This window comes from Blastococcus sp. SYSU DS0753 (genome assembly GCF_054051175.1).
Map to the genome: position 1 here is coordinate 1 of NZ_JBJHAT010000033.1, position 54,562 is coordinate 54,562.

The 54,562-nt window shown below is 74.5% G+C and carries 52 protein-coding genes and 1 pseudogene; 23 read left to right on the top strand and 30 right to left on the bottom strand.

From position 1 onward, the window contains the following. Positions 1–126: 126 nt before the first annotated feature. A complete protein-coding gene (locus ACI799_RS18895) occupies positions 127–1,335 on the bottom strand; it encodes a globin domain-containing protein (protein WP_456591123.1) in 1,209 nt (402 codons plus the stop codon). Between the two features lie 163 nt (positions 1,336–1,498). Between ACI799_RS18895 and ACI799_RS18900 the strand changes: the two genes are divergently transcribed. Continuing rightward, positions 1,499–2,407, top strand: coding sequence for a GGDEF domain-containing protein (locus ACI799_RS18900; protein WP_456600654.1), 909 nt, complete (start codon positions 1,499–1,501; stop codon positions 2,405–2,407). A gap of 69 nt (positions 2,408–2,476) precedes the next feature. After that, the gene (locus tag ACI799_RS18905) at positions 2,477–3,097 is read left to right on the top strand and encodes a dihydrofolate reductase family protein (RefSeq protein ID WP_456613683.1); all 621 of its coding nucleotides are present in this window, start codon (positions 2,477–2,479) and stop codon (positions 3,095–3,097) included. 44 nt (positions 3,098–3,141) lie between these two features. Here ACI799_RS18905 and ACI799_RS18910 read toward each other — a convergent pair whose 3' ends face one another. Further along, complete coding sequence (locus tag ACI799_RS18910) at positions 3,142–3,618, bottom strand: hypothetical protein (RefSeq protein ID WP_456613684.1); 477 nt, start codon at positions 3,616–3,618, stop codon at positions 3,142–3,144. A 239-nt stretch (positions 3,619–3,857) separates the two neighbouring features. Continuing rightward, positions 3,858–4,499: an NAD(P)-dependent oxidoreductase gene (locus tag ACI799_RS18915; RefSeq protein ID WP_456600656.1), complete on the bottom strand. Its 642-nt coding sequence runs from the start codon at positions 4,497–4,499 to the stop codon at positions 3,858–3,860. 186 nt (positions 4,500–4,685) lie between these two features. Here ACI799_RS18915 and ACI799_RS18920 point away from each other — a divergent pair, with 186 nt between their 5' ends. Then, positions 4,686–5,819: a serine hydrolase domain-containing protein gene (locus ACI799_RS18920; RefSeq protein WP_456591118.1), complete on the top strand. Its 1,134-nt coding sequence runs from the start codon at positions 4,686–4,688 to the stop codon at positions 5,817–5,819. Next, positions 5,819–6,373: a hypothetical protein gene (locus ACI799_RS18925; RefSeq protein WP_456613685.1), complete on the top strand. Its 555-nt coding sequence runs from the start codon at positions 5,819–5,821 to the stop codon at positions 6,371–6,373. The genes ACI799_RS18920 and ACI799_RS18925 overlap by 1 nt, the downstream gene beginning before the upstream one ends. 84 nt (positions 6,374–6,457) lie before the next feature. Here ACI799_RS18925 and ACI799_RS18930 read toward each other — a convergent pair whose 3' ends face one another. Then, the gene (locus ACI799_RS18930) at positions 6,458–7,126 is read right to left on the bottom strand and encodes a maleylpyruvate isomerase family mycothiol-dependent enzyme (protein WP_456613686.1); all 669 of its coding nucleotides are present in this window, start codon (positions 7,124–7,126) and stop codon (positions 6,458–6,460) included. A gap of 343 nt (positions 7,127–7,469) precedes the next feature. Between ACI799_RS18930 and ACI799_RS18935 the strand changes: the two are divergent. Then, positions 7,470–8,033 (top strand): annotated as a pseudogene (locus tag ACI799_RS18935) (peroxiredoxin family protein); the annotation flags it as partial. A gap of 45 nt (positions 8,034–8,078) precedes the next feature. On the opposite strand, the gene ACI799_RS18940 reads toward ACI799_RS18935, so the two are convergent. Beyond that, a complete protein-coding gene (locus ACI799_RS18940) occupies positions 8,079–8,534 on the bottom strand; it encodes a hypothetical protein (protein ID WP_456591115.1) in 456 nt (151 codons plus the stop codon). Between the two features lie 10 nt (positions 8,535–8,544). Further along, a complete protein-coding gene (locus ACI799_RS18945) occupies positions 8,545–9,015 on the bottom strand; it encodes a winged helix-turn-helix transcriptional regulator (RefSeq protein ID WP_456591114.1) in 471 nt (156 codons plus the stop codon). Between the two features lie 89 nt (positions 9,016–9,104). Between ACI799_RS18945 and ACI799_RS18950 the strand changes: the two genes are divergently transcribed. After that, a complete protein-coding gene (locus ACI799_RS18950; protein WP_456591113.1) occupies positions 9,105–9,851 on the top strand; it encodes a thioesterase family protein in 747 nt (248 codons plus the stop codon). A 19-nt stretch (positions 9,852–9,870) separates the two neighbouring features. Here ACI799_RS18950 and ACI799_RS18955 read toward each other — a convergent pair whose 3' ends face one another. From ACI799_RS18955 to ACI799_RS18970, 4 genes are read right to left on the bottom strand one after another with little or no spacing between them, the layout of a single operon-like run. After that, the gene (locus ACI799_RS18955; protein ID WP_456613687.1) at positions 9,871–10,545 is read right to left on the bottom strand and encodes a hypothetical protein; all 675 of its coding nucleotides are present in this window, start codon (positions 10,543–10,545) and stop codon (positions 9,871–9,873) included. Next, on the bottom strand, positions 10,542–10,988 hold the full coding sequence (locus tag ACI799_RS18960; RefSeq protein ID WP_456613688.1) for a MarR family winged helix-turn-helix transcriptional regulator: 447 nt from the start codon (positions 10,986–10,988) through the stop codon (positions 10,542–10,544). The genes ACI799_RS18955 and ACI799_RS18960 overlap by 4 nt, the downstream gene beginning before the upstream one ends. Positions 10,989–11,026: 38 nt before the next feature. Continuing rightward, a complete protein-coding gene (locus ACI799_RS18965; RefSeq protein ID WP_456613689.1) occupies positions 11,027–11,728 on the bottom strand; it encodes a response regulator transcription factor in 702 nt (233 codons plus the stop codon). Next, positions 11,725–12,867, bottom strand: coding sequence for a sensor histidine kinase (locus ACI799_RS18970; protein WP_456613690.1), 1,143 nt, complete (start codon positions 12,865–12,867; stop codon positions 11,725–11,727). The genes ACI799_RS18965 and ACI799_RS18970 overlap by 4 nt, the downstream gene beginning before the upstream one ends. Positions 12,868–13,044: 177 nt before the next feature. Between ACI799_RS18970 and ACI799_RS18975 the strand changes: the two genes are divergently transcribed. Together ACI799_RS18975 and ACI799_RS18980 are read left to right on the top strand one after the other, a co-directional pair. Continuing rightward, complete coding sequence (locus ACI799_RS18975) at positions 13,045–13,920, top strand: ABC transporter ATP-binding protein (RefSeq protein ID WP_456591108.1); 876 nt, start codon at positions 13,045–13,047, stop codon at positions 13,918–13,920. A gap of 32 nt (positions 13,921–13,952) precedes the next feature. Beyond that, positions 13,953–14,720: a hypothetical protein gene (locus ACI799_RS18980; protein ID WP_456591107.1), complete on the top strand. Its 768-nt coding sequence runs from the start codon at positions 13,953–13,955 to the stop codon at positions 14,718–14,720. 82 nt (positions 14,721–14,802) lie between these two features. Here ACI799_RS18980 and ACI799_RS18985 read toward each other — a convergent pair whose 3' ends face one another. Beyond that, positions 14,803–15,441: a TetR/AcrR family transcriptional regulator gene (locus ACI799_RS18985; protein ID WP_456591106.1), complete on the bottom strand. Its 639-nt coding sequence runs from the start codon at positions 15,439–15,441 to the stop codon at positions 14,803–14,805. Between the two features lie 78 nt (positions 15,442–15,519). Here ACI799_RS18985 and ACI799_RS18990 point away from each other — a divergent pair, with 78 nt between their 5' ends. Both ACI799_RS18990 and ACI799_RS18995 read left to right on the top strand, forming a co-directional pair. Continuing rightward, entirely contained in the window at positions 15,520–15,927 is a 408-nt protein-coding gene (locus ACI799_RS18990; protein ID WP_456591105.1) for a RidA family protein, read from the top strand. A 107-nt stretch (positions 15,928–16,034) separates the two neighbouring features. After that, entirely contained in the window at positions 16,035–16,505 is a 471-nt protein-coding gene (locus ACI799_RS18995) for a GNAT family N-acetyltransferase (RefSeq protein WP_456600475.1), read from the top strand. Here ACI799_RS18995 and ACI799_RS19000 read toward each other — a convergent pair. Next, positions 16,486–17,406 carry a DMT family transporter gene (locus ACI799_RS19000; RefSeq protein ID WP_456591103.1) on the bottom strand — a complete coding sequence of 307 codons (921 nt, stop codon included), beginning with the start codon at positions 17,404–17,406 and terminating at the stop codon, positions 16,486–16,488. The two genes, ACI799_RS18995 and ACI799_RS19000, sit on opposite strands and share 20 nt — an antisense overlap. A gap of 66 nt (positions 17,407–17,472) precedes the next feature. Here ACI799_RS19000 and pdxR point away from each other — a divergent pair, with 66 nt between their 5' ends. Further along, positions 17,473–18,900, top strand: a complete 1,428-nt coding sequence (gene pdxR / locus ACI799_RS19005; protein ID WP_456613691.1) for a MocR-like pyridoxine biosynthesis transcription factor PdxR — start codon at positions 17,473–17,475, stop codon at positions 18,898–18,900. A gap of 19 nt (positions 18,901–18,919) precedes the next feature. Here the strand turns inward: pdxR and ACI799_RS19010 are convergent, their stop codons facing one another. After that, complete coding sequence (locus ACI799_RS19010; protein WP_456613692.1) at positions 18,920–19,750, bottom strand: SDR family oxidoreductase; 831 nt, start codon at positions 19,748–19,750, stop codon at positions 18,920–18,922. 129 nt (positions 19,751–19,879) lie between these two features. Then, positions 19,880–22,084, bottom strand: coding sequence for an MMPL family transporter (locus ACI799_RS19015; RefSeq protein ID WP_456613693.1), 2,205 nt, complete (start codon positions 22,082–22,084; stop codon positions 19,880–19,882). 130 nt (positions 22,085–22,214) lie between these two features. Here ACI799_RS19015 and ACI799_RS19020 point away from each other — a divergent pair, with 130 nt between their 5' ends. Then, the gene (locus ACI799_RS19020) at positions 22,215–22,832 is read left to right on the top strand and encodes a TetR/AcrR family transcriptional regulator (RefSeq protein WP_456591099.1); all 618 of its coding nucleotides are present in this window, start codon (positions 22,215–22,217) and stop codon (positions 22,830–22,832) included. Here ACI799_RS19020 and ACI799_RS19025 read toward each other — a convergent pair. From ACI799_RS19025 to ACI799_RS19060, 8 genes are all read right to left on the bottom strand, one after another. After that, on the bottom strand, positions 22,805–23,452 hold the full coding sequence (locus ACI799_RS19025) for a response regulator (protein ID WP_456613694.1): 648 nt from the start codon (positions 23,450–23,452) through the stop codon (positions 22,805–22,807). The genes ACI799_RS19020 and ACI799_RS19025 overlap by 28 nt on opposite strands. Then, the gene (locus ACI799_RS19030) at positions 23,449–24,687 is read right to left on the bottom strand and encodes a histidine kinase (RefSeq protein WP_456600480.1); all 1,239 of its coding nucleotides are present in this window, start codon (positions 24,685–24,687) and stop codon (positions 23,449–23,451) included. Before ACI799_RS19030 ends, ACI799_RS19025 begins: the two co-directional genes overlap by 4 nt. A 26-nt stretch (positions 24,688–24,713) precedes the next feature. Beyond that, a complete protein-coding gene (locus ACI799_RS19035) occupies positions 24,714–25,919 on the bottom strand; it encodes a hypothetical protein (RefSeq protein ID WP_456613695.1) in 1,206 nt (401 codons plus the stop codon). A gap of 225 nt (positions 25,920–26,144) precedes the next feature. Continuing rightward, positions 26,145–26,828 (bottom strand): SRPBCC family protein, encoded by a 684-nt coding sequence (locus tag ACI799_RS19040; RefSeq protein ID WP_456591095.1) that lies wholly within the window; start codon positions 26,826–26,828, stop codon positions 26,145–26,147. Then, a complete protein-coding gene (gene cutA / locus ACI799_RS19045) occupies positions 26,825–29,248 on the bottom strand; it encodes an aerobic carbon-monoxide dehydrogenase large subunit (RefSeq protein ID WP_456591094.1) in 2,424 nt (807 codons plus the stop codon). The genes ACI799_RS19040 and cutA overlap by 4 nt, the downstream gene beginning before the upstream one ends. A 91-nt stretch (positions 29,249–29,339) precedes the next feature. Beyond that, entirely contained in the window at positions 29,340–29,855 is a 516-nt protein-coding gene (locus tag ACI799_RS19050) for a (2Fe-2S)-binding protein (protein WP_456613696.1), read from the bottom strand. Next, positions 29,852–30,724: an FAD binding domain-containing protein gene (locus ACI799_RS19055; RefSeq protein ID WP_456591092.1), complete on the bottom strand. Its 873-nt coding sequence runs from the start codon at positions 30,722–30,724 to the stop codon at positions 29,852–29,854. Before ACI799_RS19055 ends, ACI799_RS19050 begins: the two co-directional genes overlap by 4 nt. Before the next feature lie 293 nt (positions 30,725–31,017). Further along, the gene (locus ACI799_RS19060; RefSeq protein ID WP_456613697.1) at positions 31,018–32,523 is read right to left on the bottom strand and encodes a uracil-xanthine permease family protein; all 1,506 of its coding nucleotides are present in this window, start codon (positions 32,521–32,523) and stop codon (positions 31,018–31,020) included. 181 nt (positions 32,524–32,704) lie between these two features. On the opposite strand from ACI799_RS19060, the gene ACI799_RS19065 reads away from it, so the two are divergent. Both ACI799_RS19065 and ACI799_RS19070 read left to right on the top strand, forming a co-directional pair. Further along, entirely contained in the window at positions 32,705–34,210 is a 1,506-nt protein-coding gene (locus ACI799_RS19065) for an FdrA family protein (RefSeq protein WP_456613698.1), read from the top strand. Further along, the gene (locus tag ACI799_RS19070) at positions 34,207–35,625 is read left to right on the top strand and encodes a DUF1116 domain-containing protein (protein ID WP_456591089.1); all 1,419 of its coding nucleotides are present in this window, start codon (positions 34,207–34,209) and stop codon (positions 35,623–35,625) included. The genes ACI799_RS19065 and ACI799_RS19070 overlap by 4 nt, the downstream gene beginning before the upstream one ends. Before the next feature lie 76 nt (positions 35,626–35,701). Here ACI799_RS19070 and ACI799_RS19075 read toward each other — a convergent pair whose 3' ends face one another. Together ACI799_RS19075 and ACI799_RS19080 are read right to left on the bottom strand one after the other, a co-directional pair. Beyond that, the gene (locus ACI799_RS19075) at positions 35,702–36,442 is read right to left on the bottom strand and encodes a hypothetical protein (RefSeq protein WP_456600484.1); all 741 of its coding nucleotides are present in this window, start codon (positions 36,440–36,442) and stop codon (positions 35,702–35,704) included. Positions 36,443–36,604: 162 nt separating this feature from the next. Continuing rightward, the gene (locus ACI799_RS19080; protein ID WP_456613699.1) at positions 36,605–37,360 is read right to left on the bottom strand and encodes a DUF2470 domain-containing protein; all 756 of its coding nucleotides are present in this window, start codon (positions 37,358–37,360) and stop codon (positions 36,605–36,607) included. 63 nt (positions 37,361–37,423) lie between these two features. On the opposite strand from ACI799_RS19080, the gene rpsD reads away from it, so the two are divergent. The 4 genes from rpsD to ACI799_RS19100 all read left to right on the top strand — a co-directional run bounded on the left by rpsD (position 37,424) and on the right by ACI799_RS19100 (position 41,221). After that, complete coding sequence (rpsD, locus tag ACI799_RS19085; protein WP_456591263.1) at positions 37,424–38,026, top strand: 30S ribosomal protein S4; 603 nt, start codon at positions 37,424–37,426, stop codon at positions 38,024–38,026. Between the two features lie 137 nt (positions 38,027–38,163). Further along, positions 38,164–38,751, top strand: coding sequence for a hypothetical protein (locus tag ACI799_RS19090; protein WP_456613700.1), 588 nt, complete (start codon positions 38,164–38,166; stop codon positions 38,749–38,751). Between the two features lie 164 nt (positions 38,752–38,915). Beyond that, the gene (locus ACI799_RS19095) at positions 38,916–40,679 is read left to right on the top strand and encodes a PP2C family protein-serine/threonine phosphatase (protein ID WP_456613701.1); all 1,764 of its coding nucleotides are present in this window, start codon (positions 38,916–38,918) and stop codon (positions 40,677–40,679) included. Positions 40,680–40,714: 35 nt separating this feature from the next. Further along, entirely contained in the window at positions 40,715–41,221 is a 507-nt protein-coding gene (locus ACI799_RS19100) for an RNA 2'-phosphotransferase (RefSeq protein ID WP_456591260.1), read from the top strand. A 4-nt stretch (positions 41,222–41,225) separates the two neighbouring features. Here the strand turns inward: ACI799_RS19100 and ACI799_RS19105 are convergent, their stop codons facing one another. Together ACI799_RS19105 and ACI799_RS19110 are read right to left on the bottom strand one after the other, a co-directional pair. Further along, complete coding sequence (locus ACI799_RS19105; RefSeq protein WP_456600488.1) at positions 41,226–42,299, bottom strand: PP2C family protein-serine/threonine phosphatase; 1,074 nt, start codon at positions 42,297–42,299, stop codon at positions 41,226–41,228. A 107-nt stretch (positions 42,300–42,406) separates the two neighbouring features. Continuing rightward, positions 42,407–43,552, bottom strand: a complete 1,146-nt coding sequence (locus tag ACI799_RS19110) for a Cache 3/Cache 2 fusion domain-containing protein (RefSeq protein WP_456613702.1) — start codon at positions 43,550–43,552, stop codon at positions 42,407–42,409. Positions 43,553–43,976: 424 nt separating this feature from the next. Here ACI799_RS19110 and ACI799_RS19115 point away from each other — a divergent pair, with 424 nt between their 5' ends. Further along, positions 43,977–44,396, top strand: coding sequence for a hypothetical protein (locus tag ACI799_RS19115; protein ID WP_456600490.1), 420 nt, complete (start codon positions 43,977–43,979; stop codon positions 44,394–44,396). A 65-nt stretch (positions 44,397–44,461) separates the two neighbouring features. Further along, positions 44,462–46,162 carry a signal peptidase I gene (locus tag ACI799_RS19120; RefSeq protein WP_456613703.1) on the top strand — a complete coding sequence of 567 codons (1,701 nt, stop codon included), beginning with the start codon at positions 44,462–44,464 and terminating at the stop codon, positions 46,160–46,162. 78 nt (positions 46,163–46,240) lie between these two features. On the opposite strand, the gene bar is transcribed toward ACI799_RS19120, so the two are convergent. Genes bar through ACI799_RS19135 form a run of 3 tightly spaced genes read right to left on the bottom strand, consistent with a single transcriptional unit; the run spans position 46,241 to position 48,916 of the window. Continuing rightward, on the bottom strand, positions 46,241–47,344 hold the full coding sequence (gene bar / locus ACI799_RS19125) for a barbiturase (protein ID WP_456591255.1): 1,104 nt from the start codon (positions 47,342–47,344) through the stop codon (positions 46,241–46,243). 11 nt (positions 47,345–47,355) lie between these two features. Then, a complete protein-coding gene (locus tag ACI799_RS19130; protein ID WP_456600493.1) occupies positions 47,356–48,327 on the bottom strand; it encodes a carbamate kinase in 972 nt (323 codons plus the stop codon). A 55-nt stretch (positions 48,328–48,382) separates the two neighbouring features. Further along, on the bottom strand, positions 48,383–48,916 hold the full coding sequence (locus ACI799_RS19135; protein WP_456613704.1) for an N-acetyltransferase family protein: 534 nt from the start codon (positions 48,914–48,916) through the stop codon (positions 48,383–48,385). 78 nt (positions 48,917–48,994) lie between these two features. Between ACI799_RS19135 and ACI799_RS19140 the strand changes: the two genes are divergently transcribed. Further along, positions 48,995–50,176 (top strand): benzoate/H(+) symporter BenE family transporter, encoded by a 1,182-nt coding sequence (locus tag ACI799_RS19140; RefSeq protein ID WP_456613705.1) that lies wholly within the window; start codon positions 48,995–48,997, stop codon positions 50,174–50,176. Positions 50,177–50,189: 13 nt separating this feature from the next. Here the strand turns inward: ACI799_RS19140 and ACI799_RS19145 are convergent, their stop codons facing one another. Continuing rightward, complete coding sequence (locus ACI799_RS19145) at positions 50,190–51,023, bottom strand: PHP domain-containing protein (RefSeq protein ID WP_456591251.1); 834 nt, start codon at positions 51,021–51,023, stop codon at positions 50,190–50,192. 80 nt (positions 51,024–51,103) lie between these two features. On the opposite strand from ACI799_RS19145, the gene ACI799_RS19150 reads away from it, so the two are divergent. Both ACI799_RS19150 and ACI799_RS19155 read left to right on the top strand, forming a co-directional pair. Continuing rightward, positions 51,104–53,326: a DEAD/DEAH box helicase gene (locus ACI799_RS19150; RefSeq protein ID WP_456613706.1), complete on the top strand. Its 2,223-nt coding sequence runs from the start codon at positions 51,104–51,106 to the stop codon at positions 53,324–53,326. A gap of 114 nt (positions 53,327–53,440) precedes the next feature. Then, positions 53,441–54,118: an alpha-ketoglutarate-dependent dioxygenase AlkB gene (locus ACI799_RS19155; protein ID WP_456613707.1), complete on the top strand. Its 678-nt coding sequence runs from the start codon at positions 53,441–53,443 to the stop codon at positions 54,116–54,118. Positions 54,119–54,562 lie beyond the last annotated feature (444 nt).

The window sequence follows — 54,562 nt, forward strand, 5'->3', positions numbered from 1 at the left end:
ACCAGCCCGCAAATCCACCTCACAACCGCCCCGCCCCCCCGCCCCCCCCCCCCCCCCCCCCCCCCCCCCCCCCCCCCCCCCCCCCCCCCCCCCCCCCCCCCCCCCCCCCCCCCCCCCCCGCGCCCCTCAGTCCAGGTCGGCCTGCCACAGGTCGGGGCCGAACACCTCGTACTGGATGTCCTGCGCCGGGATGCCGCGGTCGAGGAGCGTGCTCCGCACGGCCTGCATGAACGGCAGCGGTCCGCACAGGTAGTAGACGGCGCCCCACGGCAGGTCGACCTGCGACAGGTCCATCTGCCCGGCGTGCACGCCGTCGACCGGCAGCGAGCACTCGGCGCCCCGCTCAAACCAGACGTGAGCCGAGGCGTTGGGCAGCGTCGCCACGTCGCCGAGCACCTGCTGCCGCAGCGCCCAGGAGGCCTCGTCCACGTCGGCGTGCCACAGCCGGACGTCGAGGCCGGAGCCGGCGTGGGCGAGGTGCGAGAGCATCCCGGCCATCGGGGTGATGCCGATGCCGGCGCTGACGAAGACCACCGGCCGCCCGGAGTCGTCGAGGACGACGTCGCCGAACGGCACCGACAGCTCCAGCCGGTCGCCCACGCCGATCGAGTCGTGCAGCAGGTTGGAGACCTCGCCGTCGGGCTTGCCGCCGCCGTGCACCCGCTTGACGGAGAACTGGCGGTGCTCGCCGTCGTCGGCGCGGGTCAGGCTGTACTGCCGGGGCTGGCGGACGCCGTCGGGCATGATCGGCCGCACCGTCACGTACTGGCCCGGCAGGGAGCTCTTCACCAGCCGGTCGTCGACCCGCCGGACCCGGAAGGTGACGACGTCGTCGGTCTCGCGGGCCTTCTCCGCGACCTCCCACTGCCGCCAGACGGTCTCGGGCCGCACCCCGCGGGCGCTGTAGAGGCCGCGCTCCTGGTTGATCAGCGCGTTGGCCATCAGCCAGTAGACCTCGTCCCAGGCGGCGGCCACCTCGGGCGTGACGGCGTCGCCCAGGACGTCGGCGATGGCCCAGAAGAGGTGGTCGTGGACCACCTGGTACTGCTCGGGCTTGATCCCCAGCGAGGTGTGCTTGTGCGCGATCCGGCTCATCAGGTGCTCGGGGAGCCGGTCGGGGTGGTTCACCAGCGCGCTGGCGAACACCGCGACGGAGCCGGCCAGCGCGACCTGCTGGGTGCCCTCGGCCTGGTTGCCGCGGTTGAACGTGCCGTCGAACAGCTCCGGGTGCTCTCCGAACAAGTGCGCGTAGAACCGGCGCGCGATCTCCTGGATGTTCTCCGCGACGGCCGGCAGCGTGGCCTGGACGACGGGTGCGGACCTGTCGGACAGCATGCGGACTTCCTTCCCCCTGGATTCTGCGGTTGCGCGGCCCACGTTAGGCAACACGGGGTGTCGGGGCAGGTCAGGAACGGGACCGGAGGGGTCCCTCGCGCCGTATGGTCACCGCCCCGGGCGCGGAACCAGCTCGTCCGATGAGTGGCAGGAGCGCGTACGGATGTCGGCGCAGGAGGGCTCGGCTCCGCTGGTCGGTGCGAGCCCGGCTGCGTCGGAGACCCGGTTGGCGCACGCGTTCGTGCAGGCGGTCGACGCGCTGCTGTGCATCGTCGACGGCGAGGGCCGCATCCTGCTCTCCAACCCCGCGCTGCAGCGCTTCACCGGCCGCACGGGTGAGGACCTGTTGGGGCGCCGGTTCTGGGACGTGTGGGTCATCCCCGACGACGTGCCGCACGCCGAGGAGGCCGTGCGGCGGGCGATGGCCAGCGGGAAGGCCTACCCGCAGGAGGCCGACTGGATCGACGCCCGGGGCGGACTGCGGCGGGTGACCATGCGCAACACCGTCCTCCTGGACGACGAGGGGCAGCCCTACGCGATCGCCTGCGTCGGGCTCGACGTCACCGAGGAGCGGGCCCGGGAGGCGCGGCTGCACGAGCAGACCCGCACCGACCTGCTCACCGGCGTGGCCAACCGCGGGGCGCTGTTCGACGTGCTGGGCCTGCGGCTGCAGACGGGCGGGTGCGGGCTGCTCTTCTGTGACCTCGACGACTTCAAGACGGTCAACGACGAGTACGGGCACGGCGTGGGCGACCGCTTGCTCGTCGAGGCGGCGACGCGGCTGGTCGAGGTGGCCGGCGCCGAGCACCTGGTGGCGCGCTTCGGTGGCGACGAGTTCGTGATCGTGTGCCCGGCCGGCAACGAGGCGACGCTGGCCGACCTGGCACGTCGCGTGGTCATCCGGCTGGGTGCGCCCTTTCCCGGCCCGGACGGGCCGCTGCGGATCGGGGTGAGCGTCGGGGCGGCGATCGGGCGCCCGGGGGAGCCGGCCGACGACGTCGTCGCCCGCGCCGACCGCGCCATGTACGGCGCGAAGAGCTCCCAGCGGCGGCGGGCGCCGCGGCAGTGGTGAGCCGGCGGCGATGAGTTCCGCGGGCGGCGGGTGTCCAACCCGCGAACCCACTCACGCAAGGAGCACCCCATGCGCCCGCTCGTCGTCACCACGTTCCTGACCCTCGACGGGGTCATGCAGGCACCCGGAGGGCTGGGCGAGGACCCGTCGGGGGGCTTCCGCCACGGTGGCTGGCTCGTGCCGTTCTTCGACGAGGACATGGGCGCCCAGATGGAGGCGTGGTTCGCCCCGGCCGAGGACTTCCTCCTGGGCCGTGGCACCTACGAGATCTTCGCCGCGCACTGGCCGAAGGTGCCCACGGAAGGCGACCCGGTCGGCACGGCGCTCAACACGAAGACCAAGCACGTGGCGTCGCGGACCTTGACCTCGCTGGACTGGGACACCGCGCGGTTGCTCGACGGCGATGTGCCGTCGGCCGTGCGGGATCTCACGAACCGGGACGGCGGTGAGCTGCAGGTGCACGGCTCGGCGGGGCTGGTGCACACGCTGTTGCAGGAGGACCTCGTGGACGAGCTCCGGCTGATCACGTTCCCGGTCGTGGTCGGTGAGGGCAAGCGGCTGTTCCCGGGTGGTGCCGCGCCGCGCACCTGGCGGCTGGTGTCGTCGACGGTGACGACGACCGGCGCCGTGATGGCCGCCTACCGGCGGGTGGGCGGACTGGCGACCGGGGACCTGACGCTGCCGGAGTGAGCGGACGGCGGGGGGTTCCACGTGGAACCCCCCGCCGGGCCGGCTCAGGGCCAGGAGCCGGCGGGTGTGCTGCGGCCGAGCTCGGTGGGGGCCAGGGTGGTGTACGCGCCGGGGCCCTCCTCGAGCCACACGTCAGGCCGGCTCAGCAGCTCCCGCGCGGCGTCGGGCGGCAGCAGCGGCAGATCGCTGATGCGCCGTCGCTCCGGGTGCCTTGCCGGCGTTGCGCTGTCGTCGCGCAGCTCGAGCAGCCCGGCGTCGAACCACCGCAGCAGCTGGTCGGAGCAGGCGCGGCCGTCCAGCTGCCCCCAGTCGGTGCCCGCGTCGTCGACGAACTCGCCGTCGACGATGTCGAGGAGCCAGTGGTCCTCGTGGGCGGCGATGAGCAAGGGTTCCCGCACCGCTGCAGGCTCGGGGCCGGCGACCGCTCGTGACCGCTCGCGGGTGCGCCGCCGCCGCCCGTCCGACACCATGCCGGGGATCTCCGGCTCCTCGTCCCGCCGTCGCGCCGACCACCTGAACACGTCCGCACCTCCTGGCGGGTGATCATGCCGGAGCGCGGCGGCCGCGGGGGCCCGTCGCCGGCACCTGTGGACTCAGGCCGCGGCGCCGGGGAGGCGCGCGATCCCGGCCTCCGGGGCGGCGAGCAACGCGTCCAGCGGCGCGCCCCCCCTCCCGGCTGAGCGCCTTCAGCAGCCCGTGCCGGGTGGCGAAGCCGGAGCTCTGCATCGCCGCTGGGACGTCGCCCGCCGGCAGCCGCGGGTCAGTAGGCGACGGTGAACCGCGCCCGCCGGTGGGCCGGCCGGTCGATCTCGTCGACCAGGGCACGCGCGAAGTCGGCGCCGCCGATGAACGACTCGCCCTGGTCGTCGGTGAGCAGCACGTCGCCGCCCACGCGGTAGGTGCCCCGGGGCTCGCCGGGGGCGAAGGCCCCGAACGCCGCGGGCGGGCACACGTAGAACCAGTCCAGCCCGTCGGTCGCCACCAGGTCGTCGAGGACCGCGGCCATCTCGAGGCTCTCCGGGCGGTACTCGGCGGGGAACCCGGGGGTGTCGAACAGGCGCGGTCCGCCCTCGGTCACCTGCAGCGAGCCGGCACCGCCGATCACGCCCAGGCGGACGCCGGCCTGCTCGGCCTCGGCGGCGAGCGCGGCCACGCCACCGCGAACAGCGCCGGCCATGTCCCCGCGGGGGGCGACGGCGACCACGACGACGTCGGAGCTCTCCAACGCCGCGCGGCGGGTGGCCGCGTCCAGCAGCGAGCCCTGCACGTAGGTCGCGCCGTCCACCCTCTGGTCGGGGAGGCTGCGGCTGTAGGACGTCACTGCGTGGCCCCGCCCCGCGGCCTCGGCCACCAGGTGCCCACCCGCGTAGCCCGTGCCACCGAACACACCGATCCGTGCCATGTCGTCTCCTCCGTGCTGGTCGATCCGTCGGACCCGGCAACCAGAGGATGTAGTTGAGCATTCCACCAACAGGCGCCAGGCGTCCCGGGCGTGGCCGGCGGGGTGGCGGACGAGGGCCGGGCGAGGAAGTGTGTCCATGATCCGTTCCGGTCGCGACGACGGCGTCGCCCACGACGAGGAGGGTTCATGGCCGAGGTCCACGGCAGGTGCGACGAGCGGTTCGCGGGAGTGCGCGAGGCGCTGGCGCAGCAGCTGGACGGCGAGGAGCTCGGCGCCTCGGTCGCCGTCGACCTGGACGGTGACACCGTCGTCGACCTGTGGGGCGGCTACCGCGACGAGGCCCGCACCCTGCCGTGGTCGGAGCACACGATCGTCAACGTCTGGTCGACGACGAAGTGCGTGGTCGCGCTGGCCGCGCTGATCCTCGCCGACCGCGGCGAGCTGGACCTCGACGCTCCGGTGGGCGACTACTGGCCGGAGTTCTGCGCGAAGGGGAAGAAGGACGTGCGGGTGCGGCAGCTGCTGTCGCACACCTCCGGCGTCTCCGGCTGGGAGCAGCCCTTCTCGATCCGCGACATGTACGACTGGCCCTCGGCCACCGAGCGGCTGGCGCAGCAGCGGCCGTGGTGGGAGCCCGGGACGGCGGCGGGCTACCACGCCAACAACCAGGGGCACCTGGTCGGCGAGGTGATCCGGCGGATCACGAACACGACGTTCAAGAAGTTCGTGGCCGACACCATCGCCGACCCGCTGGGCGCGGACTTCCAGATCGGCGCGCGGGAGTCGGAGGTGACCCGCATCGCGCCGGTGGTGCCCCCGCCGCCCCCGGACGTCGATCCGCGCACCCTCGACCCCGAGTCGGTCGCGGTGAAGACCTTCACCGGCCCGACGGCGTCGGCCAAGGCGGCCAACTCCCCGCAGTGGCGGGCCGCGGACCTCGGCGCGCTCAACGGGCACTCCAACGCCCGCGGCGTTCTGCGGGTGCTGCGGATCCTCTCGCTGGGCGGCGAGGCCGGCGGAGTGCGGCTGCTGTCCCCCGAGACGGTGGACAAGGTGTTCGAGGTGCAGGCCGACGGCGTGGACCTGGTGCTCGGCGCGCCGTTCCGGTGGGGGACGGGCTTCTGCCTGGGCTCGCCGACCGTGCCGTACGTGCCGGCGGGCCGGACCTGCTTCTGGGGCGGCTGGGGCGGCTCGCTGGCGGTGATGGACCTCGACCGGCGGCTGACGATCACCTACATGATGAACAAGATGGGCAGCGGCCTGATCGGCTCGCCCCGCAGCGAGGCCTACGTGCGGGCCGTCTACGACGCACTGGGCTGATGGAGCTCGACGACGTCCTGCCGCGGCCGGAGCACGTCACCCGGCAGGCGCGCTGGATCGCCGCGGAGCCGGCCGCCGTCTGGGACGCGCTGCACGCCGTCCGGCTCTCCGGGCTGCCGGTGACGCTGGTGCTGAGCGCCGCGCGGTTCCTGCCGGTGGTGCTGGCCGGGCGCGGCGTCGGGCAGCTGCACGACCGGCCCTTCCTCGACGCGCTGCCCGTGCCCCTGCTGGCATCGGACGAGCCGCGGTCGGTGGTGTTCGGTGGTGCGCTGCAGCCCTGGCGGCTGGACGGCGGCGACGACGGGCCGGTGCTCGACGCGGAGGAGTTCCGCCGCTTCACGCAGCGCGGCTGGGTCAAGGCGGCGATCGACTTCCGGCTGACGCCCCGGGGCAGCGGCACGGAGCTCAGCTCGGAGACCCGGGTGTCGTCGACCGACGCCGTGACCCGGCGCCGCTTCGCCCGCTACTGGCGGCTGATCCGGCCGGGCAGCACCGCGGTCCGGTGGGAGGTGCTGACCGCGGTCGAGCTGGCGGCGACCGGCCGGCTGCCCTGAGCGCGCCCCCGCGGCCCGATGTGTGCACGAACCGTCGTCTCCGCCGCCCGGAGGGATCGGTGCGCGCACATCCGGCCGAACCGGTCAGGCGGCGGTGCGCGCGCCATCGAGCACCCGCTCGGCGGCCTCGGCCAGACCCGGGCCGCTGAGCGCGTCCAGCGCGGCCGGCCGGCCGGTCGCCAGGAGCAGCAGATCGCCCACGGGGCCGTGCACCTCCCGGCAGCCCGCGCCGGCGGCCCAGTCGACGTCGGTCGCCACGAACCGCAGCCCGGCGAACCTTCGCTCGGGGCGGCCGTAGAACCCGCTGCGCCACACGTGGTCGAGGGCGGGGACGACCCGGTCGGGGCGCATCGCCCGGCGCAGCCCGAGCGGGCGGGCGATGTCCTGGCCGTGCACGAGGACGTCGGTGAGCGGGTCGAGGGGCGAGCTCAACGGCACCCGGTGGTCGACGGCGGCGGTGGCCCTGAGCAGGGCGATCAGCTCGGCCGGGGGGTGCTCGGCCGAGATCTCGTGCGCCCACATCAGCTCCGTGCGGTCGAAGTCGCCGCGGGCGAGCACCGCGTGGGCCAGCGTGGCGCGCAGCGTCTGGCGGTGGGCGAGCGTCAGGTGGGCGAGGACGTGGTGCACCGTCCAGCCCCGGCAGAGCGAGGGGGTGGCCCAATCGCGCTCGTCGAGGGTCTCGAGGTCGTCGCACAGGTCGAGCCGCTCGGCGGCGACGGCGGCGAGCATCGCCACCCGGGGGCGCTTCGGCATGGTTCTCCTCGTGGTCGGCGTCTGCGCAGGCGCAGGGCAGACCGGGGGAGCACCGGGAACTGAGCGGTCAGCCGGTGGGGACGTCGAGGAGGGCGTCGGTCCCGCGCCGGGAGACCGCACACAGCGCGTCGATCCGCCGCCGCCGGCTCCAGCGCCGCAGCACGGGGTGGCGCACCGGCGGGCCGCTGGAGCCGGCCCCCGGCCGCGGCGCGACCCTGCGGGCGGCGCCGGGCCTCCGTAGCCTCGGTGCATGGACGCCACCGACCTCCTGGCCCTGCGCGCCGACGAGCGCGCCGCCCTCGTGCTCGTCGGCCTGCGGGGCGACTGGTAGCCCTACTGCTGCGCCCAGGCGGTCCGCCTGGCCCGGTCCCTGTCCCGCCTCGCCGACGCCGGCGCCGAGGTGGTGCTCGCCTCCGTCGATCCGCCGGAGGTGCAGCTGGCGATGAACCGCACCTGGCACCTGCCGTTCCGCTGGGTCAGCGACCCGGGCGGCGAGCGCCTGGCCAAGCCGCTCGGCGCGTGGGACGAGGACGCCTCGATCTTCCGGCCGGTCGTCGTCGCGGTGGCGCCGGACGGGCGGGGGGTGTTCCACGAGCTGTCCCGGGACTTCACCGACCGGACCGACGACGAGCCCGTGCTCGCCGCGGTCGAGGAGCTCGGGCTCGACCCGGTGCCCGTGGTGGAGTGGGCGCCGGAGGGCGTGGAGCCGCAGCCGTCGAAGCGGGCGTTCAAGCCCTCGTCGTTCATCCCGTACTTCCGCGCGATCCGGTTCAACACGATGGCGCTGAGCGAGCGGATGGTCGACGAGCGGGACCGCGAGCAGCTCGTGACCGAGCAGCGGATGGCCGAGTCGTTCCTGGCCGCCTTCGACGAGTGGCGCGCGGAGCACCCGCCGGACGGCCGCTGACCTCGCCGGCGGGCCGGCCCCGGGGGCGGTCGGCCGACCGGGTGCTCAGGTGCCGGGCTGGCGCGGGGACCGGGTGAGCGCCAGCACGCTGCCCGCGAGGCCGATGAGGGCGACGGCGATCCCGACGCTGACCCAGCCGAAGGTGTCCCAGTAGACGTCCTCGAGCTGGATCAGCAGCGCCGCCTCGTCGACGACCAGGGCCAGCCCGATGCCGTAGCCCAGCCCCATCGCGCTGCGCACCTTCGGGCTGCGGTCGCCCAGGCCCAGGAACCCGATCAGCGCCAGCAGCAGGATGCCCCAGACGTAGTGGTGCAGGTGGACCCCGCCAACCTCGACGTCACCGAGGCCGGCGATGTCGACGTCGATGTGGATGAGCCAGGTGAGCAGGCGCAGCAGCACGAACGTCGCGGTGAACCCCCACCAGGCGAGGACGTAGCCGCGGCGGGTGGCGGCCACCTCGCGGAGCCGGTGCGGCCGCCGGTGCGTCGTCGTCTCGTCCACGGGGCGGAGGCTACGGGGCCGGTAGCGGCCCGTGCCCGGGCTCGGAGCCGTCGGGGACGTGGCGCTCGGTCCCGGCGCCCACCGGCTCGCCGCAGACGTCGCACACCCACGAGGCGGTGATGCGGTGCCCGTGGTGGCGCAGCTCGGCCGGGGGCGCGTCGGCGACGTGGCGGTCGCCCCACTGCATGAGCGCCTGCAGCACCGGCAGCAGGTCGCGGCCCGCTCGGGTCAGGTGGTAGTCCGAGCGCGGCGGGTTCCGGCTGTACTCCCGCCGCTCCAGCACCCCGGCGTCCACCAGGGCGGTCAGCCGGGCGGCCAGCCGTTCCCTCGGCGCGCCGGTGCCGCGCAGGATCTCGCTGAACCGGTGCGCACCCAGCGACACCTCGCGCACGACGAGCAGTGCCCATCGGTCACCGACGACGTCGAGTGCGCCCGCGATGGAGCAACGCCGGCCCGGGAGCTCGTCCAGTCGCGTCGTCATGGCACCAGGTTCGCATACCGAACCAACTGGTGTAGCGTCCCGGCCCAGTCGGTTCGGAAGTCGAACCACAGTTCCGCCGAGAGGACCCCATGACCCTCGCCACCGGCCGCCGGCTCGTCTTCGACCCCAGCTGGCGGTCGTTCACCCACACGCAGGGCGGCCTGGTCGTCGGCCACCTGCTCGCCGCCGCCGCCGAGCTCGCCGGGGCGCCGCCCCGCGCGGTGACCGCGCACCTGCTCGGCGGGGTCGCCGCCGACGTCGAGGCGGTGGTCGCGGCGACGGCCGACCGGCTCGGCCGCACCGGGAGCGTGCGCAGCGAGCTGGCGCAGGACGGCGCCCTGCGGGCGGTGGCGCAGGTGCTCACCCTCGCGCGACCGGCGTCCCCGGGCGTCGAGCACTGGCCGCCGGTGGAGCTGCCGCTGGTCGTCGACGGCGTTCCGTTCGAGCTGCCGCGCGAGTACGTGCCGGTCGCCGAGCACACCGAGATCCGGGCGCTGGACGCGTCGCGACCGCTGGCCGGCGGCACCGAGCCCCGGCTGCACGCCTGGGTGCGCATCCGGGGCGGGGAGCTGGAGCCGCTGGTGCAGCTGGGCGTGCTCCTCGACGCGCTGCCGCCGTCGCTGTTCGCCGTCCGCACCGTGCCGGCGGCGATGCCCACGGTCGAGCTGACCGCGCACCTGGCGGGTCCGGCGCCGGCGCCCGGGGCGTGGGTGCGGGTCGACCAGCGCACGGTCTGGTGCGACGACGACGCAGCCGTCGACGACGTGGAGCTGCGGGCCGAGGACGGTTCGCTCGTCGCCCGCGGTCGGCAGACCCGGCGGCTCCTCGGTCCCTGAGCCGCCCGGCCGGAACCGCTCAGGCGGTCCGCGGAGCCCGCCCCGGGGGCCCGGCGACGGAGGGGCGCTGCCGGCGCACCTCGGCCAGGAACGCCACCGGGTCGTCGGCGAACAGCCGGACGGTGCGCACCTCGCCGGTGAGCTCCGGCAGGCGGACGACGACGGGCCGGTCGAGCACGATGTCGACGTTCGTCTGGTCGTGCATCCACAGCTGGAGGGTGGCCGCGCCGTCGTCACCCCGGGCGAACCGCGGCGCCTTCTCCGGCCGCGTCCGCGACCGCCGGGCCACGGAGCCGATCACGTCCCACGGCACCTGGAGGTCGACGTCGGTCGAGAACCGGACGGTGATGCCCTCCGGGCCCACGGCGTGCGGCCGGGTGACCAGCCCCGCGAGGTAGCCGAACATCCACACCAGGCCCCAGATGCCGAGCGCGAGCAGGGGGTAGCGGACCAGCGGCCAGCGCTGGGTGAGGACGTCGACGGCGACCAGCTCGATCGCGGACACCACGATGAACGTGATGATCACCGGCAGCACCACCCGGTGGTAGGGAAAGGCGGTCGCCCCGGCCGGCACCCGGGGGCGGCGCAGCGCGAACCGGGAGAGGCTCTGCCAGACCCCGACCTCCAGCTGGACCGCGCGCGTCCCCAGGTACCGGAGGCGCTGCCGGCCCGTGTGCCGTTCGGGGGCGGTCACGACCGGGCTCCCGGGTTCATCAGCTCGTGCAGCCGGGCGGCGATGGTGTCCAGGTCGGTGCGGAACCGCTCCAGCCGGTCGGCGTCGAAGCCGGCCACCAGGTGCGCAGCCATCCGGCGGTGGTCGGCGTCCATCTGCCCGGTTGCCCGGGCGCCCAGCTCGGTGAGGGTCACCAGCGTGATCCGCCGGTCGGTGGGGTGGGGCTCGCGGCGGACGTACCCGCGCTCCTCCAGCGCGTCGACCAGGCCGGTGATGTTCCGCGGGGTGACGCCGAGCGCCGTCGCCAGCGCGCGCTGGCTGGACGGGCCGCGGCTGTGCACCTCCCAGAGGAGGTGGGTGCGGGCCGGGGTGAGCCCGGCCGGTTCCAGCTCGCGCGCCATGTCGTCCTGCACGAGGAGCGCGATCTCGAGCAGGCGGTCGAAGACCCGCACGTCCGAGGACATGTCGTGAAGCTACTACACGATTACCTCACTGCACAGGCTCAGCCCTCCAGCAGGCCGGCCTCGTGGGCGAGGATCGCGGCCTGGGTGCGGTTGGTCAGGTCCAGCTTGGTGAGCAGCCGGGAGACGTAGGTCTTCACCGTCGCCTCGCTGACGAACAGCCGACGGGCCAGCTCGGCGTTGGGCTCGCCGGTGCCCAGTAGCGCAAGCACCTCCCGCTCGCGGTCGGAGAGCGTCCCGACCCGGTTGAGCGCCTCGGCCCGGCGCGGCGCGGCGCGGCGGTCGACGTAGGAGTCGATGAGTGCGGCGGTCACCTTGGGGGAGAGGGTCGCGGTGCCGTCGGCGACGGCACGCACCGCGGCGGCGATCTGCCGCGGCGGAGTGTCCTTGAGCAGGAAGCCGGCGGCGCCGGCCGCGAGCGCCGCGTACACGTACTCGTCGAGGTGGAAGGTCGTGAGGACGGCGACCTGTGGCGGATCCGACAGTGCCAGGATCCGCTTGGTCGCCTCCAGCCCGTCCAGCACGGGCATGCGGATGTCGGTCAGGACGACGTCGGGCCGCAGCTCGCGGGCCGCCCGGACGCCCGCCGCGCCGTCCGCTGCCTCGCCGACCACCTCGAACCCGCCGGCCGACTCCAGCACGGTCCGCAGGCCGAACCGCACCAGCTCCTCGTCGTCGACCAGCACCACTCGGACCGGACGGCTGATCTCGTTCCCGGCCAGCTCCCGCCCCTGTTCACTCATGCCGGCAGCACCGCCTCGATCGCGAAGCCGCCGTCCAGCCGGGGTCCGGCCGTCAACCCGCCGCCGAGGGTGCGCACCCGCTCAGCCAACCCCACCAGGCCGTATCCGCCACCGGGAACGTCCCCGGCGGGTCGCGCCGGCGATCCGTTGACCACGCGCACGACGAGCTGTCCGTCCGGCCGCTCGACGGCCACTCGCACGTGCGACCCGGGCGCGTGCTTGCCGGCGTTGGTGAGCGCCTCCTGCACGATCCGGTAAGCGGCCCGGCCGACGGCGGGGTCGATGGCTTCCGTGACCTCGGGCGGGCCGGCGAGCTCCACGGCCATGCCCGCCTCGGTGGCCTGGGCGATCAGGCGGGGCAGGTCCTCCAGACCCGGTTGCGGGCCGAGCGGCGCGGCCTCGTCGACCTCCTCGGCCCGGAGCACCCCGACCATCTGGCGCAGCTCCTCCAGGGCCCGCCGGCCGGCGGTCTGCACCTGGTCGGCCAGCTGCTCCACGCGCTCGGGATCGCGGGCGGCCATCTCGATGGCGCCCGCCTGCAGCACCATGAGGCTCACCCGGTGGCCGACGGCGTCGTGCATCTCGCGGGCGATGCGTGTCCGCTCGGTGAGGACGGCGTCGCGCGCCAGCAGCTCCCGCTCGGTCTCCGCCTTCTCGGCCCGGTCGCGGAGGACGAGCAGCAGTTCCTCGCGGGCGCGCACCCAGGCGCCGATCACGCCGGGGAGCAGCAGGACGAGCGCGGCGACGGCGAGCATCACGGCGAGCTCCACGAGCGGCTCCCCCGTCCAGGGCCGCACCACGGCGATCGTCCCGACGAGGGCGGCCACGAGCCGGCGCTGCAGGCGGCCTTCGTAGCGGCCGACCGCGTAGGCGGAGACCGACAGCGCGGTGGCGACCGCGGGCGCCAGCGCCGTCACCAGCGCACTGGTCAGGAAGACCAGCAGCGGGGCCCGCCGGCGGCGCAGGAGCAGGAGCACGGCGAGCGCGGCGCCGGCCGGGAACAGCACCGGGGGCGGTAGCACACCGGTGTCGTCGCCCGTCGCGAGGGCGACCGAGACCAGGGACAGCAGGGCCAGCGTGAACTCGAGGGCGACGCCGCTGCGGTTCAGGCCGGGCCACAGTCGCTCCCGCAGCCTCATGCGGCAGAGCGTATTTCGGCTGGACCGGCCGGTGGGTCGCCCGGGAGTGGATCGCCGGCGTCAACTTTCGGATGACGAGGTCGCATCGTCCGTCGTCCGAGGTCGAGGCCTGCGGCCGACGCGCAGACCAGGGCCTTCTCGGCAGGTTTGTGCCGTCCCCACAACCCGGAGGTTCCCATGATCGCGGTCAGCGGCTTGACCAAGAGGTACGGCGACCAGACCGTCGTCGACGACGTCTCCTTCACCCTGGAGCCCGGCTCGGTGACCGGCTTCCTCGGCCCGAACGGCGCCGGCAAGACCACCACGATGCGGATGCTGACCGGCCTCGTGCCGGCGACCGCCGGAACGGCGACCGTGGACGGTCACCCCTACGCCGACCTGGCCAACCCGGGCGCCGTCATGGGCACCCTGCTCGACGCCTCGGCCGTGCACCCGGGACGCACCGGGGCGACCCACCTGCGGCTGCTGGCCGCGGTGATCGGGGTGCCGGGCTCGCGGGTGGACGAGGTGCTGGGCCTGGTCGGGCTGGGCCACGCGGCCGGGCGGCGGATCGGCGGCTACTCCCTCGGCATGCGGCAGCGGCTCGGCATCGCCGGCGCGCTGCTGGCCGATCCGCCGGTGCTCGTGTTCGACGAGCCGGCCAACGGGCTGGACCCGGAGGGCATCCGGTGGATGCGCGACCTGCTGCGCGGGCACGCTGCCCGGGGCGGCACCGTGCTGCTCTCCTCGCACCTGCTGGGCGAGGTCGAGCACACCGTCGACCGGCTGCTGGTGATCGACCGCGGGCGGATCGTCGCCGACGGTCCGGTCGCCACCCTGCTCGCCGGGGAGGGCGTCGTCGTCCGGGCCCGGGACGCCGCGGCCTTCGCGACCGCCTTGACGGCGGCCGGGTTCCACGTGGAACCCGGGGACGGCGGGGCACTGGTGGTGACCGGCGCCGATGTCGCGGACGTCGGGGCGGTCGCCGCTTCCGGTGGCCACGTGCTGACCGACCTGCGACCGGTCCAGCGCGACCTCGAGGCCCTGTTCTTCCAGCTCACCCACGCTTCCTGATCGCCCGACCGCACCCTTCGGAGGAACCCGAGATGACCGACGTCCTGACCCTCGACCCGCACTCCCATGTCCGCAGTTCGGTGCGCCGGACCGCTCCGTCACTGCCGGCGCTGACGGCGCTGGAGATCCGCAAGTCCCTGTCCACCCGGTCCGGCAAGGCGCTCGCCGTCGCCGCGGCCTTGGTCGGCCCGGCCGCGATGGCCCTCATGGGCATCGCGGCGGGGGAGGAGTTCCCGTTCGTCGACGGGCCGCTCGGCGCGGTCGGCGTGATGACCGGCATGCTGCTGCTCGCGCTGGGGGTGCTGTCGACCGCGGGAGAGTGGACCCATCGGACCGCGGAGACGACATTCCTGCTCGTGCCGCACCGCGGCCGGGTGCTGGCCGCCAAGACGGGTGCGCTGGCGTTGCTCGGGGTGGTGCTGGCCGCGGTGGGTGCGGCCCTGTCAGTGCTCGTGCTGCTGGGCATCGTTCCCGAGACGGCGTCGTGGGACGGCGCCGGGCGGGCCGTGCTCGCCGTGATCGGGGCCGGCGCGGTGTTCGCGGTGACCGGCGCCGGCCTGGGTGCTGCCGTCGGCAACAGCGCGGCCGCGCTGACCGGGGTGTACCTGCTGGTGCTCGGGGCGCTGCCGATCGTGCGGCTGTGGAGCGCCGACGTGGCCGAGTGGCTGGACCCCACCAGCGCCACCATGTCGCTGGCCACGGGGTCGCCGGAGGTGCGGCCCGTCCTGGTGCTGGTCGGCTGGGTGGTCGTCACCTCGGTGGTCGGCCACCTGCTCACTCGGCGGCGTCCCGTCGGCTGACGGATGCTGCCGGGTCCCTGGTGCGCCGGCCCCGCCCCGACCGGTTGTCGGGGCGGGGCCGGCGCGTTCGGTGCTGCCCGCGTCAGGCGGGGCGCGGCTGCTCGTCGTCCGGGGCCGGCCGGTGCCAGCCCTGCTGGATCGAGGCGCGACAGCGCGCGGGCTCGTCCCCGCTGGCGGTGAACAGCGCGCCGAGCAGGAAGCGCCCGTGGTCGAGGGCCTCGCGCGGCAGCGGGCCGGTGGCGACCAGCGAGACCAGCCCATGGCCGATGGTCCAGCTCTGGACGGCCAGCTCGAGGGGGTCGACATCGGCGCGGAAGCGGCCGGCGTCCCGGCCCCGGTGGGCGGCCCGGACCAGGTGCTCGAGGGTGGCGTCGGCCGCCGGGAGGTCCTCCAGGTCGACGCTCGCGTCGAACATCACGCGGTACAGGTCGGGGTGGGTGAGGGCGTGGTCCAGGTAGGCCGCCGCCAGGGCGGTCAGGTCGCGCACCGGGTCGGCCGACGTCGGCACCGTCGCCAGGCGGGCGTCCAGCCGGGTGAAGCCCTCCTGGCGGAGCGCCTGCCACAGGCCCTCCATGCCGCCGAAGTGGGTGTAGACGGCCATCGTCGACACGCCGGTCCCGGCCACCAGGGAGCGCAGGGTGATCGGTTCGCGGGACCGCAGCATGACGGCGGCCCGTTCGATCAGCTGGATGCGGACCGCCGGGTCCTTCGGGCGAGCCACAGGGGGACCGTACATGGCATAACGCTGCTATGTTTCGACCGGCCCGGATGCTCCGGGCGCCACGAGCGAGGAGTGAGCATGGCCATCACCCTGCTGAACCCGAGCGGGCTGCCGACGCCCGACGTCTACCACCAGGTCGCGGTCGCGACCGGCTCGCGGCTGGTGTTCGTCGCCGGCCAGGTCGCCGTCGACGCCACGGGCGAGAAGGTCGGCGTGGGCGACTTCGCGGCCCAGGTCGAGCAGGCGTTCCTCAACGTCGGCACCGCCCTGGCCGCGGCCGGGGGGACCTTCGCCGACGTCGCCAGGCTGACCGTCTACGTCGTCGACTGGAGCCTGGAGAAGATGCCCGCCTTCATGGAAGGCCTGTCCCGGGCGGCGGCGACGCTGGGCGTCGCCTCGGCCGCGCCGGCCTCGATGATCGGGGTCTCGGTCCTCTTCGATCCCGACTTCCTGGTCGAGATGGAGGCCACCGCGGTCCTGGACTGAGGTCGGGCCGCTTCACGCCGGGCGCCCGGCGTTCCCGCGGGGAACGCCGCCCCGGCGGACGCCAATTCGCTGGACAGGCGCGCCGGATGATCACCAGGGTTCCTGCCATGGCCACCGAGGTGACGATCCGGAACTACCGCCGCGAGGACTGGGCGGCGATCGCGGCGGCGCACGACGCGGCGCGGTGGCAGGAGCTGGCCGCGACCGTGGGCGTGGAGGCGTTCAAGGACCTGGCGGCCACCGCGGAGGACGAGGGGCTGTTCGACGACCAGGTCTGGGTGGCCGTCGTGGACGACGCCGTCGTCGGGTTCGTCGCCTTCGCCGACGACGAGCTCACGTGGCTGTACGTGCATCCCGACGTCCAGAACCGCGGGATCGGCCGGGCGCTGGTCCGGCACCTCCTGGCGCATGCCGACGGTCTCGGGATCGAGCGCGTCGAGGTGACGGTGCTGGACGGCAACCCGGCGCGGCGGCTCTACGAGCGGGAAGGCTTCACGCTGGTGGAGACGAAGACCGGCGCGCTGGTCGGCAACGAGGCGTTCACCGCGACCGGCCACATCATGGAGCGCCGCCGCTGACGGGTGGTCGGGCGTGCCCGGTCAGCCCCAGGGCCAGTCCGGCGGTGACCACGGTGATGCCCAGCCACACGACCGGCCCCGGCGCCGGGTCGCCCATGGCGACGCCGACCCCGGCGGCGGCGACCGGGGCGACGCCGGTGAGCAGCCCGGCCCGCGCGCTGCCGAGCCGGCCGACGGCGGAGTACCAGAGCACGAAGGCGACGGCGGTCATCCCCACGGCCAGGTAGCCGACGGCGGCCAGCTGCGTGCCGGTCAGGCGGAGCGCTGCGGCCGGCCCCTCGGTGACCAGGCCGAGAAGGCCGAAGACGGCGGCCGCGAGCCAGGTGGTGTGCACCGAGACGCCCCACGCCCCGTGCCGGGCGAGCAACGGCACGGCGAGCAGCGTGAACCCGGCCTCGCAGACCAGGACGACGACCGCCCAGGCCAGCCCCTCGGCGTCGCTGCGGCCGAGTCCCTGCACCAGTCCGGCGCCCACCGTGACGATGGCGGCGGCACCGAGCACCCGGCCGCGCGGCCGGCGGCCCTCCAGCAGCGGGCCGACGACGGCGAGCAGCACCGGCACGGAGGCGACGGCCACGCCGAGGACGGCCGGCTCGGCGTGCGCCGAGCCCCGCACAAGCGCCACGTTGAACAGCACCATCCCGGTGACGACGATCCCGAGCAGCCAGGCCCACTCGGCACCCTGCGGCTGGACGATCCGCCGCCCGGCCGAGCGGGCGAAGCCGACCAGCAGCAGGCAGGCGAGGGCGTAGCGCAGCGACTGCGCGGTGAACAGCGGCGCCTCGGTGAGGACGGCGGAGATGGCGACGCTGCTGCCGACGAAGCCCATCGCCACCGTTCCGGCGAGGACGGCGGGCGCGGCGGGCTGCCGGACGGGGGGTGCATCGACGATCGCGGCCATGGCTGCCATGCTCGGACCGCGTTGGCCCATCCAGTAGGGCCAATGACTGCAGAGCGGAGTGGACCAATGCCGGGGACGGACTTCCTCCACCTGGACCCGGCGGGTGCGCCGGCGCGCGGGATGACCGACTGGCTGACGTCCGCGGTGCGAGCCGCGGTGCTGGACGGCCGGCTGGCGGCGGGTGACCGGCTGCCGCCGACGCGGACGCTCGCCGCCGACCTGCGGATCGCCCGCGGGGTGGTGGTCGAGGCCTACCAGCGGCTGGTCGACGAGGGGCTGGTCGAGGGGCGGACCGGGCGGGGCACCGTGGTGCTGCCGTCGGCGTCCCCCGTGTCGCCGTCGTCCCCCGTGCCACCGCCGCCCCCGGACCCGGCCCGGCTGCCGCAGCCGACCAACCGCCCCGCCGCCGAGGGCGAGATCGACCTCTCGCCGGGGGTGCCCGACCTCGCGGCGTTCCCGCGGGCGGCGTGGCTGCGGGCCGAGCGGGCGGTGCTGCGCGACGCGACGGCGGCCGACCTCGGCTACGGCGATCCGCGGGGCAGCGCGCGGCTGCGGCGCGAGCTGGCCGGGTGGCTGGGGCGCACGCGCGGCCTGCGCACCGACCCGGACCGGATCCTGGTCGTCGCCGGGGTGGCGCAGGCGCTGGCGCTGCTGGCGCAGACGCTGCGCTCTCGCGGGGCGGGCTCGATCGGGGTGGAGGACCCGGGGTCGCGGGGCGCGCGGGAGGAGCTCGCGCACTGGGGGCTCCGGCCGGTCGGGGTGCCGGTGGACGACGACGGCCTCGTGGTCTCCGCCCTGCCGTCCGTGCCGGCGGTGATGGTGACGCCGGCGCACCAGTACCCCACGGGCGTGGTGCTCTCGCCGGACCGGCGGCGGGAGCTGCTGGCGTGGGCGCGCGACGGCGGGCTGGTGATCGAGGACGACTACGACGCCGAGCACCGCTACGACCGGGCGCCGGTGCCGGCGCTGCAGCCGTCGGCGCCGGAGCACGTGGCGCACACCGGGAGCACGTCGAAGACGCTGGCGCCGGGCATGCGGCTGGGCTGGCTGGTCGCGCCGTCGCACCTGGATGCCGACCTGGTGGCGGCGAAGCACGCCAGCGACCTGGGCAGCCCGGCGCTGCCGCAGCTCGTGCTCGCGGAGCTGCTGGGGTCGGGGGCGTACGACCGGCACCTGCGGCTGGTGCGGACCCGGCAGCGGGCCCGACGGGACGCGCTCCTCGGGGCGCTGAGCCGGTTCCTGCCGGGGGCCCGGGTGGCGGGGATCGCGGCGGGGCTGCACCTGCTGGTCACGTTCCCGGGGCTGGACGCCGACGACGTCGCGCTGGCCGGGGCGGCGCGGGACGCCGGCGTCGTCGTCCACCCGCTGTCGTGGCACCGGTTGACCCCGGGCGACCCCGGGCTGGTGCTCGGCTACGCCGCCACGTCCCCCGACCGCCTGCACGTCGCCGTCGAGCGGATGGCCGCCGCCCTGCGGCAGGGCCCGCCCGGGTAAGGACGGGCCCTGCCGGTGGTCAGGGTTTGCGGCCGTGGGCCGCCTTGGAGAGCGGCTCCCAGGTGCGCCACTCGGCGAGCCGGGACTCGTAGTCGCGGGTGGCGATCGCCAGCGGGCCGTCGCCGAAGAAGATCCGCAGCGGCGGGTTCTCCATGTCGACGAGCTGCAGCACCGCCTCGCGGGTGGCCAGCGGGTCGCCCGGGTTGCCGGCGCGGGCCCTGCGCTGCTCCGCGGCCTTCTCGCGGAAGGCGTCGTAGGCGGGGTTCGGGGTGGCGTGCTTCGCCGAGGCGCCGCCCCAGTCGGTGGAGTAGGCGCCGGGCTCGATGATCGTCACCTTGATGCCGAAGTCGGCGACCTCCGCGGCCAGCGACTGGCTGAATCCCTCCAGCGCCCACTTGGAGGCGTTGTAGATGCCGATGTTGGGGAACGCGCTGATCCCGCCGATGCTGCTGACCTGCAGGATGTGTCCCGCGCCCTGCGCGCGCAGGTGGGGCAGCGCGGCCTGCGTGACGAACAGCGCGCCGAAGACGTTCGTGTCGAACTGGGCGCGGGCCTCGGCCTCGCTGATCTCCTCGACCATGCCGAACTGGCCGTAGCCGGCGTTGTTGACGACGACGTCGAGTCCGCCGAAGTGGTCGTGGGCCTGCCGCACGGCGGTGAAGGCGGCGTCGCGGTCGTCCACGTCCAGCCGGATCGGCAGGATCTGGTCGCCGAACTGCTGCACCAGGTCGTCGAGGCCGGCCGTGTCGCGGGCGGTGGCGGCAACCGAGTCGCCGCGTTCGAGGGCGGCGATCGACCACTCGCGGCCGAAGCCGCGGGATGCGCCGGTGATGAACCAGGTCCTGGGCATGCGGGGTCTCCTTCGTCGGGCGTCCGCCGTCGTCAGCGCCGGTGCTCCCCGTCCTGTTCCGCTCGTTCCCGCGGGAACGATCCGAGGGCCGCCTCCCGGTCGGGGAGACGGCCCTCGGCGTGCGGGTGCTCAGCGTCGAGCGGCCACCAGCTCGTCGTCGGAACGGGCCGCGGGCTCCCGCCGCTCGAGCGCCGCGCCCTCGATGTCGACGTCGGGCAGTGCCCGGTCCAGCCAGCGCGGCAGCCACCAGGCCGCCTTGCCCAGCAGCGTCATCACGGCCGGCACGAGCGCCATCCGGACGACGAAGGCGTCGACCAGCACACCGAACGCCAGCGCGAAGCCGATGCTCTTGATGGTGGCGTCGTGGCCGAGGATGAAGCCGCCGAACACCGAGCCCATGATCAGCGCGGCCGCCGTCACCACGCGGGCGCCGTGGCGGAAGCCGCCGATCACCGCCTCGCGCGGCTCGGTGCCGTGCACGTGCTCCTCGCGCATCCGGCTGACCAGGAACACCTCGTAGTCCATGGCGAGGCCGAACAGCAGGCCGATGAGCAGGATCGGCAGGAAGCTCAGCACCGGCCCGGTCTGCTCGACGCCCAGCAGGTCGGCCAGCCAGCCCCACTGGAAGACCGCGACCAGCGCGCCGAAGGTGGCGGCGAGGCTGAGCAGGAAGCCCAGCGTCGCCTTGATCGGGACCAGGATCGAGCGGAAGGCGAGCATCAGCAGCAGGAACGCCAGCCCGACGACGACGGCGAGGAACACCGGCAGCGCGTCGGCGAGCTTCTCGGAGATGTCGATGCCCAGGGCGGTGTTGCCGGTGACCGCCAGCTCCGAGCCGGTGCTCTCGACCAGGTCGGGGCGCAGATCGCGGATGTCGCCGACGAGGTCCTCGGTGCCGGCCGCGGTCGGCCCCTCGGCCGGGACGACGGTGAGGATCGCGGTGTCCCCGGCCTGGTTGGGCACCGGCGGGGCGACGGCGGCCACCCCGTCCAGTTCGCCGACGGCGGCCGCGGTCTCGGCGAACGCGGACTGGGGGTCGTCGGCGTCCGTGGCGTCGATGACCACGGTGAGCGGGCCGTTGAAGCCCGGGCCGAAGCCCTCGGCGAGCAGGTCGTAGGCCTGCCGCTGCGTGGTCTCCTCACCCAGGTCGCCCTCCGAGGGCAGCCCCAGGCGCAGGTCGAGCGCCGGCAGGGCGACGACGCCGAGCCCCACGACGGTGGCCAGCAGGACGGCGATCGGGTAGCGGGTGACCGTGCGGGCCCAGCGGGTGCCGGCCGACTCCTTGGTGGCGAGCGCGGCCTGGCGGCGGCGCAGCCCCGGCACCGCCCAGCGGTTGAACCGGTCGCCGGCGAAGCCGAGCAGGGCGGGGACCAGCGTCAGGGCGACGAGCACGGCGATGCCGACCATGCCGGCGGCGACCAGGCCCATGGTGGTGAGGAAGGGGATGCCGACGACGGTGAGCCCGGCGAGGGCGATCATCACCGTCAGACCGGCGAAGACGACCGCGCTGCCCGCGGTGCCGACCGCCCGCCCGGCGGACTCCCGGGCCGGCATCCCGGTGGCCAGCTGCTCCTTGTGCCGGATGGTGATGAACAGCGCGTAGTCGATGCCGACGGCCAGGCCGATCATCAGGCCGAGGGTGGGGGTGGTGCTGGTGAGGTCGACGACCGCCGAGAGGGCCAGCACGCCCGACATCCCGACGCCGACGCCGATCAGCGCGGTGAGCAGCGGCAGCCCGGCGGCCAGCAGCGACCCGAAGGTGACCGTGAGGACGACCATCGCGACGAGAACGCCGATCGCCTCGGCGGCGCCCTGGGCGGGGATGGCCTGGGTGGCCTCGCCGCCGAGCTCGACCCGCAGGCCGGCGTCCTCGGCGCTCTCGGCGACGTCGATCAGCTCGGCGCGGGCGTCGTCGGTGATCTCGTCGACCTGCACGCCGTAGGTCACCGTGGCGTAGGCGACCGAGCCGTCGGGGGAGACGGCCTGGGTCTGGAACGGGTCGGTGGCCGTGGCGACCTGCTCGGCCTCGGCGGCCTCGGCGACCGCCTGCTGGATGGCGGCGGTGAGCTCGGGGTCGGTGACCGCGCTGCCCTCGGGGGCGGCGAAGACCATGCGGGCGGTGGCCCCGCCGGCGCCGCCGCCGGGGAAGCGCTCCTGCAGCGTCTCCATCGCGGTGACCGACTCGACGCCGGGGATGGAGAGCTGGGCGTCGGCGTCGCGGCTGAAGGCGCCGGCCAGGCCACCCAGGAGGAGGAGGGCGAGCACCCAGGCGACGAGGACGGTCTTGCGGCGGTGGAAGGCCCAGCGTCCGAGACGGTGGAGGAGGACGGCCACGTGTGCGCTCCGGGGGTCGAGGGTGCGTCGTCGGCTCGCTGGCGCCTAGCCGATCGGCAAGCATGCTACTAGCCGATCGGCTAGGTGAGGGATGAGTCGTGTCACGTAGGGCGGTGTCTACGCTGTGCCGGTGACGAGCGCGGGAACCGCAGGCAGCGGCCGGTCGGCCGGCGCGCAGCGGGTGCTGGACGCCGCGCTCGACCTGTTCAGCGAGCACGGCTTCGAGGGGACCTCCCTCCAGGACATCGCCGACCGGCTGGGCGTCACGAAGGCCGCCGTCTACTACCACTTCCACACCAAGGACGAGATCCTGCTGGCGCTGGTGGAGCCGGCGTTCGACGAGCTGCTCGTGCTGGCGGAGTCGGGCGCGCGGTCCGGGCGCGGGCGGGGCGTGGAGGTCGCCGGCTACGTCGACTACCTGCTGCGGCACCGCCGGGTGGCGGCGTACCTGACCCGGGACGCCACGGCCATGAGCCGACCGGGCCTGGTGGAGAAGGGCACGAAGCTGCGCGGGCAGGTCGAGGCGGGGCTGCTCGGTGGGGACGGCGATGCGCTGGGGACCGTGTGGGGCGCGGCGACCCTGCAGGCGCTGGCCGGGGCGCTGCTGGCCGCGCCGCCGGACGTGCCGGAGGAGTGGCTGCGCGAGGAGCTCACCGAGCTCGGCGCACACCTGCTCGCCGGCTACCGGAAGGCCGCCCGCCGCCGGGGCGCCGCGGGCTCTCACACCGCCATGAAGCCGGAGCGATAGGCGAGGACGACGGCCTGCGTGCGGTCCCGGGTCCCGGTCTTGGCCAGGACGGCGGCGACGTGGCTGCGCACGGTCTCGACACCGACGACCAACTGGGCGGCCATCTCGGCGTTGCTCAGGCCGGCGGCCATCAGCCGCAGCACCTCCTGCTCGCGCGCGGTGAGGCGGGCCAAGCCGGGATCGTCCGTGGTGCCCGACGACCGGATTCGCCGGCGGGCCAGCTCCCGGACGGCTTCGGGGAAGAGCAGGGACTCGCCGCGGGCCACCGTGCGGATGCCGTGCAGCATCTCCTCGGGCGTGGACCGCTTGAGCAGGAACCCGTCGGCGCCGGCCGCGAGCGCCTCGAAGACGTGGTCGTCGTTGGTGAACGTCGTGAGCACCAGAACCCGGGCCGCCGAGCCCGCGCGCACGAGCGCCCGCGTGGCCGCGATGCCGTCCATCCGCGGCATCCGCACGTCCATGAGGACGACGTCGGGGGAGGTGCGCCCGACCAGGTCGAGCACGTCGGCGCCGTCCCCCGCCTCCCCGACGACCTCCATGTCCGGCTCGCTGCCGACGACCGCGGCCAGCCCGCGGCGGATCAGCGGCTCGTCGTCGACCAGTGCCACCCGCAGGCTCATCGATGCCCTCCGCGCGCGTGCACGGGCAGGTGCACCTCGAGCCGCCAGCAGCCGTCGTCCCCGGCGCCGGCGCGCATCGAGCCGCGCAGGTCCCGGACGCGCTCCTCCACACCGACCAGCCCCCGGCCGCCGCGGGCCTCCGCGGGCACGGTGCCGCGGGCGGTGTTGGTCAGGCGCAGCCGCAACTCACCGCCTCCGGCGCGCACCTCGAGCCGGCCCGCTGCGCCAGGCGCGTGACGCAGAACATTGGTGAGGCCCTCCTGCACGATCCGGTAGGCCTCCCGGGAGACGACCGCGGGCAGCCCGTTCACGTCTCCCGCGACGTCGACCGACACCTGCACGCCCGCTGCCCGGGCGTCGGCGACCAGCGGCTCGAGGTCCCGGAGGTCGGGCGCCGGGGCGACGTCCTCCGGGGTGCCCTCGTCCTCGCGGAGCAGCCCGAGCACGTGGTCGAGGTCGACCATGGCCCGGCGGGCGGCGTCCTCGGTGGCGCGGATCGCCTGCTCGGCGGCTGCCGGGTCGCGGGCGAGCAGCCGGCGCGCGGCCCCTGCCTGCACGCTGGCCAGGCTGAGTGCGTGCCCGACGCTGTCGTGCAGCTCGCGGGCCAGCCGGTCGCGGCCGGCGAGCAGTGACACCGACGCTTCCGCCGCGGCGAGCCGCTCGGCGGCCGGATCGGCGAGCAGCCGCGGGGCGAGGGCCGCGATGGCGCGTCCCAGCAGCTCCCCGCCGACGAGGCAGACCACCGCGATCCCCGCGGCCACGGCCACCCGGGCAGGCACCGCCTCGGGCGGCGAGACGCCCGGGAGGATCGACTCGCCCAGCCCGTCGGGGGCCGCGGCGACGACGGCGGCGGTCGGCAGGCCGATCACCAGCAGGGCTCCGGCCAGCGAGCCGGCGGCGACGTGGGCCACCAGCAGGACGGCGCTGCGTCCACGCTGGGCCCGGGTGGTGGCGGGGCCCGGGCGTTCCTGCGGACGTCCGGTGAGCAGCCCGGCGACGGCCGCGCCCTCGATGGAGCGGACCTCGGCCAGGGTGCCGATCGCGGCGACGGGTGCGGCGAGGACCAGCCCGGCCAGCGGGACGAGGAGGAGGACGGGCACCCCGGCGGTCGAGAGCAGGGAGACCGGCCAGGCGAAGACTACGCCGACGGCCAGGCCGATCGCGCCACCCAGCAGGAGGTAGACCCACCGGTGCAGCGAGCGACGGATGGCGGCGGCCGTCGTCCCTCGCTGCACCGGTGCATCCTCGCAGCGGATCGCCGTCACGGGAGCACGGAGAGCGCCGGGTCTCCCTGACCGCACACGCGGCAGGCGCCGCGGCGACGGTAGGCGTACGCGGTCACCGCCGCGGCGAGAGCCAGCCCCCACGGCAGGGTGGGGAAGATCAACAGCAATGCCGCCTGCATGCCGTCCCCCGCGGTGAGGCCCTCGATGCCGGCGACGACCAGGCCGGGGCTCGCGGCCAGCAGCACGGCGGCGACCAGGCCGCCGGCGAGGACCGGCACGCGGACCGGCACCGGCCGTCCGCGCAAACCGGGGACCCAACCGGGCCACACCTCGCCCCAGGGGCGGATGAGCCCGACGGTCAGCACGGCACCGCCGAGGGCGGCGAAGCCGAGCAGGAGGCCGAACAGCCGGGTCGCCGTCTCCAGCTCGCCGCCCTCGGGAAGGCCGAGCGGCCACGGCGTCAGCCAGGTCATGCGGAGAAGGGCGTAGGGCAGCGGTCCGGCGACCGCGATCCACGTCGCGATCCGCCCCCACCGCAGCGCGTTCGCGGGCTCGGTCCAGCGGGCGGCGGGGCGGCCGCACACCGTGCAGCGTCCGGCCACCGCGCGACGGAGGAGGACGGCCGCCGCCCCCCACAGGAGGGCTCCGCCCAGGACGAGGGTGAGGTGCGCCGGCACGAGGGCGTTCGCTGCCAAGCCGTCCGCGAGCTCGGAGCCCAGCGTCACGAGGGTGTCCCACCCCAGCGCGCCGGAGACCACGCCGGCGACGAGCAGGGCGACCACGCCCAGCAGCCAGGGCCGGGCCCGGCGGTCGCGGACCGAACCGACCACGAGGACGACGACGAAGGCCGCGGGGGCGATGATGGCGCACAGGTAACCGACCAGCGACAGCACGCCGAGGTCGCCCGACACCGCGCCCAGCAGCGCCGCCTCGAGGGCCATCAGCAGAGGCAGCGCGGGAGTCCCCGGCCGTCCGCGCGCCACCACGGCGAGCACCAGGCCGGCGGCGGCCAGCCCGATGACCGTCCAGGTGGTCACGGCTGGCGGGAGGAGGGCGACCAACCCGAACCGGTCGTCGTCGTCGAACGCGGGGAGGCTGCCGGGGTCGAGCAGCCAGCGCAGGCCGAACACCAGGTGCAGGGCGCTCCAGGCGGCCGCGGCCAGCAGGACGCGGTCGAGCAACGCGATCGATCGGGAAGGTGTGGCTTCGGGAGCCGGCGGGTGGTCATGGGCGATGGTCACGGCGACCTCCGGGATGCGGCCCGGGCCGTTCCCAGGCACATCCCCAGGCTCGTGAGCCGGCGGTGCCCGCTGCTCCCCCGCGCGGGGGATCTGCCTCCGCTGGGCGGGTGGTTCAGCCGTCGAGCAGGCGGGCCTCCGGGGCGGGGATCGCCGCCTGCGTGCGGTCGCTCAGGGGGGTCAGGCGGGGTGCCCGCGCCCGTGCAGCGCGGGCACCCCGATGGCGTGCTACCTCCGGCCGAGGCGGTAGCCGACGAGGACGCCGATCAGGGTCAGCACGGCGCCGCCGACGGCGCCGAGCGCCAGGGTCTGCACGTCGCCCGGCGTTCCCGCGGGAACGCCGGCCTTGCCCGCGAAGACCGTCGGCGCGGCCTCGCCCACCGGGGCGGCGTGCTTGCCGGCGACGTCCGCCTCCGTCACCGCGGTCGGGCCCACCGCAGCGGCCGACGGAGCAGCGGCGATCGGCACCGCGACACCCGTCAGCTCGTCGTCGATCGCCTTGAAGAACTGGCCGGCCATCCGCTTGGCCACACCGGTGATCATCCGCTGGCCCACCCCGGCCACCGGCCCGCCGATCACGGCGTCGGCCGAGTAGGTCAGGTTCGTCTTCCCGTCCTCGGCCGGCGACAGGTTGATCGTCACCGTCGCCCGGGCGTTGCCCGGTGCACCAGCGCCCGACGCGTGCATCACGTAGGACGACGGCCGCTGCTGGTCCGACAGCCGCACCTCGCCCGCGTACGTCCCCTTGATCGCGCCGACGCCGACGGAGACGTTCATCTTGTACTCGTCGTCACCGACCTGCTCCAGGGTCTCGCAGCCCGGGATGGTGCGCGCCAGCACGGCCGGGTCGGTGATCACCGCCCACACCTTCTCCGGGTCGCCCGAAAGAACCGCAGAGCCGTCGAGGTTCACGCCATCACTCCAGTCCCCGCGCGGCGCTCGGCCACGGCGGTCTTCTCCGAATCGGGGGAACGCACCAGGTCGTACAGCTCGGTGGGCGAGATCGGCATCGAGGCGATCCGCCGGCCCACCGCGTCCTCGATCGCCGAGGCCAGCGCCGCCGTCCCCGGGATCACGCCGGCCTCGCCGGCGCCCTTGATGCCCAGCGGGTTCAGCGGCGACGGCGTCTGCTGGTGGTCGATCACCACGTCCGGGATCTCCGAGGAGTACGGCATCAGGAAGTCCATGAACGAGGCGTTCTGCAGCTGCCCGTCGCCGTCGTAGGCCATCCGCTCGTACAGCGCCCCGCCCACGCCCTGCGCGACGCCGCCGTGCACCTGGCCCTCGACGATCATCGGGTTCACCACGTTGCCGCAGTCGTGCACCACCGCGTACTTCACGACGTCGATCTCCCACGTCGCCGGGTCGATCTCCACGATCGCCGCGTGCGCGCCCGACGCGAACGTCGAGCGGATCGGCGAGTAGTAGTCGCGGTGCTCCAGCCCCGGCGCGTCACCCGCGGCGATGGGCGGCTTCGAGTCGTCCCCGGCCTTGGCGAACTGCGTCGCCTGCCTCGCGGCCTCGTCGAAGGCGTACCGCAGCGGGTTGGACAGGACGGCGACGGTGCGCAACGGGATCGACGTCCCCGGCACGCCCTTCACCTGCACCAGGCCCTCGTCGATCTCCAGGTCCTCCGGCGAGGCCTCCAGCACGTCGGCGGCGATCCGCAGCGCCTTCTCCCGCACCCCGCGGGCGGCCAGCGCGATCGCGTTGCCGCTCATCACCGCGGCCCGCGAGGCGAACGTGCCGACGGCGTACCCGAAGCGGCGGGTGTCGCCGGTGGTCACCTCGACGTCCTCGATCGGCACCCCGAGCTCGGAGGCCACGATCTGCGCGAACGCCGTCTCGTGGCCCTGCCCCTGGGAGGTGAGCCCGGTCGAGACCAGCACCTTGCCGCTGCCGAGCACCTGCACGTGCCCGCCCTCGTACGGGCCGGGCCCGGTGCCCTCGACGTACATGGCCATGCCGACGCCGAGCAGCTTCCCGCGCGCCTCGGCGTCGCGGCGCAGCTCCTCGGCGGCGTCCCAGCCGACGAGCGTCTTCAGCTTGTCCATCAGCCCCGGGTAGTTCCCCGAGTCGTAGATGACCGGCCGGCCGTCCTGGAACGTCAGGTGGTGGTCGTAGGGGAACTGGTCGGGCTGGATCAGGTTCCGCTCGCGGACGACGGCCCGGTCCAGCCCGAGCTCGTCGGCGATGCGGTCCATGGTCCGCTCCATCGCGTAGCAGCCCTGGGGCCGCCCGGCGCCGCGGTACGGCGTCACGATGACGGTGTTGGTGAACACCGACTCGACGATCACCCGGTACACCGGGATCGCGTACGGCCCGACCAGCTGGGTCGCCGTCACGATCGGCACGATGATCCCGTAGGGCGTGTAGGCGCCGTTGTCGTGCCAGATGTGCACGTCGAGGGCGGTGATCCGCCCTTCGTCGTCGTAGCCGACGGTGATCTCCTGGCGCTGCTGCCGCTCGTGCGCGGAGCCGATGAAGTGCTCGCGGCGGTCCTCGGTCCACTTCACCTCCTGGCCGAGCGCGATCGCGGCCATCGGCACCAGGAGCTCCTCGGGCCACGGGTGCACGATCTTCACGCCGAAGCCGCCGCCGACGTCGGGCGCGATCACCTCGACCTTGTCCAGCGAGAGGTCCAGCTTCGCCGCGATCGCCGCGCGCACCGACGTCGACGCCTGGGTGCTCGTGTAGACCCGCAGGGAGGAGTCGTCGGCGTCCCACTTCGCGTGCACGCCCTTGCCCTCCATCGGCATGCAGGCGCTGCGCTCGATGTACTGGGTGAAGCTCATCGTGCGGGGCGAGGCGGCCAGCACCGGCTCGACGTCACCGGTCTCCTGGTGGTGCCGGGCGGCGACGTTGTCCGGGATCTCCTCGTGGACGGCGTGCTGCGCGGCGCGGGCGGCGTCCACACCGACGACGACCGGCTGCTCCTCGTAGGTGACGACGATCTTCTCGGCGGCGTCCTCGGCGATGTACCGGTCGGTGGCGATGACCATGACGACCGGCTCGCCGACGTGGTTGACCTCGCCGTTGGCGAGCGGGAAGCCGGTGCGCGGCGAGGTCAGCTGCGGGTGCGGGATGAGCACCGGCAGCGGCTCGGCCATCGGGCCGGTGAGGTCCTCGTACGTGTAGATCGCGACCAGGCCCTCGACGTCGAGCGCCTCGTCCACGTCGATGGAGACGATGCGGGCGTGCGCGTGCGGCGAGCGCACGAACGCCGCCGCCAGGGCCCGGGACCCGATGTCGTCCAGGTAGCGGCCCTTGCCGGTGATCAGCCGCTGGTCCTCGCGCCGGCGGACCGGCTCGCCGAAGAGCTTCGTCGTCACCGCTCGCCCCTCTCAGGCATAGGAAGCTTTACCTGCGTTTCCAGCCCCAGGACGTAGGGATAGCTTCCTATGCCCGGGGTGGCCGGTGGCATCAGGCGTCCTTCATCGCGGCGGCCGCGGAGTGCACGGCCTTCTTGATGTTGGCGTAGCCGGTGCACCGGCAGAGGTTGCCGCCGACCATCTCGTCGACCTCCTCCTCGGTGAGCTCGACCGAGTTGTCGCGGCCCTCGAGCCCGGCCGCGATCGTCATCAGGAAGCCCGGCGTGCAGAACCCGCACTGCAGCGCGTGGCACTCGCGGAACGCCTCCTGCACCGGGTGCAGCACCTGCCCGCCCTGGTGGTCCTCGCGCGCCAGCCCCTCGACGGTGCGCACCTCCGACCCGTCCACCTGGACGGCGAGCATCAGGCACGAGCGCACCGGGGCGCCGTCCACGATCACCGTGCACGCCCCGCAGACGCCGTGCTCGCAGCCGACGTGCGTGCCGGTCAGCCCGAGGTCGTGGCGCAGCGCGTCCGACAGCAGCCGGCGCACCGGCACCGTGGCTTCACGTGGAACACCGTTCACGGTGACGGTGATCGTCCGTTCGGTGTCGACGGAGGCGGTCATGCGGCGGTCCTCCCAGCAGCTTCGGCGGCAGCCTCGGCCAGCGTTCGCTCGGTCAGCACCCCCACCAGCAGCCGCCGGTAGTCGGCGCTGGCGTGGATGTCGGTGTCCGGGTCGACCAGGGTGCGCGCGAGCGCCCCGGCGGCGGCCCAGTCGGCCTGGTCCACCGGCGAGCCGGCGACGGCCTCGGTCAGGTCGTGCACCTCGGGGGTGAGCCCCACCGAGACGTAGGCGGCGCGGGCCGACTCCACCCGGCGGTCGGCGTCCAGCGTGACGACGACGCCCGCGCCGCAGACCGCGTAGTCGCCCTTGCGGCGGGCCACCTCGGCGAACGCGGTGCCCGCGCGTGCCGGGAGGGCCGGGAAGGTGGCGGAGGTGACGACGGCGCCGCCGGGGATCGACGTCTCCAGCGGCCCCACGAAGAAGTCGCGCCAGCCGACGGACTCGGTGCCCGACGTCGTCGCCACCGTGACCGAGCCGTCGGTCAGCGCCAGCACCGACGTCATCTCGCCGGAGGGGTCGGCGTGGGCGATCGAGCCCACCGTGGTGCCCCGGTTGCGGACCGCCGGGTGGGCGACGTTCGCGGTGGCCCGGCCGAGCAGGGGCTGGGCGGCGGCCGCGCCCTCGTGCCGGAGCAGCGTGTCGTGCCGCACGAGGGCGCCCACCGTCACGCCCTCGCCGGTCACCTCGACCGTGTCCAGGCCGGGGATCCGGTTGATGTCGACCAGCGTGGCCGGCGCCGCCAGCCGCATCGAGAGCAGGGGCAGCAGCGACTGGCCACCGGCCAGCACCTTGGCGCCGTCCTCGGACAGGAGCGTGAGAGCTTCGTCGAGCGTGCTCGGATCCGCGTAGCGGAAGGGGGCGGGCTTCACCGGCTGCGGTCACCTCCGTGCGTGCTGGAAGACGCCACTCTGTCACCGGCACGAAGCGGGCGAAAGTACCTCAGCGCTAAAACTTCGTTGCGAATTCGCTGCGGGTTCCGGCCCCGTCCCGTTTCCGCTGGGCAGGCGTCGGTAGCGCCGGCCGACGACGGCGAGCGGGTCGTCGCCGGCCCGGTCCCATAGCGACCCGGCGCCGCGGGGAACCCGTGCCGGAACGCGCGCCGCCCCCGGTCCCGGACGACGGGTGCTGTCGTCCGGAGGCCGGGGGCGGCGGGGGAGCGGGTCTAGCGGTCGCGCGTGTCCCTGCCGGGGGTGTGCCCGCCGAGGACGCCGGGGCGGCCGACCTCGTCCACCGACGACGGGTCGGTGCCACCCTGCTCGTCGGCGTAGCCGCCGGCCGGGCCCTCCGCTTCGGCGCCGTGGCCGAACGTGCTGCCGGCGGCGGGGTGCGTGCCCTCGCGCAGGAGTGCGGCCTTCATGTCCGCCGGGGCCAGGGCGCGGGCGACGTGCCAGGCGACGACGGCGACGATCGAGCCGAGCGCGATGCCGTTGAGCACGAACTCGTCGGTGAAGGTGAGGGTCACGTTGCCGACGCCGATGATGATCCCGGCGGCCAGCGGCACCAGGTTGATCGGGTTGGCGAAGTCGACCCGGTTCTCCTTCCAGATCTTGGCGCCGAGCAGGCCGATCATCCCGTAGAGGACGACGGTGATCCCGCCGAGCACCCCGCCTGGGACGATGTTGATCAGGGCGCCGAACTTGGGGATCAGCCCGAGCAGGATCGCCACCAGCGCGGCCACGTAGTAGGCCGCCGTCGAGTAGACGCGGGTGGCGGCCATGACGCCGATGTTCTCGGCGTAGGTGGTGGTGGGGGAGCCGCCGACGGAGGTGGCGACGACGGTCGCGATGCCGTCGGCCGCGACCGCGCGGCCCATGTACGGGTCGAGGTCGCGCTTGGTCATCTCGGCGACGGCCTTCACGTGCCCGGCGTTCTCCGCCACCAGCGCGATCACCGCGGGGATGACCAGCAGGCTGAAGTTCAGCGAGAACGACGGGCCGGTGAAGTCGGGGAGGCCGAACCAGTCCGCGTCGGCGACCGAGTCGAAGTTGATCCGGTCGCGGGTGGTCTCGGCGCCGGTGCCGTCGGGCGAGGTGATCTGGCCGGCGGTGGCGTCGAGCAGTACCGACAGCAGGTAGCCGAAGATCAGGCCGAGCAGGATCGAGATGCGGGCCAGGAACCCGCGCAGCGCCAGCGAGGCGACGATGACGAAGGTCATCGTCGCCAGCGCGACCCACTGGTCCTGCGGCCAGTACGTGCCGGCGGCGACCGGGGCCAGGTTGAAGCCGATGAGCATGACCACCGCGCCGGTGACGGCCGGCGGCAGCACCTTGTTGATCAGTCCGAGCCCTGCGAAGTGGATCAACAGACCGACCAGGGCGAGCACGACGCCGGCCACGAGCAGCGCGCCGACGACGTCGCTGGAGTCGCCGCCGTTGGCCCGGATCGCGGCCACGCCGCCGACGAACGCGGCGCTGGTGCCCAGGTAGCTCGGTACCCGGTTCTTCACGATCAACAGGAAGATGATCGTGGCGACGCCGCTCATCATGATGGCGAGGTTGGGGTCCAGCCCCATGATGATCGGGAAGACGAAGGTCGCCCCGAACATCGCGACGACGTGCTGCGCGCCGATCCCGACGGTGCGCGGCCAGGAGAGGCGTTCGTCGGGGGCGACGGCCTCTCCGAGTGGGGGCGTCTTACCGTCCCCGTAGAGCTTCCACCCGAACGACATGAGTGCCTCCTCGACGTGCCTGTCCGACTCGGTCCGGCGTCGGTCGACGGCTGTCGGCCCGATCGCGAGGCGCCACTGTGTCACTGGGCACAGGCCCGGCGGAAGTACCTCAGTGCTAAATCGTTGTTGCATCGAGATGCCGATACTTCACCGCTGAGAGATCTCTCGGTACGGTCCGGGCATGAGCTCCTCAGCCCCTCCCGGTGGAGACGCCGCGGTCTCGGTGCAGCTGCGATCCGGCGTGTACGCCGACTCGGTGAAGCTGATGCAGGTGAGTCGCCGGATCAGCGGCCGCGAGGGCGTCGGCGCCGTCCTCGTCGCCATGGCCACCCCCCTGAACCTCGAGCTCGCGGCCGGCATGGGTCTGGCGCCCGAGGGCGAGACGAGCCCCGAGCAGCTGCTGATCGCCGTCCGCGCGGACGACGAGGAGACGCTGGCCGCCGCGCTCGCCGACGTCGACGCCGCCCTCGCCGAGCGGGAACGCGCCACGGGCACCGCCGCCGCCATCCCGCACCGCACCGTCGGTGCCGGCCTCGACGAGCTCTCCCCCGAGGCGCCGGCCCTGGCGATCGTCAGCGTGCCGGGCGCGTACGCGGTCGCCGAGGCCGCCGACGCGATCGCCGCCGGGCGCAGCGTGCTGGTCTTCTCCGACGGCGTCCCGGTGGAGCACGAGGTCGCCCTCAAGCGCGCCGCTCACGACGCCGGGGTCCTGGTCATGGGCCCCGACTGCGGCACGGCGATCGTCTCCGGGGTCGCCCTCGGCTTCGCCAACGTGGTGCGCCCCGGGCCGGTGGGCCTGGTCGCGGCGAGCGGCACCGGTGCCCAGCAGGTCTCCTGCCTGCTCGACATGGCCGGCGTCGGCGTCTCCCACGTGCTGGGCGTGGGTGGGCGCGACCTCAAGTCGGAGGTCGGCGGCCTGGCCACCCTCGACGCGCTGGCCGCCCTCGACGCCGACCCCGCCACCGAGCGGGTGCTGCTGGTCTCCAAGCCGCCGGCCCCGGAGGTCGCCGCGGCCGTCGAGGAGGCCGCGGGGCAGCTCTCGGTGCCGGTGCGGTCGGCCGCCCTCTCGCCGGAGACCCCCGACCTCACCGCCGCCGTCGAGGCCCTGCTCACCGACATGGGGCTCGACGTCCCGGTGTGGCCGTCCCGCCCCGGCCCCGCCGAGGCCGCCGTACCCGGCGCGGTGCTCAAGGGCCTCTACTCCGGCGGCACGCTGGCCGACGAGGCGATGCTCCTCGCCGCCCCGGCGCTCGGCGGCATCCGGTCGAACACCCCGCTGGAGCCCGAGCTCGATCTCGGGACGGACCTGTCCGCCTCCGGGCACGTCGTCATCGACTTCGGCGACGACGCCCTCACCGTCGGCCGCGCGCACCCGATGATCGACCCGACGCTGCGGCTCGAGGCGATCGCCGGGGTGGCCGCCAGCGACGAGCCCGCCGTCCTGCTGCTCGACGTCGTCCTCGGGCACGGCGCCGACCCCGACCCCGCGGGGGCGCTGGTCCCCGCGCTGGATGCGGCGCGGGCGCAGAAGCACCTGCCGGTCGTCGTGGCGCTGATCGGCACGGAGGGCGATCCGCAGGGCTGGTCCCGGCAGGCCGACGCCCTCGCCGCGGCCGGCGCCGCCGTCTTCTCGTCCAATGCTGCCGCCACGCGGTACGCCCTCGACCTGCTGGGAGCTTCGGCATGACGCTCGGCAACCTGCTCTCCGGACCGCCGGCGATCGTCGCCGCCGGCGTCGACGTCTTCTCCGACGCGCTGCGCGCCCAGGGCGCCGACGTCCACGACGTCGACTGGCGGCCCCCGGGCTTCGGCGACCCGGCCGACCTCGCCGCCCTCGCCCTCGACGCCCGCCGGGCCGCGGCGAACCGCACGGCCGTGGAGCGCGTGATGGCCGCCGGCTCCGTGCTGGTCGACGTCCGCCCCGCCCGCGAGGTCATCGGCCTGACCGACCGCACGCTCCTGCACTCCGGCCCGCCGCTGGCGTGGGAGAACGCCTCGGGGCCGATGCGCGGTGCGCTGATCGGCGCCTGCCTGTTCGAGGGGTGGGCGGCCGACGTCGAGGAGGCGGAGGTCCTCCTCTCCACCGGCGCGGTCACCCTGGACCCCTGCCACCACCACCGCACCGTCGGCCCGATGGCCGGCGTGACCAGCCCGTCCATGTGGATGTGGTGCCTGGAGGACCCGGTCACCGGTGGCAAGGCCTACTGCAACCTCAACGAGGGCCTGGGCAAGGTGCTGCGCATGGGGGCCTTCAACGAGGAGGTGCAGACCCGGCTGCGGTGGATGCGCGACGTCCTCGGACCGGTGCTGTCGAAGGCGGTGCGCGGCTCGATCGACGCCGGCAACGACCCGCTCGACGTGAAGGCCGTGCTCGCCCAGATGCTGCAGATGGGCGACGAGGGGCACAACCGCAACCGCGCCGGCTCGCTCATGGCGCTGCGCGAGCTGTCGCCGTCGATCGTCGCCAGCGGTGCCTCGTCGTCGGACATCGCCGACGTGCTGCGGTTCATCGGCGGCAACGAGCACTTCTTCCTCAACCTCGGCATGCCGACGGCGAAGCTCGCCCTCGACGCCGCCCGCGGCATCCCCGGCTCGACGATGCTGACCGTGATGTCGCGCAACGGCACGGAGTTCGGCATCCAGACCGCCGGCACCGGCGACCGCTGGTTCACCGGGCCGGCGAACACCCCGGTCGGCCTGTTCCTCGGCGACTACGGGCCCGACGACGCCAACCCCGACATCGGCGACTCCGCGATCATGGAGACCTACGGCATCGGTGGGTTCGCGATGGCGGCGGCGCCGGCGATCGTCCGGTTCGTCGGTGGCACCGTGCCCGACGCGCTGGCGACGACCGAGCGCATGTACCAGCTGACCCTGGCCGAGAACCCGGCGATGGCGATCCCGATCATGGGCTTCCGCGGCTCGCCCACGGGCATCGACGTCCTCAAGGTGGCGCGCACCGGCTGGCTGCCGCAGATCAACACCGGCATGGCCGGGCGGATCGCCGGGACCGGCCAGGTGGGCGCGGGGTTGGTGCAGCCGCCGCAGGAGTGCTTCGAGCAGGCGCTGGCGGCGCTGGCCGAGGAGGCCCGCACCGCCTGACCCCTCCGGATGCGACGAACTCGTGGTCATCAGCCGCGGATGACCACGAGTTCGTCGCACTCGGGAGGCAGGCCGGTCAGAGCAGGCCGCGGGCGCGCAGCGTGCGCAGCCCGGCGAAGACGTGCCGGCGGATCCGGTCCTGGGTCCTCTCGTGCATGTCGACGAAGCGGAAGCACAGCTCCGTGCGGTCGTCCTGCCGCGGGATCCGCCGGGTCACCTCCCCGCGGCAGGGCACCTCCTCCTGATCCAGGCAGACGACGAGGGGAAGCACGGCGCCGAGGCGCAACGGGTCCTCATCCTCCGGCTGCGTCGTCCCGTCCTCGCCGGGCAGACCCTCCGGCTGCTCGACCGCTCCCTCGGCGGATCCGGCGGCCGGGCCGGCCGTGGGGGCGGTGACCGTTGCGCGGAACAGCGCCCGCATCCCGCCCTCGCTGATGTCGAGGCTCGCCCCCCGCAGCACCTCGGTCCCGACGGTCATCTGCACCTGCACGCTCAGCGGTGCGCGCACCGCCGACCGGCGCTGGCCGCGGGTGGCGGGGCCGACGGGCCGCAGCCGCCACTGGGGCGGGTCGGACCGCGTCGCGACCAGCTCGGTCGGCCGGGATCGCAGCTCCTCGGGGCCGCGCCACACCACCTCGACGTGCTCGCCGGGCTCGATCGCGACCCCCTGCTGCATCCGGTCCTCATCGACCGTCACCACGAACTCCGTGGCACCGGCCGCCTCGACCCAGCTCAGCAGCACGTCGCCCTTGCTGGTGACCAGCAGATCGACCACCGCTCGCGGCTCCGGGTAGTCGATCCCCGCGCTCTCGGCCATTGGTGCCCCCGTGTTCCTGAAACGATCCGTTCTGGTGGCGGCAGGCTAGTGGGGCAGGGTTACGAATTACTGAACGCGCTGCTCAGGCGGGGTGTGTCGGGTGTGTCGCCGGCGGGTCCGAGCGGGCGGAGTGGCGCCGCCTGGCGTGCGGCTGGGCAGTGTTCAGGCGGGGCCGCAGGTGAGCAGGTGGTCGACGGCGGCGGCGAACCCGTCGACGTCGTCGAGCGCCTCGGTGAACGGCACCCGCAGGTCGTAGCAGCCGTTCCGGCCCTGCACGCGGAACCGGACGCCGAACCGGTCCAGCCCCAGCAGCCGGACGTCGTCGTGCCGGCCGGCCCAGTGCTGCACCCGGCCCGTCAGCCGGCTCAGCGCAGCGGCCTGCTGCGCCATGAGATCGATCTCCGCGCCGCTGACCACGTCGGGCCGGGCGGCCCGGAAGTCGTCGGGGTCCACCTCGGCGCGCGTCCCGGACTCCTCGAGCTCGACCTCGGCCAGGTCCAGCCGCACCAGCGCCGCACCCAGACCCACCTCGAACAGCACCTCCGCGGGCGAGGAGTCGGCGAAGTCCAGCACCAGCTGCGGCGCGTCCTGCTCGCTCACCGGCACGAGCCAGCCGGTGAGCTGCACGAGCCCCCGGACGGGGTGGCGGAGCGGGAGGGGAGCGCGGTCGGCGACGGTCAACCGGGCGGGGACGTCGCCCAGCGGGGAGGAGCGCAGCGCCGTCATCACACCGCCGTCGGTGGGGACGACGAGCAGGACGTCACCGTCGGCCGTCGTCGTCGCGGCCAGCACCTGGCAGGAGCCGACCCCGGCGACGTGCAGGCTGGCGGCGGAGCGCACCGCGACGGTGCGGGCGCGCTCGGCCGCCGGCGGCTGCCGGTCGACGGCCGCGGACGAGTGGGTCGGGCCGGCCGTCATGGACCACCTCGGAGAGCTCGTGGGCGAGTAGTAAGGTGAGCCTAACCAAACCGGAGGTCCCGAGTGAACACGCCCCGTCCCAAGGTCCGGCTCAGCCGCGCGCTGGGCATCCCGCTCACCCCGAAGTGCGTGCAGTACTTCGAGCGCCGCCCGTACCCGCCGGGCGAGCACGGGCGGAAGCGTCGCAAGGACAGCGACTACTCCACCCGGCTCAAGGAGAAGCAGCGGCTGCGCGCGCAGTACGACATCAGCGAGACGCAGCTGCGCGCCGCCTTCGACCGCGCCAAGCGGACCGGCGGGAAGACCGGCGAGGCGCTGATCCAGGACCTCGAGTCCCGGCTGGACGCCACCGTGCTGCGCGCCGGGTTCGCCCGCACCATCTACCAGGCCCGCCAGTTCGTCACCCACCAGCACGTGCTGGTCAACGGCAAGCGGGTCGACCGCCCGTCCTACCGGCTCAAGCCCGGGGACTTCGTGCAGATCGCGGAGAAGTCGCGGACGAAGGAGCCGTTCGTCGTCGCCGCGTCCGGGGCGCACGCCGAGGCGCCGAAGTACCTCGAGGTCCGGCTGGCCGACCTGGTCTGCCGCTACGAGCGGACGCCGACCCGCGACGAGGTGCCGGTCGTCTGCGAGGAGCAGCTGGTCGTGGAGTACTACTCCCGCTGACCTCCCCGCGGGAAGGTGCGCACCGCCCGCATCGGCTGCCTGGTGGGCCGGTGCGCGCCTCCCGCCGTCGGATCCACCCTTGCCGTGCGTGCGCGGAGCCGTCAGGCTGCGCCACCACGTGGGCGAGCTCCGGGAACGTGCCGCACGACGCACACGCCGAGCGCTTCCGGTTGACGAGCCCGCCGGAGAACGAGATCCCGGTGGTCCTGCCGCTCGCGGCCGTGCTCGGCCGCAGCGACCACGCGGCGGTCGCGCTCACCCGCGTCGCGGTCTTCTCGACGGGGGTGCTCGTCGACCTCGTCGTCCGCGTGCGTCCCGGCGCCATCCCCATGGTGGACCTGCACGAGATGGTGTGGCGGAGCGGCGACGGCGCACCGCGGATGCTGGTCGGGGTCCAGCTCGCCGACGGCACCCGCCTGGACAACGACCGCCGCCAGGGGCCGATGGAGGACGTCGTCTTCTCCTCGCAGGGCGGCAGTGGCAACGAGCACTCGGTCGACCAGGGCTGGTGGCTGGCCCCGCTCCCGCCACCCGGGCCGGTGCGGTTCGTCGTGCGCGGCCCGGTGCTGGGGATCGAGGAGACGGTGACCGAGCTCGACGGGACGGCCATCCGCCGGGCGGCCGAGGACGTGGTCGAGCTCTGGCCGTGGACGCCGCCGGAGCCGGCGCGCGAGGAGTCGGGGCGCCATCCCGACGTGCCGCCGGACAGCTGGTTCGCCGGCTGACGACCAGGCGGCCAGGCGGGCCGCCCAGCAGACCGTCGGCGGCCGCGCATCGGCGCTGGCCCCCCGTGGTGGGGAAAAGGTCGTGCCCAATGCACCCCGTGCGGGCGCGGGTGCGAGGATATGGGCAGCACGAACGAACGGCCGCCGCCACGGTGGTCCGGCGTGTGCCGGGCCATCGGGAGGCAGCGCTGAACAGGCACCTGGCGGAGCTGATCCCCGGTGGACCCCGGACGGAGCTGCAGCGGCTGGTCCTCGAGCACGACTGGGGGACGACCGCCCTCGGCCCGCAGGCGGACTGGTCACCGACGCTGCGGACCACGGTCAGCACCGCGCTGAACTCACGCTTCCCGTTCCTGCTGATGTGGGGACCGGAGCTCGTCATGGTCTACAACGACGACTACGCCCCCATGCTCGGCGCCCGGCACCCGGCCGCCCTGGGCGGGTCGGCGCGGGATGTCTGGGCCGACATCTGGCCGGCCCTGGACCCGATGGTCGCCGAGGTCATGGCGGGGCGGGCCACGTACTCGGAGGACCTGCTCCTGGTCATGACCCGCCACGGGTTCGAGGAGGAGACCTACTTCTCCTTCTCGTTCAGCCCGGTGGTCGAGCCGGGCGGCGCGGTCGTCGGCCTGCTCGACACCGTGGTCGAGACCACCCACCGCGTGCTGGCGGCGCGCCGACTCGGCATCCTCCAGCGGCTCGGCAGCCTGCCGCGCGCCTCGCACGGCGACACGACGGAGGCGGTGTCCACCGCGCTCGGGGTGCTCGCCGACGCGCGCACGGACTGCCCGTTCGGGCTGGTCTACCTGGCGGACGAGGACGGGAAGCCGCGCTTCGTCGCCGGGCAGGGCCTCGGCGTGCACGGGGAACTGGCCACCAGTGCCATCCCCGAGCAGGTGCTCCGCGCCATGGCGACCGGCGAGGCGCAGACGGTGACCGGGCTGGCCGGCGTCCTGCCGGGGCTGTCCAGCGTCGGCGCGAGCCCGGCCGGACAGGCCGACGTCGACACCGCCGTCGCCCTGCCGCTCACGGCCGCCGGCGCCGAGCGGCCGATCGGTGCGCTGGTCCTGGGCGCCAGCCCGCACCTCCCCCTGGACGACGGCTACCGCATCTTCATGGCGTTGGCCGCCGGGCAGGTCGCCGCGGCGATCGCCGACGCGCAGGCGGTCGTGGCCGAGCGGCGGCGGGCCGAGGAGCGGGCACGGTCCGAACGCGCGCGCGCCCAGTTCTTCACCGACGTCGCCGTCACCCTGCAGCGCGCGGTCCTCGGGCCGACCGCGCTGCCCGAGGGGTTCGCCGTCCACTACGAACCGGCCACCGGCACGCTCGAGGTCGGCGGGGACTGGTACGACGTGGTGGACCTCCCCGGTGGCGGCTACGGCGTGATGGTCGGCGACGTCGTCGGCCGGGGTCTGCCGGCCGCGGCGGTGATGGGCCAGCTGCGCAGCGCCGGCCGGGCGCTGCTGCTGGAGAGCCGGTCCCCCGCCGACGTGCTGTCGGCTCTCGACCGGTTCGCCGCGCTGGTTCCCGGCGCCGCTGTGAGCACGGTCTTCTGCGCCGTCGTCGACCCGCTCGCGGGCATCCTCTGCTACAGCAGCGCCGGGCACCTGCCGGCGATCCTGGTCGAGGAGAACGGTGCCACCTCGCTGCTGGAGGCGGCGAGCGCGCTCCCGCTCGCCGTCGCGGACGGGGACGGGCGCCCGGAGGTCGAGGTGGCCTTGCCCGCCGGCTCGACGCTGCTGCTCTGCACCGACGGCCTGGTCGAGCGGCGGCACGAGGCGCTGGACGAGGGGATCGGCCGGGCGGTCGACGCGCTGGTCGACGGCCGGCACCTCGGCCCCGCCGAGCTGAAGGCGCGGCTCACCGAGCGGCTGCTCGGCGACGCCCCGGACGACGACGTCGCCTTCGTGCTCTTCCGCTGCGGCTGACGCGGGCGCGGTAGCCGGGGATGGACGTCGTCCGGGTGAGCAAGCGGCTGTCCTTCGTCCTGCGGCACCGCCCCGAGTCGGTCGGGATCACCCTGGACCCCGCCGGCTGGGCCGACGTCGACGTGCTGCTCGCGGCGCTCCACCTCACCCGCGAGCAGCTCGAGCACGTCGTGGCCGCCGACGACAAGCGCCGGTACGAGCTCCGGGGTGGCCGCATCCGCGCCAGCCAGGGGCACAGCGTCGCCGTCGATCTCGGTTACGCGGACGAGACGCCACCGGACGAGCTCTTCCACGGCACCGTGGCGCGTTTCCTGGCGGCCATCCTCGCCGAGGGGCTGCGCCCGGGACGTCGGCACGCGGTCCACCTGAGCGCCGACGTCGTCACCGCCCGCGCCGTCGGGAGCCGCCGCGGCGCACCGGTCGTGCTGCGCGTCGACGCCGCCGCGATGGCCCGCGAGGGCGCGCGGTTCAGCCGCTCGGCCAACGGGGTGTGGCTGGTCGCCGCGGTACCGCCCCGCTACCTGACCGTGCTCGGCGGCTGACCGGTCAGGACGGCACCCGGAGCGCCAGCAGGGCGATGTCGTCGTCGCCGCGGGTGCCCAGCGCGCTCAGCAGGCCGTCGCACATGCGGTCCAGCGGCTCCCGGCCGCGCTCCTCCAGCGCCCGCACCAGCCAGGCGGTGCCGTCGTCGAGGGTCATGCCGCGCCGCTCGACCAGCCCGTCGGTGTAGAGCAGCAGCGTGTCGCCCCGCCGGAGCACCACCTCGTGGTCGGTGCGCGGTGGCCCGTCGGCGGTGCCGGCTCCGAGCAGCCGGTCGGGTTCCCGTTCCAGCACCTCCACGCAGCCGTCGGCCCGCACGACCACCGGGGGCGGATGCCCCGCGTTCGACCACTGCAGCGGCACCGCGTTCCCGGCCACGCCCCGCGGGTCGACGGACGCCACGGCCACGGTCACCAACGTGTCCAGCCCCAGGCCCTCCAGTACGTCGTCCAGCACGGTCAGCGCGGCGGCGGGGGAGCCGTGCCCGACCCGGGCGAGCGCGCGGAGCATCCCGCGGGTCTGCGCCATGGTGGCTGCCGCGGGCGCGTCGTGGCCGGCGACGTCGCCGATGACCAGCATGGTGCGGCCGTCGGTCAAGGGAAAGGCGTCGTACCAGTCACCGCCGACCTGAGCCTCTCGCGCGCCGGGGAGGTAGCGGGCGGCCGTCTCGAGCCCCGGGACCTGCGGGATGCCGCCCAGCAGCGCCCGCTGCAGCGTCTCGCCGGTGTGGACGGAGGCCCGTGTCGCGGCGGCCTCGGCGCCGAGCCGGGCCACGTGGGCCTCCCGGCGGAGCCGCAGCTCGCAGGTCACCACGGCCAGGATCCCGCCGAGGGCGACGGCGACCAGCCGGACGCTCTGCGCCACCGCTGTCTCGGCGGTGTACTGCTGGCTGTAGAGGCCGAGGAGCGTGGTGACGACGAACGCGGACGCCGCGTACGCGACGGTGGCCTGCCGGCTCAGGAAGGTCGCCGACGCGAGCGGGGCGATGACGGTGAGCCCCAGCACCACCTGGCCGCGGCCGGTGATCACCTCGGCGATCACGACGAGCAGCAGCACGATGGCCGGCAGCGCGGTGTTCACGCGCCCGAACCGCTTCACCGCATCCCCCTCGTGCCCGCCAGCAGCGCGGCGCGTCCCCTGGTCAACCTAGAGGACGGTGGCGGCCTCGCCGTCGACCCCCGGAGCGGTCAGCCGCCGGTGCCGGGCATCGAGTCCAGGGGCAGGCCGACGTAGAGCATGCCGATGAGGGCCCCGCCGTCGTCCCGCAGCCCGGTGTAGGCGGTGAAGTACGGCCGGTCGGCAACCGTGGCCGCACCGGTGTAGGTCCCGCCGGCCAGCACGGCGGCGAGCACCGGGTTCGGGCGGCCGTCGGGGCCGGTCCGCGCGATGGCGGTGCCGACATTGCGCCGGCCGGCGGGCGTGAGCACCGTCGTCGCCACCCGCACCATGCTCCCGGCCTCGTCGAGGCGCTGGAACAGCGTGCAGCTGCCGCCGACCTGCCGCACCACCTCGTCGACGAGCCGCGACGGCCGGCGGGGGTCGTCGCTGCGCTCCAGGGGCATGTCGCCGAGCAGCAGGTCGGGGAGCGCGGCGGTGTGCGTGGCGCCGGTGGTCTGGTCGCGCACGGGAAAGGGGGTCCGGGCGTCGCCGAGTCGGGCGCCACCCAGGTCGGCCAGCTGCTGCTCGGCCACCGCGAGGGCTCGCCGGACGTAGACCACCCGCTGGCTGTCGGCCAGCTGCCCGACGGCCTCGCTGATCCGTGCGGAGCCGCCGGCCGCGCGGTCGACGTTCTCCACGACGCGCTCGGTGGCCGCCCGCTGCTGCTCGACGGCGGCGGCGATGGTGTCCTGCGCCTCGGCGATGGAGCCGAGCGTCCCGGTGATCCGCCGGACCGCCTCGACGGCCTGCTGGGTCTCCCGCTGCACCGCCGTGATCTGCGCGTCGATGTCGCGGGCCGCCTGCGCCGTCCGGTCGGCGAGCTCCTTGACCTCGTCGGCGACGACGGCGAACCCGCGGCCGAGGTCGCCCGCGCGGGCGGCCTCGACGGAGGCGTTCAGCGCGAGGAAGCGGCTCTGCTGGCTGATCGCGCCGATCAGCCGGACGAACTGGGTGATCGACTCGCTGGCGGTCCGCAGCGCGGCGATCCGCTCGTCGACGGCCTGCGCGTCCTGCACCGCCTCCTCGGCGACGGCCGAGGCCCGGCCGGTGCTGGCGGAGATGTCGCCGATGGCGGCCCGCAGCTCGGCGAGGGAGGCGGCGGCCTCCGCGGAGGTGTCGGAGACCTCGCGCGAGGCCCGGGCGAGGACGCCGGCCTGACGCGCGGCGTCCTCCATGCTGGTGTCCCGCCCGGCGGGGCCCCGGGGTGGGCGCGATGCCGGCACGGCCGCCGCCGTCGCCGGGGGGAGCGGAGCGGGGCCTGACGACGCGGACGGACGCACGACCCGTTGCCTCCTGCAGCTGCCGGTGGACCTGCCCGTCGGCCGGGAGGTTCCGAGACACGCTAGGCCGCATGCCCGGCACCCCCGGAAGGCGCGCCGGTCGACCGCCGAAGCCGCCCGTAGGAAGCCATTCCGGCGCCATTCGGTGACCGTCCCGAAACTGTCGACTCGGCGACTCGAGTTTCTTTTGGGACAGGAGTTGAGAATGCGCAGGGTCGTGCCGAGAACAGGGGCGTCAACGAATCGGCGCAGCCAGCACGTGGACCGGGTGACCAGCATCCCGGCGGGTCTGGGCCACTGAGAGAACAGGACCACTGCAATGCGCCTGTCGCGCGTTCTGCTCGCCGGTGTCGCGGTCGCCGGCATCGCCGCCACCACCTCCGCCTTCACCGCCGGAAACACCGTCGACGCCAGCATCGCGGGCTTCGGCGCCAACACCGTCAGCGGTGTGACCGTCACAAACATCCAGTACGTGCCGTCGACCACCGACCACGCCAATCTGGCGCAGGTCGTCTTCACCGTGCAGGAGGACGTCGACACCGGTCACGGGGCGAGCCTGACGCTGCGCAACGGCCCTAGCAGCAACACGACTCCGGGCAGCATCGTCGGGACCTACGAGTGCACGACCTTCGGCACCCACGACGGGACGGTGGGCACGATCACCTGCAACACCGCACCCAACCCCGCGTTCACCAGTTTCACGGGCGTCGGCCTGGCCGTCTTCCAGACGGCCCCCTGACCCACCCATTCGAATAGGGCGGGTGCCGTGCGCCTGCCCGCCCTCCTCGTACCGGTGTCCACGCCATGACTGCTACGTCCAAGGTCGCCAGCACCAGCGCCGTCGTCGCGCTGGTGCTGGCGACCCTGTGGTTGTTCTGGCCCGCCAGCCTCGGCGGCGGCACGACGTACGTCTCCACCTTCGGCAACAGCATGGAGCCGGCCTTCCACACCGGGGACCTGGCGGTCCTCAGCCGGGCCTCCACCTACTCGGTGGGTGACGTCGTCGCCTACCGGAGCGAGTCCCTCGACACGGTCGTCATGCACCGCATCGTCGCCGCGGACGCCGAGGGCTTCGTGACCCAGGGCGACAACAACGACTGGCTCGACGAGGACCGCCCGACGCAGGAGGAGATCCTCGGCCGGCTGTTCGTCCGCATCCCGCAGGGCGGCAAGGCGCTCAAGGCGATCAGCTCCCCCTCGGTGCTCGCGCTCGTGGGCGTCGCCTCGGCCCTGGTCCTCTCCGCGGCCCGCCGGAAGCGCGGCGGCCACCGGGCCCGGGCGCTCCGCCGCCGGCTGCCGACCCTGCGCACGCCGTCCTTCGCCGTCCCGTCGTTCCCGGTGCGCTCGGTGCAGCTCCCACGGGTCCCCCGCGGCTCGCTGACGGTGCTCGTGCGGGCCCGCGCCCGTCAGGTGGCGCTGGTGGCCGCCGCCGTCGCGCTGGTCGCCGCCCTGGGTGCCGGTGCGCTCCTCGTCGTCCCCGGCACCGAGGCGGTCGAGGAGCCGCTCACGGTCACCCAGCAGGGGCGTTTCTCCTACACCGGGACCGCCGAGCGCGGCACCACCTACCCCGACGGGACGGTGGGAACGGGGGACACCGTCTGGACCAGGCTGTCGACCGGGCTGACCGTCTCCTACGAGGACACCGTCACCGGCCCCGACCTCGCCGGCCTCCAGGGCGCGCTGCGCCTCGACGTCACCGTGCAGGCGGCCGACGGCTGGAGCACCTACCTCGCCAGCGGCCACGTCGTCGGCTTCACCGACGGGGTGGCTGCGGCGTCGGTCGAGGTCGATGCCGCCCGCGCCGCCGAGGTGCTGGCCCGGCACTACGCCGAGGTCGGCGTCTCGGGCAGCACCGCGACGCTGACCGTCACCCCCACCGTGGCCCTCACCGGCACCGTGCGGGGCACCGCCTTCGAGGCGGGCCCCCCGGCCGGCCTGGACTTCGCGCTCGACCCGACGGCCCTGCGGCTGGCCGGTGACCCCGGGACCGTGCTGACGGCGGCGACCCCGACGTCCATGCAGGTGACCACGGTCGGCCCCCGCTCGTTCGACGTCCTGGCGCTCTCGGTGCCCGTCGGCGTGGCCCGGGCCGTCGTCCTCGCCCTGCTGGCCCTCGCGCTGCTCGTCGCCGCGGCCGGTGCGCTGCTGGGCCGGACCGGCCGCGGCGACGCCGCCGACGAGTTCCTCGTGCGGCACGCCGACCGGATCGTGCCGGTCGCCGGGTTCGCCGCGGGCGGGACCGTCATCGACGTCTCCGACGCCGAGTCCCTGCGCCGGGTCGCGGAGCGGTTCGACACCGTCGTCCTGCACCACGCCGCCGCGGAGGAGGACGTCTTCGCCGTCCGGGACGTCGACGCGACCTACCGGTTCGTGGTGCCGGGCGGAGCGGGCGCCCGGCGCGGCAGGCCGCCCGTCCCGGCCCCGTCCCGGGCGCCCCGTGCGGCCGCCGACGAGGACCTCACCGCGCCGCTCCCACCCGTCGGCCTCCGCGGTCTCCTGGCCTGATCCCGGGAACGACATCGGGGAAGCAGGGCTCCGGAACGTCGTCCGGACCCCCACTTCCCCGAAGTGGTGTTCTGGGAACTACGCCTTGACGATCGCTGCCACCGGGCCGCCGCCGGACGGGCCCTGGTGCACCGCGGCCACCGAGACGAACACCGCCGGGTCGCCGGTCACCGACGCGGTCACGCCGCCCACGCACGCCTTGATCTGGCGGTGCCAGGAGACGTCGGAGTCGTCCAGCATGGCGTTGCGCCGCCCGCGCACCTTGCCGTCGGGCGAGGCCTCGCACTTGAGGAAGACGTTGACCAGCCGGTCGCCGAGGTCGGTGTGGTGCGGCCGCTCCGGCAGCTCGAGGCCGGCGTCGCGGATGGCTGCCCAGATGCCGTCCTGGTCCAGCGCGTCCTTCATCACCGAGTGGCCGACCCGGTAGTTGCCGCCGTGCCCGCGGGCGTTGCCGACGACGACGATCTGCGCCCGGTCCAGCTCCACACCCGACGAGCAGGACGCGACCGAGGAGTACAGCGACAGGTCGCGCATGATCTGCTCCTGCTTCGGCATCTCGATCTCGCCGAGCGCCACCGCGATCCCCAGCGCCGTCGTGCCGTTGGAGATGTCCATGGAGCCGTGCGGCTCCTCCAGGATGGTGGTCTCCCCGCGCTGGTGGGCGTCGCGGATCGTGTCGATCGTCAGCAGCGGCGTCTTGGTCTGCACGTAGTGCACGTCGGCCGGGTCGGTGATGCCCGCGGCCTCCATCGCCTTCTTCACGCCCTCGGCGACCTTCTCGACCATCGCGACGCGGCCGATGTCCTCGGGCAGCAGGACGTCGCTCATCGCGTAGCCCACGGTCAGCCGCGGCTCGTCGGTCTTCTCGACCGAGTCCTCGGGCAGCGTCGCGAAGACGGTCGCGTGCGGGCTGATGACGCCGTCGGTGCCACCGGACCACACGATCGGGATGTCGCCGACCTCCTCCTTGCTCCGCGAGCCCTTCTCGAGCAGCACCTCGCGGAAGGCACGGTCGGCGATGATCCGCGTGTAGTCGTTGATCCCGCCGTTGCCCTCGGTCTTGCCGATGACGGCGATGACGCGGTCGGCCTCCATGACGCCGTCGTCGATCAGCTTGGCGAGCTCGGAGGCGTCGCTGACGTTGTGCAGCGGGACCTTGCGGACCTCGATCGGTGCGGGCATGCGGGTTCCCTTCAGGAGTGGGTGAGGACGGTGCCGGCGTCGTCGCCACGGACGGCGTCGGCGATGTGCTGGAGCGAGGTGATGACGGCGCGGGTGGGCGGGGCGTGGCCGGCGGCGGAGCCTTCGACGAAACGGAGAGCTGCTTCCACCTTCGGGCCCATCGATCCTCGGGCGAACTGCCCGGCCGCCGCCAGTTCACGCAGCTCGGCGACGGTGACCCGGCCCAGCGGGCGCTGTGACGGGGTGCCGAAGTCGACCATCACGTTCGGGACGTCGGTGGCGATGACCAGGGTGTCGGCGTCCACGTCGCGGGCGAGGATCGCGGCGGTCAGGTCCTTGTCGATGACCGCCTCGACGCCGCGCAGCGCGTGCCCGTCGACGTGGTCGTCGATCACCGGGATGCCGCCACCGCCGGCGCACACCACGACGAACCCGGCCGCGGCCAGGGCGTGGATGGCGGGCGAGTCGACGACGGCCCGGGGTTCCGGTGAGGCGACGACGCGCCGCCAGCCCTTCTCCCCGCGGTCCTCCCAGGTCTGCCCGAGCGAGACGAACTGTTCCGCCCGCTCCCGCGGCAGGAAGCGGCCCACCGGCTTGGAGGGCTCGGCGAAGCGCGGGTCGTCGGCGTCGACGCGGGTGCGGGTGACCAGCGCGGCGGTGCGCTGGGGGAGGCCGCGCACGGCGAGGGCGGCGTCCAGCTCGTCGGCGACGGTGAAGCCGATGGTGGCCTGGGTCTGCGCCACGTTCCAGTCCAGCGGCACCGGGGGCACCTCGTGGGCGGCGAGCTCGTTCTTGACCAGCAGGTTGCCGACCTGCGGGCCGTTCCCGTGGGTGAGCACCACCTGGACGCCCGCGGCGACGACCTCGGCGACGTGCCCGGCGGCCTGCCGGATCGCATCGCGCTGCGCCTGCGGGGTCGCGGAGCCGTCGGCCCCGGTCATGGCGTTGCCGCCCAGGGCGATCACCACGCGCGTCGACGTCACCCCGCCGACCCTAGCCGCATTTCCCTTAGCGGTGAAGTACTTCTCCGGAGGAGGGTCAGCTCGGCTCGGCCGGGTCGTCGTCGTAGGAGCCCAGCGGTCGCTGCGCCCAGAGCACGTCGCGCCACCGGCCGTGCTTGAACCCGATCCGCCGGTAGGTGCCGATCGGCTCGAAGCCCATCGCCGTGTGCAGGCCCTCGCTCGGCTCGTTGGGCAGCGTCATCCCGGCGATCGCGGTGCGGAACCCGCGGGCGGCCAGCCGCTCGAACAGCGCTTCGTAGAGGGCGCGCCCGCCGCCGCGCCGTCGTCGCCCGCCGTCCAGGTAGACGCTCACCTCGCAGCTCCACCGGTAGGCGGCGCGCTCCTTGTACGGCCCGGCGTAGGCGTAGCCGACGACGGCGCCGTCGTCCTCGAGGACCAGCCAGGCGTGCGCCCGCCGGGCCGCCGCGATCCGCTCCGCCATCTGTGCCGGCGTCGGCGGCTCGAGCTCGAAGGTGATCGCCGTGCCGGTGACGTAGGGCGCGTAGATCGCGGCGCAGGCGGCGGCGTCCGCCGGGGTGGCGTCGCGGACGGTCGGAGCGGGGGCACCCATGATCGTCAACGTAGCCGGGCGCCGGGTCGGAGCGCGGTGAGCTGGAACACCCGTGCCCCTCGGCTAGCGTCCCCGGCCGTGCCTCCCGCCCCCTCCTCGACGACCGTTGCGGGGCTGGTCACCGCGCTCGTGGGCTTCCTGAGCTCCTTCGCCGTCGTCCTCACCGGTCTGCGGGCGGTCGGGGCCACACCGGAGCAGGCCGCCTCGGGCCTGCTGGTCCTCTCGGTCGCGATGGGCGTGGCCACCGTCCTGCTCGCCCAGCGGACGCGGATGCCGATCACCGTGGCCTGGTCCACGCCCGGGGCCGCACTGCTGGCGACGGCCTCGGCGCCCTCCTGGTCGGTGGCCGTCGGCGCCTTCCTCCTCGTCGGCGTCCTCGTCCTGCTCACCGCTGCGTGGCCCCGGCTGGGCGAGGCGATCGGCGCCATCCCCCCGGTGCTCGCCCAGGCCATGCTCGCCGGCGTCCTCGTGCCGCTGTGCCTCCAGCCGGTCCGGGCCGCGCTGGAGATCCCCTGGCTGGTGGTGCCCGTCGTGCTTGTCTGGGTGGTGCTCCTGCGGTTCTCCCCGCGCTGGGCCGTGCCGGCTGCCTTCGCGGTCACCCTCGGCATCATCGGGTGGCTGGCCGTCCGGGACGGCGGCGTCCCGGTCGCGGCGCTGCTGCCGAGCCTGGTGTGGACGACCCCGGACTTCGGCTCGGTCGCCGTCGTCGGCCTGGCCCTGCCGCTGTTCCTGGTCACCATGGCCTCGCAGAACGTGCCGGGCATGGCGGTGCTGGCCGCCTTCGGCTACCGGGCGCCCTGGCGCCCGGCCATGGCGGTGACCGGCGCCGGCACGCTGCTCGTCGCCCCGTTCGGCGGTCACGCGATCAACCTGGCCGCCATCAGCGCGGCACTGGCGGCCGGTCCGGAGGCCGACGCCGACCCCGGGCGCCGCTACCTCGCCGCCCGCACCGCCGGCCTTGCCTACGTCGGGTTCGCGGTGGTCTCCGCCGCCGTCGCAGCCCTCGTCGCCACGGCCCCGGCCGGCTTCGTCGCGGCGGCCGCCGGCCTCGCCCTGTGGCCGGTGCTGGCCTCGTCCCTCAGCGCCGCGCTGGCGCGGGCGGAGGACCGGATCCCCGTCGTCGCCAACTTCCTCGTGGCGATCAGCGGGATCACCGTCGGCGGCATCGGGTCGGCGTTCTGGTCGCTGGTAGTCGGGCTGGTGCTCTGGGCCTGGTACCGGCCGTCCCCCACCGCGCCGGAGCCCACCGTCCCGGCCTGACGGGGACCTGGCGTCAGCGGCGCCAGAAGTCGAAGCGGTCCCGGCCCGGGCGGAACCCGGCCGCCTCCGCGACGGCGACGGCGAGGTCGAACTTCTGCCCGACGGCGGCAGGCGCGTGCGCGTCGCTGCCGAAGCTGACCGCTTCCCCGCCTGCCTCGTAGAACCAGCGCACCTGGTCCGCCGACGCCAGCGGGCTGCTGGTGTTGATCTCCAGCGCCCGGCCGCTCCCGGCCAGGGCCCGGAACACCGCCCGGTACTCCTCCTCGTAGTCCTTCTCCACGTACCGCTGCGAGCCGCCGGGCCAGTACCGGCGGGGGAAGTCCACGTGGGCCAGGACCTGGAAGACGTCGCTGCTCTCGATCATCCCGACCATCTCGCCGAGGTAGCGGCGCATGGTGGCGTCGGCGTCGACGTGCAGGAGCCGGCCGACACCGACCAGCCGACCCTGGTCGGAGAGCGAGTGCAGCGAGCCGAGGATGCGGTCGACCGGGGAGTCCTCGAGGTGGCGGGCGATGCTCGCGGCGAACAGGTGCGGCTCGCCGGTCTCGATGCCCGACCAGATCCGCAGTTCCGGGAACCGGTCGCGCACCTCGGCCAGCTCGGCGAAGTAGCCCTCGACGTCGATCGGCAGCTGGTGGGCCGGGTAGCGGTCGACCAGCCCTTCCGCGGTCGCCCGGTCCTCCTCGTGCCAGACGGTGAAGTCGAGGTGCTCGGTGAAGGCGACCGCGGGCAGGCCCTGGGCGATCGCCCGCTCGCACGCCCTGCGCATGGTCGACGAGTCGGGGGTGTCCCACGACCAGTGGGTGTGCACGTGGTTGTCGGCCGGAAGCTGCCCCTGGTGGTCCATCGCCTGTGGATTCTCCCCGTCGTCCACCGGTCGCGCGCGGGGGGCCGTCGCTGTCGGCGGTGGTGCCTACTGTCGTCGGCATGAGCACCGCCGCACCGCCGTCCTCGATCGCCGACGAGGCCCTGGAGATCCTCCGGGAGCTGACCGGCCGCCCCGACGCGGTCTTCCGCGAGGGGCAGGACGCCGCCGTCGCCGCGCTGGTCGAGCGCTCCCAGCGGGCGCTGGTCGTGCAGCGCACCGGCTGGGGCAAGTCCGCCGTGTACTTCGTCTCCACCGCCCTGCTGCGCCGCCGCGGCGCCGGGCCGACGCTGCTCGTGTCCCCGCTGCTGGCGCTGATGCGCGACCAGGTGGCCGCCGCGGCCCGCGCCGGCATCCGCGCGGTGGAGATCTCCAGCGCCAACATGACGGAGTGGGACGACATCGCCGCCCGCCTGGCCGCCGACGACGTCGACGTCCTGCTCGTCTCGCCCGAGCGGCTCACCAACCCGCGCTTCCGGGAGGAGCAGCTGCCCGGGCTGGTGGCCCGCTGCGGGCTGGTCGTCGTCGACGAGGCGCACTGCGTCTCCGACTGGGGGCACGACTTCCGCCCCGACTACCGCCGGATCCGCGACCTGCTGGGCACGCTGCCGGCCGGCACGCCGGTCCTGGCCACCACCGCGACGGCGAACGAGCGGGTGGTGGCCGACGTCGCCGAGCAGCTCGGCGCCGGGGGCGTCGAGGTGACCACCGTCCGCGGTCCGCTCTCCCGCGACTCGCTCCGCCTGGGCGTGCTGCGGCTGCCCTCGGACCGGGCCCGCCTGGCCTGGCTCGCCGCCCACCTCGGCGACCTGCCGGGCAGCGGCATCGTCTACACGCTCACCGTCGCGGCGGCCGAGGAGACGGCGAACCTGCTGCGCGACGCCGGCCACGAGGTCCGCGCCTACACCGGCCGGCTCGACGACGCCGACCGCAAGGACGCCGAGGAGGCGTTGCGGAAGAACGAGGTGAAGGCGCTGGTCGCCACCTCCGCCCTGGGCATGGGCTTCGACAAGCCCGACCTGGGGTTCGTCGTCCACCTGGGCGCGCCGTCGTCGCCGGTCAGCTACTACCAGCAGGTCGGCCGTGCGGGCCGCGCGGTCGAGCACGCCGACGTGCTGCTGCTCCCCGGCCCCGAGGACATCGCGATCTGGCAGTGGTTCGCCACCTCGTCCATGCCGCGCGAGGACCACGCCGCCGCGGTGCTCACGGCGATGGCCGACGGCAAGGCCTGGTCGGTGGCCCGCCTGGAGACGGTGGCCGACGTCCGGCGGTCCCGGCTGGAGCTGCTGCTCAAGGTCCTCGCCGTCGACGGTGCGGTGGAGCGGGTGCAGGGCGGCTGGCGCTCGACCGGGCAGCCGTGGGTCTACGACGCCGACCGCTACGCCGGGGTCACCCGCACCCGGGAGGCCGAGCAGCGCGCGATGCTCACCTACGCCAAGCCGGTCGACGAGGCCGAGTGCCGCATGGCATTCCTGCAGTCCGCGCTCGACGACCCGACCGCCGCCCCCTGCGGCCGCTGCGACGTCTGCGCCGGGCCCTGGTACGCCACCGACGTCCCCGAAGCGGCGTCCGAGGCGGCGTCCGCCGCGCTGGACCGTCCCGGGGTGGAGCTGGCGCCGCGGGCGATGTGGCCGACCGGCGCCGACCGGCTGGGCGTCGACGTCAAGGGGAAGATCCCGCCGGGGGAGCAGCTGGCGACCGGCCGCGCCGTCGCCCGGCTGACCGACCTCGGCTGGGGACAGCGCCTGCGGTCCCTCCTCGGCGACGACGGCGTCGGCGGTGTGGTGGAGCTCGACCTCGAGGCGCCCAGCATCGAGGAGGACCCGGACGCCGCCTTCGACGTGCCGGTGCGCCGCTCCGTCTCCGACGTCCCACCGGACGAGGAGCTCCTCCGGGCCTGTGGCCGCGTGCTCGCCGCCTGGGACTGGGCGGAGCGCCCGGCGGCCGTGGTGGCGGTGCCGTCGCGCCGCCGCCCCCGGCTGGTGACGGGCGTCGCGCAGGGGCTGGCGCGCATGGGCCGGCTCCCCTACCTGGGCGAGCTCTCCCTGGCCCACGGTGGGCCGACCGGGCAGCCTGGCGGGAACAGTGCCTTCCGGCTGGCGGCCGTGTGGGACCGGATCGTCGTGGGCCCGGAGCTGCGCGACCGGCTGGCGGAGGTGTCGGGACCGGTGCTGCTGGTCGACGACCTGGCCGACTCGCGCTGGACCATGACCGTCGCCGGCCGGGAGCTCTGCCGGGCCGGCGCATCGTCGGTGCTGCCGTTCGCCCTGGCGCTCACCGCCTGAAGGAGGACCCCTCTGCCCCCCACGCCTCGCACGCTCGGCGCGGGCCCCTGCAGAGGGGCCGCGTATCCACAGCTTTTCGCACACATGTGCGAAAAGTCGGGGTAGCGTGCCGGCATGGAGAAGGACCCCGTCCCCCTCGCCGCTCGCCCGCTCGCCGCGAGCCTCCGGACGGGGCCTGCCCAGCCCTCGATGTGGGATCTCGCCGACGAGGCGACGCTCCAACCCCTGGATGGCGCGACCCGTCACGACCTGGGCCGGGGGGCGTGGGTCGACCACCTGCCCGGCTGGGTGGCCGGCTCGGACGAGGTGCTCGACGTGCTGCTCGGTGACATCGGCTGGCGGGAGGACCGCCGGCAGATGTACGAGCGGGAGGTCGCGGTCCCGCGGCTGCTCCGCTGGTACTCCGGCCGCGAGCAGCTGCCGCACCCGCTGCTCGGCGAGGCCCGGGATCGGCTGAACCGGCACTACCTGCCCGAGCTGGGCGAGCCGTTCGTCACCGCGGGGATGTGCCTCTACCGCGACGGGCGGGACAGCGTGGCCTGGCACGGTGACCGCATCGGCCGCGGGCGATCGGCCGACACGATGGTCGCGATCGTCTCCTTCGGCTCGCCCCGCCCGCTGCTCCTGCGCCCGGTCGGCGGCGGGGAGTCGCTGCGCTTCCCCCTCGGCCACGGTGACCTCGTGGTCATGGGCGGTTCCTGCCAGCGCACCTGGGAGCACTGCATCCCGAAGACGACCAAGCCGGTCGGACCGCGGGTGAGTGTCCAGTTCCGCCCTCGCGGCGTCGCCTGAGCCCGAAAAGTGCGGAACGACGGGGCTGGAGGCGCCGTCCCCTGGCTCCGCGCGGGGCCCGGGGACCCCCCCTGCAGACCCCCTCGGAGAGCGTGTACTGTTCTCCCTGCACCGAGCGAGAACGGACCGGGCCGCGAGGCCCGGGAAACCGCCGGACGAGCCCCCGAGGTTCACCGATGCGGAGCCCGGTGTACAGTGGAGAAACCGCCTCGAACGATGGCCAAGAAATTGGCCGGGATTCTTGCGCGTCCGCTCCTTGAGAACTCAACAGCGTGCCGAAAGTCAGTGCCAAGTAATACCCCGTGCCCTGGCCACTGTGTGGTTGGGGCTGGGATTCCTTTGGTTGATTGATATCGCGAGTGTCAGCTCGCGGTTCTCAGCTGCGATCAAATCATCTACGGAGAGTTTGATCCTGGCTCAGGACGAACGCTGGCGGCGTGCTTA

Excerpts from the sequence above, each read along its gene's own strand:
- ACI799_RS18895 (WP_456591123.1), bottom strand. The coding sequence starts at position 1,335 with ATGCTGTCCGACAGGTCCGCACCCGTCGTCCAGGCCACGCTGCCGGCC.
- ACI799_RS18900 (WP_456600654.1), top strand. The coding sequence starts at position 1,499 with ATGTCGGCGCAGGAGGGCTCGGCTCCGCTGGTCGGTGCGAGCCCGGCT.
- ACI799_RS18905 (WP_456613683.1), top strand. The coding sequence starts at position 2,477 with ATGCGCCCGCTCGTCGTCACCACGTTCCTGACCCTCGACGGGGTCATG.
- ACI799_RS18915 (WP_456600656.1), bottom strand. The coding sequence starts at position 4,499 with ATGGCACGGATCGGTGTGTTCGGTGGCACGGGCTACGCGGGTGGGCAC.
- ACI799_RS18920 (WP_456591118.1), top strand. The coding sequence starts at position 4,686 with ATGGCCGAGGTCCACGGCAGGTGCGACGAGCGGTTCGCGGGAGTGCGC.
- ACI799_RS18925 (WP_456613685.1), top strand. The coding sequence starts at position 5,819 with ATGGAGCTCGACGACGTCCTGCCGCGGCCGGAGCACGTCACCCGGCAG.
- ACI799_RS18930 (WP_456613686.1), bottom strand. The coding sequence starts at position 7,126 with ATGCCGAAGCGCCCCCGGGTGGCGATGCTCGCCGCCGTCGCCGCCGAG.
- ACI799_RS18945 (WP_456591114.1), bottom strand. The coding sequence starts at position 9,015 with ATGACGACGCGACTGGACGAGCTCCCGGGCCGGCGTTGCTCCATCGCG.
- ACI799_RS18950 (WP_456591113.1), top strand. The coding sequence starts at position 9,105 with ATGACCCTCGCCACCGGCCGCCGGCTCGTCTTCGACCCCAGCTGGCGG.
- ACI799_RS18960 (WP_456613688.1), bottom strand. The coding sequence starts at position 10,988 with ATGTCCTCGGACGTGCGGGTCTTCGACCGCCTGCTCGAGATCGCGCTC.
- ACI799_RS18965 (WP_456613689.1), bottom strand. The coding sequence starts at position 11,728 with ATGAGTGAACAGGGGCGGGAGCTGGCCGGGAACGAGATCAGCCGTCCG.
- ACI799_RS18970 (WP_456613690.1), bottom strand. The coding sequence starts at position 12,867 with ATGAGGCTGCGGGAGCGACTGTGGCCCGGCCTGAACCGCAGCGGCGTC.
- ACI799_RS18975 (WP_456591108.1), top strand. The coding sequence starts at position 13,045 with ATGATCGCGGTCAGCGGCTTGACCAAGAGGTACGGCGACCAGACCGTC.
- ACI799_RS18980 (WP_456591107.1), top strand. The coding sequence starts at position 13,953 with ATGACCGACGTCCTGACCCTCGACCCGCACTCCCATGTCCGCAGTTCG.
- ACI799_RS18990 (WP_456591105.1), top strand. The coding sequence starts at position 15,520 with ATGGCCATCACCCTGCTGAACCCGAGCGGGCTGCCGACGCCCGACGTC.
- ACI799_RS18995 (WP_456600475.1), top strand. The coding sequence starts at position 16,035 with ATGGCCACCGAGGTGACGATCCGGAACTACCGCCGCGAGGACTGGGCG.
- ACI799_RS19000 (WP_456591103.1), bottom strand. The coding sequence starts at position 17,406 with ATGGCCGCGATCGTCGATGCACCCCCCGTCCGGCAGCCCGCCGCGCCC.
- pdxR (WP_456613691.1), top strand. The coding sequence starts at position 17,473 with ATGCCGGGGACGGACTTCCTCCACCTGGACCCGGCGGGTGCGCCGGCG.
- ACI799_RS19010 (WP_456613692.1), bottom strand. The coding sequence starts at position 19,750 with ATGCCCAGGACCTGGTTCATCACCGGCGCATCCCGCGGCTTCGGCCGC.
- ACI799_RS19025 (WP_456613694.1), bottom strand. The coding sequence starts at position 23,452 with ATGAGCCTGCGGGTGGCACTGGTCGACGACGAGCCGCTGATCCGCCGC.
- ACI799_RS19050 (WP_456613696.1), bottom strand. The coding sequence starts at position 29,855 with ATGACCGCCTCCGTCGACACCGAACGGACGATCACCGTCACCGTGAAC.
- ACI799_RS19060 (WP_456613697.1), bottom strand. The coding sequence starts at position 32,523 with ATGTCGTTCGGGTGGAAGCTCTACGGGGACGGTAAGACGCCCCCACTC.
- ACI799_RS19065 (WP_456613698.1), top strand. The coding sequence starts at position 32,705 with ATGAGCTCCTCAGCCCCTCCCGGTGGAGACGCCGCGGTCTCGGTGCAG.
- ACI799_RS19070 (WP_456591089.1), top strand. The coding sequence starts at position 34,207 with ATGACGCTCGGCAACCTGCTCTCCGGACCGCCGGCGATCGTCGCCGCC.
- ACI799_RS19075 (WP_456600484.1), bottom strand. The coding sequence starts at position 36,442 with ATGGCCGAGAGCGCGGGGATCGACTACCCGGAGCCGCGAGCGGTGGTC.
- ACI799_RS19080 (WP_456613699.1), bottom strand. The coding sequence starts at position 37,360 with ATGACGGCCGGCCCGACCCACTCGTCCGCGGCCGTCGACCGGCAGCCG.
- ACI799_RS19110 (WP_456613702.1), bottom strand. The coding sequence starts at position 43,552 with ATGGAGGACGCCGCGCGTCAGGCCGGCGTCCTCGCCCGGGCCTCGCGC.
- ACI799_RS19115 (WP_456600490.1), top strand. The coding sequence starts at position 43,977 with ATGCGCCTGTCGCGCGTTCTGCTCGCCGGTGTCGCGGTCGCCGGCATC.
- ACI799_RS19120 (WP_456613703.1), top strand. The coding sequence starts at position 44,462 with ATGACTGCTACGTCCAAGGTCGCCAGCACCAGCGCCGTCGTCGCGCTG.
- bar (WP_456591255.1), bottom strand. The coding sequence starts at position 47,344 with ATGCCCGCACCGATCGAGGTCCGCAAGGTCCCGCTGCACAACGTCAGC.
- ACI799_RS19135 (WP_456613704.1), bottom strand. The coding sequence starts at position 48,916 with ATGGGTGCCCCCGCTCCGACCGTCCGCGACGCCACCCCGGCGGACGCC.
- ACI799_RS19145 (WP_456591251.1), bottom strand. The coding sequence starts at position 51,023 with ATGGACCACCAGGGGCAGCTTCCGGCCGACAACCACGTGCACACCCAC.
- ACI799_RS19150 (WP_456613706.1), top strand. The coding sequence starts at position 51,104 with ATGAGCACCGCCGCACCGCCGTCCTCGATCGCCGACGAGGCCCTGGAG.
- ACI799_RS19155 (WP_456613707.1), top strand. The coding sequence starts at position 53,441 with ATGGAGAAGGACCCCGTCCCCCTCGCCGCTCGCCCGCTCGCCGCGAGC.